The following is a 41,002-nucleotide window of genomic DNA, read 5'->3' on the forward strand; positions in this document are numbered from 1 at the left end:
TACTTTAGAGGGAGCATATCAATGTCACAGCCTCTTTTTTATATGCTGTAATTTGAATATATACGTGTTTAATTATGTTATTTCGATTGTACAAAGGTTTTCCCTAAGGCTTTTGGCGCTTGGGCTTTACCAATAAATACAACTAATACGATGATCGTCAAAATGTAAGGCGCAATATCTAAGTAAACTGACGGTACATCTTTGATAATAGGGATGTAGTTCGCGGTTACCGATAAGCTTTGGGCGAAGCCAAAGAATATTGCCGCAAGTAGTGCACCGACTGGATGCCATTTTCCAAAAACCATTGCCGCCATGGCCATGAATCCTTGTCCTGCTACGGTGATTACAGAAAATTCATTCTGTACGGCTTGCGCTTGGACTGCCCCACCAATACCGCCAAGGAGCCCAGAAATCAAAACACCCGCGTATTTCATTGCGTTTACGTTAATACCAAGTGTTTCAGCTGCTTCTGGGTGCTCGCCGACTGAACGCAAGCGTAAACCAAAACGTGTTTTGAATAAGACAAACCATGCGATTACAGCGAGTAGGATACCTAGATAAGCTGGGCCAGAAGTATTTTGGAAGAAAATTGGTCCTATAACGGGTATATTGTTCAAACCTAAAATATTATAAGTCACAAAAGGTTTCGCTAATGGACCTGTTTGCGCTGCCCCATAAATCGCTCTCACTAAGAAAACAGATAATCCTGGAGCCGCTAAGTTCAATACGGTACCGGATATGGTTTGATTGGCGCGGAAGTTGATAGATGATACGGCATGGATTCCTGAATAGATTAAGCCGACTAATCCACCTACTAAAAGACCAACCCAAGGCGTCATGACCCCGAAAGTGCCTGACATGCCGATATTGAAAACGGCTGAAGCAAAGGCGCCCATTACCATAATCCCTTCCAAACCAATGTTCACGACACCTGACCGTTCAGAGAAGGTACCACCGATTGCGGTAAACATAAGGGGTGCTGCGTACATTAATGTTGAAGACACAATTAATTGTAAAATAGTAGAAAAGTCCATTATTGGTCCCCCTTAACTGTTGATTTTTTACCCTTACCAAATTTATCTATTGCATATGAAATGATGTAAGATGAACCGATAAAGAAGATGATAGCAGCTGTAATAACACTCGCCAATTCATCCGGTACACCGGCACGGTTTGGCATAAATGAAGCCCCAATATTCAAGATACCGAATAAGATAGAAGCTAGAAAAGTCCCGACTGGCGTCCCCATTCCAAGCAAGCCAACGGCAATTCCGTTAAAACCTTCAGATGGTAGGGAAGTTAGTGTATACAAGTTGCCAAAAGTCCCGATACCATGGATGACACCGGCTAAACCAGCTAACCCACCAGACAGGAAGATGGCTAAGACGATATTTTTCTCCACGTGAATACCTGCATATTCCGCTGCATTTTTATTTAACCCAACGGCCTTTAATTCAAAGCCCATAGTTGTATGTTTCATCACAAATCCGTATAGAATAACCATGATGATAGCGATGAAGATCCCCATATTTAAGCGAGATCCTCCTGTTAATGTTGAGATAAAACCTAAAGCTAAGGAAGCATTCCCGCCTACTTTATCCGTCATATTCCCTGACCCTAGCACCTCACGAATAAGGTAATTGGTTGTATACAAGATAATATAGTTCAACATAATCGTTACAACAACTTCATTTGTTCCTAAGTAGGCACGCAAAACACCAGCAATGGAGGCGTATAAGGCACCAGATAAAGTCCCAATAATGAGGATTGCAGGTACCATGATCATTTGCGGTAAATCTGGAAAGGCCAAGGCGAAAGCTACAGATGATAACCAGCCGGCTAATAATTGACCTGATAAACCAATATTAAAGAAGCCTGATTGGTAAGCCACATTAAAGGCTAAACCAGTTAACGTTAACACTGTTGCTTGTCTTAAAACTTCACCAATGAAGTATGGACTAGATAAAACAGTCATAATCATGGCATCGTAGGCAGCAATTGGATTGTAGCCGAAGAATAACATGATGAAGGCGCCTAGAATAAAGCCACTTAAAATAGAAATCACTGGTATAGCTAATTTTTCAACCAGCGTATTTGTCTTAAATGCTTTCAACTGGTTCAACCCCTTCCGCTATCGTATCTTGACCGACTGGATGTAGGAGACTTTGAACGCGTGCTTCTTCTAAGCTTACACCCGCCATTAATAGACCCAATTCCGTTTCATTCGTATCGTCAGCATCAACGATGGCATTTATTTTGCCGTCATGCATCACTGCAATCCGGTCTGCAACACCCATAATTTCATCCAATTCAAAACTCATTAACAATACACTCTTCCCTGCGTCTCTATGTTGTACTAACCGGTCGTGCACAAACTCAATCGCCCCTACATCCAAACCACGAGTTGGCTGAGCAGCGATTAATAAGTCCGGATTTCGATCTAATTCACGCGCTATAATGACCTTCTGTTGGTTACCACCAGATAAGGCGCCTGCTAGCGTTGCTTCACTTTCAGTTCTCACGTCAAATTCATCGATTAAAATTTTGGCATGGTCATTGATGAAGTTATGGTTTAAGAGCCCATTTTTTGAGAAAGGTTTTTGGTAATATGACTGCATAGCCATATTCTCTGCAATCGATAACTCAAGGAATAGACCATGTTTTTGTCGATCTTCAGGAATATGTCCTAATCCAGCTTCCGTAATTTTACGTGGACGATTGTTGGTCACATCTTTACCAGCTAAGGTCACTTTTCCTGAAACCACTTTTCTCAAACCTGAAATTGCTTGGATTAATTCAGTTTGTCCGTTACCATCGATTCCAGCAATCCCTAAAACTTCTCCTGCCCGCACCTCAAAATCTACAGATTTCACTGCCTGCAAGCCCCGAGATTCATTAACCACTAAATCATTGACCTGCAAAATAACCTCGCCTTTCTCAGCTGGCTTTTTCTCAACTTTAAAATTCACATGACGGCCAACCATCATGTCCGCCAACTCTTGCTTGTTGGTATTTGCGACATCAACAGTATCAATACTTTGACCGCGACGAATTACAGTACAACGATCAGCTACTGAGGTGATTTCATCTAATTTATGGGTAATTAAAATAATGGATTTGCCTTCAAGCGTCATAGCTTTCATAATGTGCATCAATTCTTCAATTTCTTGAGGCGTCAATACAGCGGTTGGTTCATCAAAAATTAAAATATCAGCCCCGCGGTACAGTGCCTTAATGATTTCCACTCTTTGTTGTTGACCAACAGAAATATCCTGTACGTAAGCATCTGGATCAACGGCCAAATGGTATTGGCTAGATAACTCTTTGATTTTTGTATAGGCTGCTTTCTCGTCAAGGTAACCAAATTTTGTAGACTCTTTACCAAGCACAATATTTTCGGCTACTGTAAATTTATCAATCAACATAAAATGTTGGTGGACCATACCGATACCTAATTTATTGGCATGGTCGGGTGAACTGATGACTGCCGTTTGACCGTTCACCAAAATCTCACCTGATGTTGGTGCTAGTAAACCGGATAAAATATTCATCAAGGTCGATTTTCCGGCCCCGTTTTCCCCTAGTAAGGCATGAACTTCACCTTTTTTTAGATTGAAATTGATATTATCGTTGGCTTTGTATGTACCAAATATTTTTGTAATATCACGCATTTCAATAACATTTTCATTTTGCATGTCTATCTTCCTCTTTTCAAACTTAGACGTCTATCCAAATTAAAAGCGTCAGCCAATTTGACTGACGCAATTTACTTTTCTATACCCGCTTACTCTGCTGAATAAGAGAATTCTGGAACGTCAATTTCACCATCAATGATTTGTTGTTTCGCTTCTTCAATTGTTGCCCATGTTTCATCATCAAGGTTACCTCTTGTGATATCAACCGTTTGATCCGCTAAACCGTATTCCACCAACTCGCCACCAGGGAATTCAGTATCCATTGTTTGCTCAGTAATGGCAACAATCGCAGAACCAGTATCTTTGATTGTAGAAGTTAAGGTAAAGTTACCACTTGACCATTCACCTTCTTCAGTTTGGTCACGGTCAACACCGATTACCCAGATATTTGCTTCGCTATCTGCTTCAAGACGGTTACGTGCTTCAGTGAAGACACCATTACCTGAACCACCAGCAGCAGTGTAGATAACATCTGCCCCACTTGTGTACATTGCATTGGCAATTTGTTGACCTGTTGCAGCATCACCAAATGATTCAACATACTGTGCATCAACTTCGATTGATTCGTCTACATGAGCTACCCCGGCTTTAAAACCAGTTTCGAAACGGTCGATAGCAGGTGTTTTCATACCTCCAACAAAACCAACTTTCCCTGTTTCAGATTTTGTTGCTGCTGCGATACCTGCTAGGAATGCAGATTCTTGGTCTTTAAAAGTCATTGATACAACGTTTGGTTGGTCTACTTGTCCATCAATAAAGGCAAATTGTTGGTCTGGATTTGCAGGTGCTACTTCATTAAAAGTATCTTCTAACATGAAGCCCATACCGAAGATGATGTCATATCCATCTGCAATCGCAGTATTGAAGTTTGGTACGAAATCAGATGAATCAGTTGATTCGTAATATTGTACTTTATTACCAGTTTCTTCTGACCAAGCTTGCATACCTTCCCAAGCTGATTGGTTAAACGAACGGTCATCTACCCCACCTTCATCAGTAATCATACCAATAGCGTAATCACCGGTAGCTTCGGATGTTGCTTGAGAATCTGATTCACTTGCAGTATCAGTTCCCGCATTTTGACCTTGGCAAGCTGCTAAAGCAAAAACAGAACCAGCTAATAAAACGATATTTCTAAATTTTGTAGACATGTTACTCCTCCAATAAGCGAATGTTATGTTTTTAAAAGTTTCTAATGTTCGTCTCTTACAAGAATCATTTTACGTTATACATCCGAAAAAGTAAAGTTGTTTTTAAAAAATAGTTCGTATTTTTATTCATTTTTCTCACTTAACACTTTTTTCATGGGATTGTGATCATTTTAAAGACGAACGTTTATTAAGATAACCAACAGATACTTGTGAAAACAGTGCCATTACAATACTTTCACCAATTTTAGACAACAAAAAAAGCCGTGACATATATGCCCCGACCTTGAATAGAAAATATACTGTATCAAACTTAACTGTTTGCTGTTACTGAGCCAACTTCTGCACTATGTGTAACTTGACCAGATGCAGTTAATCGTAGGCTAGAAAAGTCTTCTAAATTCGTGAATACGACAACGATTGATTTCCCTTTACCTGCAGATGCTAATTGGTCTAGATCTACTGTGGCGATTTGAGTACCCGCACTAACTTGATCTCCCTCTGCTACCTTGACATTAAATGGTACACCATCTAATTCCACAGTATCAATACCCATATGCACTAAAACTTCTACATCATTATCTGTTTTGATATAGATAGCATGTTTAGTTGGAAAGATACTCATTACAGTACCTGCAACTGGTGCATAAACGTCACCTGCTTCAGGTTCTACAGCATAACCGTCACCCATCATTTTTTGTGAAAATACAGGGTCATCTACTTGATCGATAGGGTTAAATTCGCCCGTTGCAGGAGCAAATAAAGTTTCTGCTACTTTAGAACTACTCGGTTGTTTTGTAGTTCCCTTCTTCTTATTTTTTTTAAAAAAATCAAACATATCGCTCGCTCCTTAAATATTCATTTTATTGACTACTTTAATCATATCATATTCGTAAAAGTAATGACAATATATCCCTGAGGCGATTTCACAGACTTCAAATATAAAGACTTTTTAAAGTTATGATGATTTTTTGTTTTCTTTCTTGTTTTCATTTATACTAAATTGAGAATTATTTTATTTTGAATGAAGGGAAATTGATAAATGTTAGATACATTAAAGGTCATTTTATTTGGTATTGTTGAGGGGATTACCGAATGGTTACCGATCTCATCAACTGGACACATGATTCTTCTTGAAGAATTTATTACATTAAGTGTACGTCGAGAATTTTGGGATATCTTCTTGGTTGTCATCCAACTAGGCGCAATTTTAGCCGTAGTATGGATTAACTTTAACCAATTAAATCCATTCGCACCAAACAAATCCAAAACAGAAAAAGAGGAAACTTGGACGACTTGGTTTAAAGTAGCCGTTGGCTGTCTTCCAGCAGCTATAGCCGGTCTACTATTAGACTCTTGGATGGAAGCAAACTTAATGAATTGGTTTGTTGTTGCTGTTACGTTAATTGTTTATGGTATTTGGTTTATCTGGATTGAAAACCGTAACAAAAACAGACAAGCAAAAATCAATTCTATGGCAGAAATGACATATAGTGACGCCTTCAAGATTGGTTTGTTCCAAGTATTGTCACTAGTTCCTGGTACATCTCGTTCAGGTTCAACCATCTTGGGTGCAACAATCGTTGGTACGTCTAGACCATTAGCAGCCAACTTTTCGTTCTTTATGAGTATTCCAATTATGTTCGGTGCTTCAGCGCTAAAATTAGTCAAAGCTTTCTTAAACGGTTTCGTATTCACCGGTACTGAAATCTGGCTATTAATAGTTGGCATGGTTGTAGCATTTGTCATTTCAATCCTAACAATTAAACTATTCTTGAAATACATTAAAACTAATGACTTCAAGGTATTCGGTTGGTACCGTATTGTCCTTGGTATTGTGGTTATCTTGTACTTCTTACTATTTAATTCATAATATTCGGATTTTTATCCAAATGAAAAGGAGTGGCCAGGCCACTCCTTTTTCGTATGTATTGAATTTTAGCTGAAAAATTCATTGTAGATGGCGCAAACAGCGTCATCTTCTCTTTCTTCAATTATGCCAAACATAATAGAAATCTCAGATGAACCTTGGTTGATCATTTCCAAGTTGATCCCAGCTTCTGACAAGGCCTTTGTTGCACGGGCAGTATTACCGACATTTTCAATCATACCTTCCCCTACTAGCATGACCAAGCTTAGGTTATCGCGTTTTTCAATAGAATCCGCTGCGGTTTCAGCTTTGATTTCAGCAACCATTTCTTCGAATTCTTTTTTTGATAAGGCATCTTCTCTAAATATAACATCGATATCATCGATACCAGACACGATATGTTCGAATGAAACATCATATTTTTCAAGGACAGATAAGACGCGACGAACGAAACCAACCTCTCTATTCATCATATATTTTTTAATGTAAACAGAGGCAAATCCGCTTGTTGATGCAATACCTGAAATCGCTAGGTTATTTTTCGGACGTGTTCTGGTAATCAAAGTACCCGGTGCTTGTGGTTCATTCGTATTTTTTACCGCTACAGGAATATCAGCAATGAACGCTGGTTGCAGAGCTTCATCATGGAAAACGGAGAATCCAGCGTAAGATAATTCACGCATCTCTGAATACGTCAGCCGCTCAATCGCGACAGGATTATGAACTACTCCAGGATTTGCAGCATAAATAGACGAAACGTCGGTAAAGTTTTCATACATTGACGCTTTGACCCCATTTGCGACAATCGCACCGGTAATATCAGAACCCCCACGAGAAAATGTCACTAATTTCCCGTCTTTTGTGTAACCAAAGAAACCGGGGATGACAATGATACCATCTCGTTGTCGTAATTTGTATAAGTTTTGGTAAGACTCTGGTAAGACCCGCGCTTGACCAGGATTATCTGATAAGAATAAGCCAGCATCTTGAGGATTTAAATAAGAGGCCTCGTAACCCAATCCAGAGAAATAAGCGGCAATTAATTGCGCATTCGCATCTTCACCAAAGGCTTTAATCGCATCCACGAAATAAGCTGGTTGGTCTGTGATATCCGAACTAATTAATTCATTTAATTGGTTTGAAATATCATCCACAATGGCTAGATCCATTTCTAACCCTTCAGCTGTATCTCTAAAGCGGTCTACGATTTTATTAAAAGTAGCTGGTGCATTTTCACTATCGTGTAAAATTTCAGCAGCCAAGTCGATTAACAAATCGGTCACCTTGATATCTTCCTTATCCCGTTTTCCAGGCGCAGAAACAATCACCACTTTACGGTCAGCATCAGCGATTACAATATCTTTCACTTTCACCAGTTGTTCAGCTGATGCAACTGATGAACCTCCAAATTTTACTACTTTCATCTTTTCATTTCATTCCAATCCAATTTTAATGTATTATGAGCTATCTTATCATAAAAATGAGGCCCTATACAATAGGAAAAGAGGTTGAAGCCTATGTGCCTCAACCTCAGTCACCATCCTATACAATGAAGGAATTCAATTTAGCAAACTAATTGGTTAGCAAGCTTAAATTATTTTCTTAAATTATAGCAAGTCTTCATATAAATGGATATACGCCTTAGCCGGATCAGTCCATCTAAAGTCTGTCGCCATGGCTTGGTGAATCAATTGGAACCATACATCCGGTTGGTTTTCGTAAATATCCAAGGCAATCTGGATAACATGGGCGAAAACATCCCCAGTAAAGATGTTAAATGAGAAGCCGTTACCTTCACCAGTATATTGGTTGTATGGTTGGACGGTATCTGATAAGCCACCAGTTTCATGGACAATTGGTAAAGTACCGTAACGCATGGCAATCATTTGTGATAAGCCACACGGTTCAAATGCACTAGGCATCAAGAACATATCAGACCCGGCATAAATTTGCTGGGCTAATTCGACATCAAAATCGATATACGCGCAGAATTCTCCAGGATACTTCCATTCAAAGTAACGGAATGAGTTCTCGAAAGCTTCATCACCGGTACCCAACACAACAATTTGAATATTGAAATTTGTGAGTAGATATTCAGCTTTTTCTTGTAACAACTGCATACCCTTTTGATCAGTTAATCTGGTAACTACCCCTAGTAAAGCAACATCCGGGTCTAAACTTAGGCCAACTCGTTCCTGTAAGGCACGTTTATTGGCTGCTTTACCTGTTTGAACTGTTGATGCATCATAATTTTCAACTAAATGAGGATCCGTTTCAGGATTGTTTTGTTCATAATCTATTCCATTAATAATACCTGATAATTTCCAAGCATTATAACGTAATTCACCATCTAATTTTTCACCAAATTCAGGTGTTTGAATTTCGCGGGCGTAATTCGGACTAACTGTTGTTATCTTGTCAGAGAAATTAATACCACCCTTAAGATAGTTCACTTGCCCTTCCTTTTTAACCCCGTTTTCATGGAATAAAGCATAGCTAGTGTTAAAAATCTCTTTTAAGACAGATTCATTTTGCCAACCTTGGAAACGAATGTTATGGATAGTTAGTACCTTGCGGATATTTTGGTAGCTATCTACCCAATGGTATCGATCCACTAATAAGGCAGGAATCATGGCTGTTTGCCAGTCATTTACATGAATAATATCTGGTATAAAGTCCACTTTTTCCATCATTTCAATCACTGCGATGTCAAAAAAACCAAACCGTTCACCGTCGTCATTTTGTCCGTACAATTGATCTCGATCAAAATACGCTAAATTATCAATAAAGTAATACTGAACGCCATCAAGTGTTAGCGTCTTTACCCCAACATAGGCTGATTTATAACCTAATTCAACTCTAAAATGGGTGATTTCAGTCAGTTGCTCCTTGAATTTTTCTGGCATTTGCGTGTAATACGGCAATACTACTCTGATATCAACACCTTGTTTGCGCAATTCTTTTGGCAATGCATAGGCAACATCTCCAAGTCCACCCGTTTTGAAGAACGGCGCACCCTCAGCGGCGACAAATAAAACTTTCATATAATCACCCTTCTCTCAACTCTTTATCTACTACTTAAAATCCTTTGACCTTTTTAAACTTATAAGCTGGGTGTTGGAATGACTCGTCAGATGCAGCGACATAGGTCCCTTTAGGAATCACAATAGGTTCTTCCGGTGAGCCAATGATGACTGCGCCTGGCGCTACCTCAACTTTTTTGTCTAAAATAGCATATTTAACGCTTGCACCCTTACCAATCTTCGCACTTTGGAAAATGATAGAATCTTCTACTTTAGCATTTGGCGCCACTTTAACGTTACGGAAGATATGAGAATGTTCCACTTCACCATAAATTTGACAACCCGTACCAATTTGTGCATTAATGACATTTGCATGGCTACCATAATAAGTTGGCGAACCATTATGTGCTTTTGTAATGATAGGTTGATCACCTTGGAATAATTGGGTAAAGTATTCACCGTTTAGCATTTGCATGCTGACATCATAGTAAGATTTTACAGAATCTACGTTACCGACGTAACCTTCATAAAGATAACCAACTGTTTTATAGTCATCCATGTATTCAATGATAACGTCATCTAACTCTTTGTAGTAGTTATTTTCTTCAGCTCGGTCAATCATTTCAAGCAACTTGTCAGTTCGAACCAGTGTCATGTTCATATCATAATTAATAGTTGATTGAGAAATTGGTGTAATTCCTTCTTTAGAAAGGCGCTCGACATTTTGGTCGTCATCTAAATGAATGATGTATTCGTTTGGATGGTATTCAATTAATTCACGTGGTACTTCAGCGTAAACACGAACGATATCAGCATCGCAACCATCAAATTTTTCAATAACTTCATCTAGATGGACATTGGCTACTATTTTGGCACCTGAAACAAATACATACTCTGCATTTGAACTTTCAATAAATAAGTGATGGTCATCATAGAATGGGCCTTTACGACTCGCTGCTTCATATAAAGCACGTTTGTGATTCATTTGTGAAAAGGTAAAAATCCCACCTGTGTAACTATCAAAGTTCCAGGCTTTACCTGAACGGATATGGTCATATACAGAACGACCAGTTTCAGCCATAAATAAAGCGACAGAACGCACTCCTGCGTGCGATAAACTTGATAAATAGAAGTCTAAGATACGGTAACGACAAGCGAATGGTAGGTTTGCAATTGGTCTATTGTCTGTTAATGGCATTAAATTAGTTGTCGATTCATTCAAATTTAAGATAGCTGTAACTTTATTTTTAACCATATTAATTACCTCCAACTACTTCTTCATATCCAATAACGGCGATATTATCAGGGGTTCCAATGACTTCTGACCCATCAGAAACAATGGCTTCCTCACCTAAAATCGCGTATTCAATTTTAACATTTTCACCAATACTTGATCCCTTCATAATGATTGAGTTGGCAATTGTCGAACCTTTCCCAACTAATACATTTGGAGAAAGGATTGAGTCTTTAATACTGCCGCGGATAATACAACCATCACAAATCAGGGCATTTTCAACTACAGATTCTGTCGATAAGAATTGTGGTGTAGTCATCGTATTTCTTGAGAAAATTGGCCAACCCTTGTCGCGGATTTGTAATGGATGTTCTTGATCAAGCACTTCCATATTTGCTTCCCACAATGAGTCGATTGTACCTACGTCTTTCCAGTAACCATCGAATGAATAAGCAAACAATTTTTCATCATTATTTAAATAAGCAGGAATCACATTTTGACCAAAGTCTTCCATACCTTCAGGGTCTTGCGTTAAGTATTCACGTAATTTGTCCCATGTAAAAATGTAAATCCCCATTGAAGCTAAATTACTCTTTGGATTTTCTGGTTTTTCTTCAAACTCAACGATTTTTCCTTCGTCATTGGTATTCATAATACCAAAGCGAGAAGCCTCATTCATGGGTACTGGTTTAACGGCAACAGTACAATCGGCGCCATTTGCCTTATGCGCTGCTAACATCGGTGCATAGTCCATTTTATAAATATGGTCTCCTGAAAGAATTAATACATATTCAGGATTTTTACTATCAATAAAAGATACATTTTGATAAATGGCATTCGCAGTACCATTAAACCATTTTTCTCCATCACTAGAAGAATAAGGTTGTAACACGAAGGCACCACCGTCGCGAGTATCTAAGTCCCAAGAATCACCATTCCCAATATGGTCATTCAAAATCATCGGTTCATATTGTGTCATGACACCAACAGTTGTAATCCCTGAATTCATACAGTTACTCAAGGTAAAATCAATAATTCGATATTTGCCACCAAAAGGAACAGCTGGCTTAGCAATACTTTTTGTTAACTTTCCTAAACGAGTACCTTTACCACCGGCAAGAATCATAGCAATCATTTCATTATTTAACATGGTAGCGGAGTTAAACTCCTTTCCCCCTTTTTACATAAGGCACCCACCCAAATATGATGGGATCATGACATTTCAACGAAAACTGTAGTAACGGATCAACCCCTTTAATGGATTTTCTTATCTGTTGTTTCAGGCGTAAGTTTTATATTTACTGGTTCAAAGGCTATTGCTGCTAGAGATGGTAAGTTTATTTCTAGTGAATAAGGTTGGTCTTTATATGGGACCGCCTCTGTTTCAAAAATTGAGGTTTGATACTCCCAGTTTCCGCCAAACGCCTTCATCTCGCTATTTAAGACCACTTGATAAGTACCCGCATATGGTACGCCAATTCGATAGTAACTACGTTCAATAGGTGTAAAATTGAAGGCACAAACTAACAAGGCATCCGCTGCTTTACCATGACGGATAAATGATAAGGTGGTTTCTTGATCATCATCAGCTTCAATAATAGTAATACCAGCTTTTTGGTTATCTTGCTCGTGAAGTGCAGGCGTCTCTTTATACAGCTTGTTCAATTCAGCAACGTACGATTGGAATTCAGTATTATACTCTCGATCTAGAGATGACCATTCCAACCCTTCATAGAAACGCCATTCTAAGAACTGACCAATTTCATTACCCATGAAGGATAATTTTTTCCCAGGATATAGTAGTAGATACCCCTCAAGGACACGCAAGTTTGCAAACATCTCATAGCGGTTATGATTCGGCATCTTGCCTAGTAATGAGTGCTTACCGTGTACAACTTCATCGTGTGAGAAGGGTAAAACAAAATTCTCATCATGCATGTACATGAAAGTGAAATTGATTAACTTGTAGTTATCGCTTCTAGATAAGGCATCAATCCCGAAGAACTTCAAGGTATCATTCATCCAACCCATATTCCATTTAAAGTTAAATCCTAGACCACCTAGGCTAGTCGGTTTCGTTACTCCGCTCCAAGCGGTAGATTCTTCAGCAATCATTAAGTAAGATGGGTCTCTGAGAAGAATTTCTGTGTTGAGTTTCCGTAAAAATTCAAGCCCTTCCAGATTAACGTTATGCCCGTATTTATTTGGCGTCCAATGGCCAATGTCATAATCCAAATACAACATATTTGAAACTGCATCAACTCGGATACCATCAAAATGGAAAGTTTCGAGCCAAAATACGGCACTGGAAATCAAGAATGACTGGACTTGAGTACGCCCTAAATCAAAGTTTTTAGTCCCCCATCTAACATTTTCAGCACGATTAGGGTCCTGGTATTCAAAAGTTGGTGTGCCATCATAATTGGCCAAGGCATCATCGTTCACCACAAAGTGACCTGGCACCCAGTCAATGATGACCCCAATACCTGACTGGTGACAGGCATCTACAAAGGACATTAATGGTCCAAAATCATGACCAAAACGACCTGCAATAGAGAAATAACCCGATATTTGATAACCCCAAGAGGCTTCTAATGGGTGCTCCATTAAAGGCAAAAATTCAATATGAGTATAGCCCATTTTTTTTACGTAAGGAATCAATTCTTCTTTTAGATCAGCAAAAGTATAGGCTGAACCATCCTCGTGTCTATTCCAAGATGACATATGCACTTCATATATATTTATCGGACTAGCAAACATATTGGATTGCTTTCTTTGTTTGATCCATTCTTGATCGTGCCACTCGTAAGTCGGCATATCTTGTATCACAGAGGCGTTCTTTGGTGGCACTTCACCAGCAAAGGCAAAGGGATCTTGCTTTTCCCTTTTAACGCCATCTTTATCTTCAATGACAAATTTATAAAGGTCCCACTCTTTTGCATCCTGCATAAAAATAGTCCATGCACCAGTGTCCGCAACCTTCTCCATTTGCATTTCTGCCCAATCGGAAAAATCACCTTCCAAATAAACACATTTGGCATTCGGTGCCCATACAGTAAATTGGTATCCTTCTTGGTCATCATTAACTTGTTTCTTAGCTCCTAGGAATTTAAAAGCTTCATAATGATTGCCAATATTAAAATAATACATTTCATCAACCAAGTTTCTACCTTGGATTGATGGGATTGCTTCTTTTTCTCGAGACAAAATGACTCCCCCCTGCTTTATAGCAAATAAAATTATTCGCTATTTGAAAATTTGCTCTAAAACTTTTCCTTCTATTGGCGTTGTGAATGCTAAATCTAACATTTCTAGCATTGTTGGTCCTTCATCTACCAAACGCCCCCTGCCTACAGTTTCACCAGCTCTAATTTTAGGTCCTCTTGCCATAAACATCGTCGTATAATTTTCTTTTTTGGGGCTATATCCATGACTCGCTTTTAATAGCTTGACACCTGGAATATATTTATCAGTATCTTCCATGATTGGGCGTTCAATGCCACTTTCAAAGTAATAGCCTTCGTTTGCTTCGATTAAGGCAAAACATTCAGGATCTGCACCTAAAGCGACCGCCTCATCTCGATTATAAATGGTTTCGATGTATGGTTTTAATGGTGCTAGGATTTCTTTAAGTTTTGCCATTGTGAATGCATCATAATCTTTCACATAGATATAGCAAGAGCCGTCCGCCCCTTTTGCGTAGACTTTATAATCTTGGATTTCATTTTGTGCCTTCGTCTCTATTAATCCAGCTTCTTTGAATAAATGATTTGGTCGAATAACAACTTGGGTATCAATTTGATAGTGATCACCTAATAAGACAATATGGGCTTCTTTATAGGCTGGCGTTGTTTCAATCGCATGGAACAATTGGCCTAAATGTGCGTCCATTCGCTCAATGGCCGCTTTAGCTTCGGGTGATTTCACGCCAAAACCATGTCGAGTAGAATCAAGGTCTACAAGGTGGATTGCCATCACATCTGGTTGTTCATTTTCAATAGTATCTACTGCTACTGCCGTTACAAAGTCGTCTAATTCTGGTTGTTTAATCCCTGACCTTAAATGACCAAATTTATGATTCTTTTCAATGAGGTATCTAGGTGATGATGCTAATAGGGATACCGCGACTTGAGAGTGCCATTTACGGTTTGCGAAAATTTCTGCAATATTATAATCGATTGATCTACTTTTACCGGTAACAGGCCAAAGGATTGTTGAAACACTCAAACCATTTTCACTCGCGATATCGAATAAGGTTGGTGTTTTAATGTATCTAGTATACCAGTGCCAATCAGGAGAAATTCGGTTGGGTTGTAAAAGTGTGTTGTTTATTATGCCGTGATCTTTGGGATATTGACCAGTGACAATGGAGGTATGACACATATAGGTTAGCGATGGGTAAACAGATTCAACTGCCTCAACTAAAGCTGCATCTTGACGGAATTTCTTGAAGTTTGGCAGCGATAAGGCATAAGTTAAATCCTCCGTTCCAAAAGCATCTAAACTGACTATGACTAACTTCTTACTTGGCATCAATTAAATCTCCCTAATATTATTGCTGTATACTTTATTATAACTTAAAAAATAATTTCAATGGAATGAAAAAGCTTTCATTTTTAGATAAATAAAAAAGCGAGGACAAAATGTCCTCGCTTTCCAAGACTAGGGTCTAAGCCGTTCACATCAGCTTTTGACCAAGTACCCACATCCTGTGGTGATTTTCATCGTGTACTTTCTTTAACTACATGCACAGACTTACAATATGCTGTGCGTGTCGCCTCATCGCATAACATTATTGTAACATGGAGGGACATAGAAAACAATCTTTTTTGTCTGATAAAGCTTCTCTTGTTTAATATTTTAAACTTTAGTATTATAAGCGAATTACTTCAATTTTGTAGCCGTCTGGATCAGTGACAAAGAAATATCTTGGTTTGGTGTCCCCTGGTAATTGTTTAAGGTCAGTAACATCCAGACCTTTTTCGCTTTGCGATGCATGAAGCGCTTCTAAATCTTCTACCGCAATCGCGATATGTCCATAACCATTTCCTAGTTCATAAGCTTCTGAACCGTAGTTATAAGTCAACTCTAACTCATAATCATCACCTGGTAATGATAAATAAGACAATGTAAATTCGTGTTCTGGAAAGTCTTTTTCTTCTGCAATTTCAAAGCCAAATGCTTCTTTATAGAATGCTTTTGAAGCTTCTAAATCTTTCACACGATAACAAGTATGTGCCATTCTCATTGATGCCATCTCCATTTCAAATTCTTTTTTATAATATGATTATATTTTATCAGAGAAAGTTTAAAAGGTTAAACGAAATCTCCTATTTAAGATAAAAAAAGCAAATACTTCTATAATCTATCTACTGCCTTGAAGTGACTTTGCATATATTGATATGCTTCACGAATAAATTCTCTCAGTACCCCTTCGTCAATATCAGCTAATTTATTGACATAGACACAAGAAACACCGGCCTTATACTTACCAATACTATCCAAAAATTGTTGCGAAATTTTCTGGTCAAATTTTAAGTATAAGGAAAATCTTGCTTTTTGGATTGAACATCCAGTCATTGGCCAAACACCTTCGATACCGGAAGTGGTCGTATATTCATAAATTCCATAGCCTATGATCGATGGCCCCCACATAATCGGTTCTACCCCTGTTTCTGCAGTGAAAATCTTCAATAGCTTTAACCCATCTTCTGCTTTTGTTTTCGACACATCTAATGCTGCTATATGTTCTTTGGGATCAACTTTTGTTGGTAAAGTCTTTTGTTGATAGGTCATATTTTTACTCCTTAAAAAAACACTAAAATTCTTGTTAATTGTACTGTCCTCTATAAAACTATGCTATCATGGATTGAAGTAAATCACACTTTCTTTTAAACTCATACGTATTGAAAAGGAATTGTGATGAAAAGATGAGGAGCAATGATAACTATGATATGTCCAAACTGTCAGTCGACTATTCCAGTAGGTACAAAAATTTGTCCAAACTGTGACTATATTTTTACCCATCGTGACTCGGATGACAACTTACATGATACGATTGAAATTCCCGCAGCTTCATTTGCGGATACAACATATGATGAAGACGACCACTTTGTGGCTTATGAAGATGACCAAACCTCTCCAATTCAAAATGCAACTTATGCGGGTGGTAATACCGATTCTTCTGATAGCAATGATGACAATAAAGGCGAGAAGAAAGCTAAGCAATCCTTATTTTCTTTCGGCAAAAACAATAAAAAAACAAAATCTGCCGATAATGATGGCCCTAGTCGCCGTGAAAACAAACAAGATGGTAACCGTCTCACTTCTTATATAGCTTATCTCTTGTCCTACATCAAAAAACCAATACAATCACCAACTACTAACGAATTAAATAAGAATCCAAACCATGGTATTACAAGCTTATTGCTACTTGCAGTTTTAAATACTGTATCTATTACCTCCCTTGCAAATTACCTAGTTTCTCATTATGAATGGTTTGCTGATTTATCTATCTTACCAAACTTGAATTTTGAATTTGTTCCTTGGCGCTTTGGTTTGAAAACATTCGTCTTTCTCATTATTAGCCTGTGGTTGTTACCAGCAATTATTCACCTATTCAATCGAAATAATGAATCCGAAAAAATGAGTAATAATGTATGGCTGACTCATTTCTTCGGTATGAATAGTATCTCAGTAATTGTCGCTATCGTTTGTTTTTTAAGCTCATTACTAGCACCATTGATTTTTATGATTATTGTGCTATTATTGACTTTAATGCAAATTGCCATACTGATCATTACCATGACGATACATTTCTTGCAATCAGGTAATATCAATAAATCAAAAGCCTTCTATAGTATTTTGGGTGTTTTATTACTATTCTTCTTTGCAGTCATTTTCTTAGTTGGTTTAATCTATTAATTTTCACTAGGCTTCATTAGAAGTCTAGATTCGCGGCTATGGCGGAACGGCAGACGCGCTGCCTTGAGGGGGCAGTGAGAGTATTCTCGTGCAAGTTCAAATCTTGTTAGCCGCATACGTACTTTTAACACATTTAAAAACCAGTCAAAACTTTTATTTCATAAGGGTTTGCCTGGTTTTTTTGATTGAAAAAATCTACTAAATAACAGAAATTTTGTCGTAAATACTGCCTTAAACAATACAAAAAGCGGTCCAGATTTTGGAATCTGAACCACTTTTCTTCTATATAGTATTATAGTGTGACAACTTCATAACCAGCAGTTTCAATAGCTGCTTTAGCATTGTCACCTTGACCAGCATGAACTTGGATTGTAATTTCAATACCATCTTCATCGTTCACAAAGATATGCGATACACTTACACTCGCATCAGCAAGAACTTTCGTAATTTCTGAAAGGACCCCAACTCTATCTTCGACAACTTTTACGACGATACGGCTACCTTTATCTCCTGGCGTGTAACCAGATAAATCTATTAAGGCTTTGAATATATCTTTATACGTGATAATCCCTTGTACTGTTTTATTTTCATCAACAATTGGTAATACGCGAAGGTTATTCGTACGCATATATTCCGCTGCCTCTTCTACCATCCACTCAGTAGTGGCAGTAGCTGCTTTCTTGTCCATGAATTTTTCAACATCTGCTTGAGAAAGAATATAGTTTAATTCGTATATACTTAGACTTGTCGCATCTGAAGCAGATTTTGCATCAATAATGTCTTGTGTAATTAACCCAACAAATTGACCATTCTTGGTAACCGGCAAATTATGTATCTGGTGACTTTCCATTTTAGCCACAGCTTCTGTTACAGAAGTCTCCGGTGAAACAGTGACAACATCTTTACTCATATATTGTTTAATTTTCATGAAGAACCCTCCCTATTTATGAATAGTTTTTAAGTGCTTACATACATTTTATCATTTACTTGAGTAAAGTACAGATTTTTCAACTTAATCTGGTTGAATTACTGTAACATTTTCGGTTGGTTCGCCGTTAACTACTTCTTGAATATAAGCCGGAGCAGATACGTTATGTTCTTCATCGAAAGTAATATCATAAGCGATACCTTCAAATCCTTCCGTTGCGCCAATAGCGTCTTTGATAGCTGTTGGATCTGTAGAATCGGCTGCATCAATCGCGTCCATCACCATATTTGCTGCGTCATATGCTACTGCAGAGAACATATCTGGTTCAGTACCAAATTTTTCAACATNNATAGAAGTTTTGTACATCCTGGTCAGCATCTTCTGTATATACGAAATGGGCTACGTAATAGACATTGGTCATATTTTCAGCACCTGCTAGTTCGACAATATTTTGGTTACCCAAACCATTAGGACCAACAATCGCAATATCGATACCCATTTCTCTGGCTTGTTTAATGATTGGACCAGCTTCTTGGTAGTAACCTGCAATAAAGATTACATCAGGACTTTGAGATTTAACATTTGTAAGGACTGAGCTGAAGTCTGTATCACCAGAAATATATGATTCATCAATGATCACGTCTCCATCAAAGTTTTCAACAAAGATATCTGTTAAGTTTTGGCCATAATCAGTCGAGTTGTCTTTCAATACAGCGGCAGTTTCATAGCCATTTTGGTTGGCAAACTCAGCGATAGCAGCACCTTGGAAAGAAATTTCAAAACTTGTCCGGTAGAAGTATTCCCATACTTCACCCGTTTCTGAGTTAATGGTTGCATTATCTACAGTAGTCGTTGCGGATACAAATGGCACTTGTGCATTTTCAGCAACTGGTTGCGTAGCAAAAGTTAAGGCCGCTGTAGCAGGTCCAAGGACGACTGAATTGCCTTGCTCAATTAAATAAGTCATACCTGTAGCGGCTTCTTCTGGTGTACCTTGATTGTCATATGATTGATAACTCACTTCTTTTCCGTCAATACCGCCTTCTTCATTTCGTTGTTCAACCGCCAATTGGACAGCATTATCTTGGACCACACCATATGCCGCAGTAGCACCTGTCAGTTCCCAAAGTCCACCAATATTTACCGTATCTGAATTGCTAGTTGACACCTCTGAAGAGGATGACGAATTTGAATTACTAGAAGTGGCAGTAGTTGCTTGTGAGCAACCAGCTACTATAACAGAAGCCGCAAAGATAGGTGTTAGCATTTTAGTAAATTTCATATTTTTCATAAAAGATTTCTCCCATCTATTTGTAAATATTGTCTCCAACCCAAAACTAACCTGAAAGCCACATCCAACAACAGAGCCAAATAAAAACGCCGACCCGTTCAAACGGGCCGGCGTTTTAGCTAAGAGCCCGTATCTCACGAGAAATAGGACTCTACAATATCTGGTAGAATCCTCAGTTAGCTAATGATAATAATAAATTTTGATGTGGAAAAGCAGAAACAAGTTCCGCTTGCGTATTTGAATGTACAGTCATCATCGTTTCTACCTTCCTCTCTTTAGGTTAATTTAAATATAACAAATAAAATAGAATAATCAAGTGTTTTTTAATTATTTTTTAATAATATGAAAAATTATTTAATTTCAAGCATGCTTAAGCCGATTCGGCCTTTTTTCTCGTCTACTTCTGAAACCCAGACTTCTACAATATCACCTACAGAAACAATATCACTTGGATTACTAACGAATTTTGTAGACATTCTCGAAATATGGACTAAACCATCTTGTTTGACACCAACATCGACAAAGGCACCAAAATCAACGACATTACGCACTGTACCTTGTAATTTCATCCCTACTTTCAAGTCTTTCAATGAAAGAACATCAGATCTTAAAATTGGCGCAGCAACGTCTTCACGTGGGTCACGCCCTGGTGTCATTAGTGATTTCTGAATATCTACTAAGGTCTCTTTACCAATACCGTATGTTTCAGATAAGACATTTAGATCGAAATTGGCAATTGTTTGTCTGGCTTCTTCACTTTGAAGTTCTTCTAAAGAAATACCTAATTCTTTCAGAATTGCCTTAACTTCCTTGTAATTTTCAGGATGAATACCTGTATTATCTAAAATGTTGTCTCCCCCTGTTATACGGATGAAACCAACCGCTTGTTCATAGGTTTTAGGTCCTAAACGCTTTACCTTACCTAATTGCTTGCGGTCTGTAAAAACACCATTTTCGTTTCGGTACGCAACAACATTTTTAGCAACTGCCATCGATAAGCCGGCAACATGACTCAATAATGAAGCAGAAGCTGTGTTTAAGTTGACGCCAACCCGGTTAACTACAGTTTCAACAGTGAAGTCTAAACTTTCAGCAAGTTCTTTTTGAGACACATCATGTTGGTATTGACCTACTCCGATGGCTTTAGGTTCAATTTTTACTAATTCAGCTAATGGGTCTTGTAAGCGACGCGCGATAGAAACGGCTGAACGTTCTTCAACATTATACTCAGGGAATTCTTCGCGGGCAATTTCACTAGCTGAATAAACTGAAGCACCTGCTTCATTGACAATGCTATAAACCAAGTCTAAGTCATTATCTTGAATTTGTTCAGCAACGAATTGTTCAGACTCTCGACTTGCAGTTCCGTTACCAATCGCAACCATTTCCACATGGTAAGTTTTGACTAATTCATTGAATTTTTTGCTCGCTTCAGCTTTTTTATTGACTGGTGCATGCGGATATATGACATCTTTAGCCAAAACTTTACCTGTGGCATCAACTACAGCTAACTTACAACCTGTTCTAAAGGCTGGGTCTAAACCTAAAACAACCCGTCCCTTCAATGGCGGTTGCATTAACAAGTTACCCAAGTTCGTTGAAAAAGTAGCAATAGCGTGTTGCTCAGCTGTTTCGGTTAATTTAGAACGCAATTCTCTTTCAATAGAAGGTTTTAAGAAACGATCTAATGAATCTTGTATAGCCGCTTGGATTTCGCGAGTTGACACTGGGTGACCTTTAATAAAGCGATGAACTAGATGTTCAATAATCGGAAACTCATCTGCTTCAATAGAAACATTTAGAATTTTCAACTTTTCAGCCCGGTTAATCGCTAACACCTGATAAGGCTTCACGTTTTGGATATTTTGGCTAAAATCATAATATATTTCGAAGATAGCTTTTTCATCTTCCGCATTTTTACGTTTTAGACTGGTTAATTTTCCTTCTTTTAATGTATATTTACGTAACCATAGACGAATATCTGCATCTTCTGCAATCCATTCAGCCATTATTTCGTGTGCCCCATCCAAGGCCATTTTAGTGTTTTGAATTTCGTCATTTAAGAATTTTTTAGCTTCCGCTTGAACATTACCTGTGGCCGGTGATGAAAATAACCATTTGGCAAGATCTTCTAAACCATTCTCTTTGGCAATAGTTGCCTTTGTTCGCCGTTTTTGTTTATAAGGCGCATAAAGGTCTTCAACCGTTTGCAAAACTGTCGCTTGTTTAATTTTTTTTGCTAGATCATCTGTTAATTTCCCTTGTTCTTCAATATTTGCAAGAACCGATGATTTTCTTTCCTCTAATTGTTTCGTATATTGGTAAGCATGTTCAATTTCTCTAATTTGGACCTCGTCTAATGACTGCGTGACTTCCTTACGATAACGAGCGATAAAAGGTACGGTATTGCCCTCTTCTAGCAATCCCAATACATTTTCAATTTGTTTTTTATTAAATGGTAAGCTTTGATTAATAATTTGAATGTAAGATGACTCCATATTCAACACCTTTCTTTTTTTCACGAAAAATCATTATACCCCAAAAATGGTACTTTTGCCATTCAACAAATTTAGACATTTTTTGCTCATTTTAATTTCAGTTAATTATTGCAATTCTATCTTAAATAAAATATAATTATCTTAACTTAAACAGTTCCATGAGGGAGTAATCACCGATTATTGTATCGTGGCGGTGCCGACATATACGGCAGATATCTGCTGGTGCCGTCTTAAAAGATGAGACTTATGGCTACTTCTCTATTTGGAGGGGTAGTCATAGGTCTTTTTTTTTGAAAGACAACCTCTGGATCTTGCTTTAGGGATAATAATTTAAAGGATGGAGAGATGATTAATGTCAGAAGAAAAGAACAATCAGTCTTTCTTCACTCAAGATGCTGATCAAGTCTTCACATCATTAAATTCTTCTACTGAAGGTTTATCCGATGCTGAAGCTGCCAGTCGCTTAGAGAAGAACGGACCGAACGAAATTAAAGAAGGTGAACGCAAGTCAACCTTACAAAAGTTCTTGGATCAATTTAAAGATTTAATGATTATCATCTTATTAATCGCTGCAGCACTTTCATTAGTTTTAGAAGGTACTCACGGTTTAGTAGATGCGATTATTATTCTCGCGGTTGTATTAATTAATGCAATCATGGGTGTTGTTCAAGAAAATAAAGCTGAGGATGCAATTGACTCTCTTAGGAAAATGTCTTCACCTAAAGCAAACGTTCGTCGTGATGGCGAAGTTAAAGCAATCGATTCTCAAGATATCGTTGTTGGTGATATTGTAATCCTTGAAGCTGGTGACGTTGTTCCTGCCGACTTACGTCTATTCAAAGCAAGTTCATTACAAATTGAAGAAGCTGCTTTAACTGGTGAATCTGTACCAGTTACTAAAGATACTGCAACTGTTGAAGGTGACGCTGGTATCGGTGACCGTTTAAACATGGGGTTCTCTTCTACTAACGTAACTTACGGACGTGGTGAAGGTATTGTAACTGCAACAGCTATGGATACTGAAGTTGGTAACATCGCTGAGATGTTAGAAAACGCTGAAGGTAAAACAACACCATTACAAGAAAACATGAACGGGTTAACTCGTTTCCTAACTTACGCAATTGTTATTATTGCCGTTGTTATTTTCTTCCTAGGTTTATTACGTGGATTTGACTGGATCACAATGCTATTAACAGCAATCTCAATTGCCGTTGCCGCCCTTCCAGAAGGTCTACCTGCTATCTCAACTATTATCCTTGCATTAGGTACTCAAAAAATGGCTGACCGTCGTGCCTTGGTACGTAAGTTGCCAGCCGTTGAGACACTTGGTGGTACTGAAGTTATCTGTTCAGATAAAACTGGTACCCTAACTCAAAACAAGATGACTATCGAAAAAGTTTACTACAATGGTGAATTACACGATGCATCTGAAGACATTGACCATAATGAACCTGTTTTCCGAGTTATGAATATGGCCAATGACTCTACAATCGCTAAAGATGGTTCATTAGCTGGTGACCCTACTGAAACTGCAATGATTCAATTCGGTTTCGACAAAGGCTACGATGTTCGTGAAACAATCAAAGTTCAACCTCGTGTTGGTGAAGTACCATTCGATTCAGATCGTAAAATGTCTACTACCGTTCACGAAACTTTAGGCGAAGAGCAGTCACATGGTAAATACGTTTCAATGACTAAAGGTGCGCCTGACGTTATTATTGAAAAATCTACACACTACGTTAACAACGGCGAAATCTTACCATTAGATGAAGCTGCTCGTAAGGAATTGTTAGATGCTAACCACGGTATGGCAATCCAAGCATTACGGGTATTAGGTATGTCTTACCGTTACATTGATGAATTACCTAGTGAATTCAACACAGAAACTTTAGAGCATGATTTAATCTTCGCTGGTATGGTTGGGGAAATTGACCCTGAGCGTCCAGAAGCTAGAGACTCTATCGCTACTGCAAAACAAGCGGGTATCCGTACTGTTATGATCACTGGTGACCACAAAGATACTGCCGCAGCCATCGCAGCTCGTTTAGGTATCATTGAAGAAGGTCAAGAAGAAGCAGTTACAACTGGTGCACACTTAAACGAAATGACTGATGAAGAATTAGCAGCAAATGTTGAACAATACTCAGTTTACGCGCGTGTATCTCCAGAACATAAAGTTCGTATCGTATCTGCATGGCAATCACACGATAAAGTTGTTGCGATGACTGGTGATGGTGTTAATGACGCACCTTCTTTGAAACAAGCTGATATTGGTATTGGTATGGGTATCACTGGTACAGAAGTTTCTAAAGGCGCTTCTGACATGGTACTTGCTGATGACAACTTTGCGACAATCATCACTGCAATCGAAGAAGGTCGTAAAGTATTCTCGAATATCCAAAAAGCGGTTCAATTCTTACTATCTGCTAACTTGGGTGAGGTGATGACTTTATTCGTTGCAACAATGCTTGGTTGGACAATCTTAGAACCTATCCATATCTTATGGATCAACTTAGTAACTGATACATTCCCTGCAATTGCTTTAGGTCTTGAAGCAGCGGAATCTGATGTAATGGAACACAAACCTCGTGGACGTTCTGGTAACTTATTATCAAATGGTGTTTTACCATCAATTATTTACCAAGGTATCTATGAAGGTGCTGTAACATTATTTGTATTCTGGTATGGTCGTTACCAAATGGGTGTGCCATTGGAAGATGCAGAAGCTATGGCCTTCTTAACATTGGCATTCATCCAATTGTTCCATGCTTACAACTCTAAGTCAGTATTCAAGTCACTATTCGCTTCAAATCCATTCGACAACAAGTGGTTAAACATCGCAGTATTAGCTTCAACAGTATTAATGTTAATTACTGTATTCGTACCAGGTCTAAACGATGCCTTCGGTACTGTTCACTTGTTAGGTGACCCAATGGCTATGGAAATGTGGACAGTAATTCTATTAGCTGCTGCTTCTGTAGTACTTTACGTAGAAATCGGTAAATTCATTATCCGTGCTACTGGTTTGGACGAAAAATTTGATGCTGGGTCAGAATTAAACAAATAGTTAATTAGATCCCGATATCATATTCTTAACTGGTGATAGTTACAAAGGAGCTGTGAACTTCGTTCGCAGCTCTTTTCTTATACCAGAAATTTTGTCCCTAATCTTCCTATTCTTGCATTTTTTGCTTGTGTACCCCTCTTGTTCTTGCTAATATTAAAATACAAATAAATTTTTTCTATTCTATAAATTGAGGCGGTTTTTAATGGGTATAACAATCAATAGACAAGTACATCGTTTTTTAGATCTATTCTTTGGAAAAACGGAGATAAAACCTCTGTTTTTCTATACAGTTGCCACAGTATTTATTCTTTTTGGGCTAAGTGTCCAAGCCCCAAATTCACTGATTACGGGCTATAGGACCATCCTTTTGTCACCAAGTAATCTTATAACAGACTACTTTGAAGTTGGGGGCATTGGCGCGACTTTTGTCAATGCAGGGACCTTAACCTTAGCCAATACTTTCTTTATTCACCGTTATTCACCTAAAATTACTGGGCCAATCTTAGCAGCAGTATTAACGGTTATGGGTTTTTCTTTCTTCGGGAAGAACCTCTACAATTCAATACCCTTTCTAATCGGTACCTACTTTTATAGTAAATATTCAGATACACCGATTGCCAACTTACTTTTGGGTGCCCTTTTTTCATCTGCCTTAAGCCCTGTAGTCTCCTTAATCACTTTCGGCCAAGGCTTGCCTATTTATGTGGGGATGCCGATTGGGATTTTGGCTGGGGTAGCGATTGGGTTTGTCATCCATCCTGTTTCAGCGTCCTTCATACGGTTCCATCAGGGGTTCAATTTGTACAATATCGGCTTTACGGCTGGTGTTATCGGCTTAGTGATCGCCTCTATCATGAGGGTATTTGAGCTTCCTGTGACCTATGATATTCAACCCAAGCAAGTTTCTAGTCCTGTTGTTACCTGGTTCTTCATCATTTTCTCGCTTTTCCTATTCTTAGCTGGATTCATTCTGAATGATTACTCATTTAAAGGTCTCTCGAAAATACGACAATCCTCCGGACAATTAATTTCGGATTTTGTGATTGAATTTGGTACCTCGATTATCCTGATGAATATGGGGATCCTTGGTGGGATTACCATTGCCTACGTCCACGTTGTCGGCGGTCAGTTGGAGGGGGCTGTTGTCGGTGCTGTGTTGACTGTTATGGGCTTTGCAGCTTTTGGTAAGCACCCTTTCAATATAATACCGATTATGATAGGGATTTACTTGATGCAAATTGCCATGCATATCGACAATCCGAATTCTACGAACGCATTGCTTGCAGCCCTATTCGGTACCACCCTAGCGCCAATTGCAGGACAGTACGGTTGGGTCGCAGGCTTAATTGCTGGTGCCCTACACGCTGCTGTTGTCAATAATACGGGTAATGCCCATGCTGGGTTAAATCTTTATAATAATGGCTTTTCTGGCGGGTTTATCGCTGCCTTTTTAGTTCCTATTCTAGATGTCATTAAGGAGAGAATTGAAGAACATGAGAGAATACGCAAAAGTTAACCGAATAGTGTCGGAATTCATGAATCTATTTGATAAATATAATATTTACAAATATCAGATGGATCTATGTATCGCGACAGATAAACAATCCACTTCAGTGATTAAGTTCGACGGCAAAAAAGCTAACCTACCCCAATCTTTCATCGATCAACTAGATGATTTGAATGTAAGAAGACAACCTGAAATTGAATATTACTATGAAGACTTACTAGGTATTCGAAACGATACTTTTAATACAGAGATCTTAGCGGCAGCCATCGATTACGTTACCTTTGATGTAACTGAGACTGGCTTCCAAATCTATATAGAGCGCGTTTATCACTAAAAATTGAACAAAAGCAAATGAATATATGTGCATCTAAACCTATTTACATCCATGCAAAAAGCGTCCATTAGGATTTGTAATCCCCGATGGACGCTTTATTTTGTATTCTATTAAACCTAGCGCATGGTGACGAATTCTTCTGCGCCTGTCGGATGGATGGCAATTGTTTGGTCGAATTGTTTCTTACTTAAACCTAAGCGAACGCCAACTGCAAATCCCTGCATCATCTCTTCTACTGCATAACCAATCCCATGAACCCCTACAACCACTTCATCAGGCCCTTGAGTGATCAATTTAAAACGGGCTGGTTGGCGGTTTTCTGAAACTGCTGAATACATTGGCGTGAAGTTTGAAGTATACACCTTCACCTTGTCTGCACCAAATTTTTCTTTGGCTGCCTCTTCTGAATAGCCAATCGCCCCGATTGCTGGGTGAGTAAAGATGACAGTTGGTACAGTGTTATAGTCTAGTAAATAAGGTTCAGCACCGTTAAAGATTGTATCTGACAAGGTTCTACCAGCCATAATGGCTACCGGTGTTAATTCAACTTTACCAATAACGTCACCAAAGGCATATAAACCTTCTACATTCGTGTTATGGTAGTCATCCACTTTGATGTGGCCTGATTTTGTTAATTCAACATCTGTATTTTCCAAACCGATATTATCCGTGTTTGGTGTACGTCCGATTGCATAAATCACTTTTTCAGCGTCAGCATGTTGCCCATTTTTAAAGTTTACACGAAGTGAACCATCGGCCAATTGTTCAATAGATTCAGGATCGCTTTCAGTCAGCAATTCAATGCCTGTTTTCTTCATTTCATCAACTAAGACTTCGATAATTGCTTGATCGTATCCTCTTAAAGGACGGTCATGCCGAACGGCTTGGGTTGTTTTGACACCTAGGCCATTTAATACGCCAGCAAATTCGGTTGCCACATAACCTGCACCGATAATTAAAACGCTCTTAGGTAATGTTTCCCATTCAAAGAAGTCATCAGAAGTGTCCACCAACTCGATTCCTGGTAGGTCGATTAAACGCGGACGACCACCTGGCACAATAGCGATATGTGGTGCTGTGTATTGGACCCCGTCAACTTCTACAGTATGGTTGTCGATGAATTTGGCTTCACCCGCTAAATAATGAGTGCCACGAGATTTAAAACCTGACGCATAGCCACCATGGACACGGTCAATATAGGCGTCTCTATTAGCTTTTAAAGCTGCATAATCAACTGGTCCTTCTTCAGTGAAGTTTAGGCCGTATGCAGACCCATACTCGTTGATTTGATCTCTCAGCATAGTCCCATGCCAAGAAATTTTCTTGGGTACACAACCTCTATTTACGCAAGTACCCCCAACGTCTCTTTTCTCAATAATTAAAGCTTTAGCACCGTATTCAGCGGCACGGTTTGCTGATGCAATACCGGCACTCCCGCCACCGATACTTATATAATCATATCTTTCCATTCATCCCACTCTTTTCCAAAAATTTGTTTTTTCTTACGTTCTTCAGCTTCTTTAGCTTGTCGTTGTAAAAATATTTTTCTCGCTTGATTGGTTTCAATCGCAATATCATGCGTAAAATCGTCCACATCATTTGTTATTCCATCAGTAGACGGCTCTCTTGTCGCTGCTTGGATCGGCTCTAAATACACATAGGCATTCGTTTGTTTAGCAGGAATGACTGCATTGTGTTTACCGTGATTATCGTAAGCTTTAAAATATAAGTCGTTTTGCTCATCATATGCGTAGGCATAGACTAGAAGCCAATGGTTTTTGTAGGCGGAACCTAAATATTTTAAGGTTCCTACAATGACTGGTGCTTGGTATTGGTCAATTAACTTAGGTACTTCAATATCAGGTAACAAGCCTGATTTCGCACGGTAATTTTCGAAATTGAATACCGAATTTAAGCCTGTTTCCACATTCCAATAAAAAGTCCCACTATGTATGTGGTAGTCGTCGACAACCTTTTTATAGGCATCAATCAAGTCCTGTTTAGCCATCCAGTGGTTGGTATCCCGAAGCACTGTAAAATGGGTTAATACCGCCGCACAATAGGTGCCACAGATACCTGGACTATCTTTGTTGATCCAAGACTTGTAAGGTCTAAAGGCCTTTTCATCAAGTCCGGTCCAAATGAGTTTTTCCATATCCGTCCCTCCAATCAATATATCTTATTATATCATTATTCCAACAATCTTTTAATTATAGTGCTTATAGACGATGGTTTCATACCTTACCCGAACCATAAATGAAAGGTCTTAAAAATCTAATAATATTGCGACCTATCCGTGTTTTTTCCGTGAATTGTTGCTATAATGATAACTATGATTACATTAGGGAGGTGCACTTTTGGTGAGTAAACCAGAAGCTCAACTAACCTGGCCAGTTCAATCATTACTGATCTCAATATTATTTATCAGTAACCTATTTCCATTTTATATGACCTTAGTCACTTTCGCTGTCATATTCATATTCTTATTCATGTTAGGCTTACTTGGTCCGCGCTACATTAAGCGAGAAGTGCCCACCTCAATATGGATATTTATTGCATATTCAACAGTGATTTCATTTATCTTTCAAAACTGGGCAGGATTAGGGATTTCGATTGCATTTATACCAATCGCCATCTATTTCAACTATTACCAGCAAGTCATTCGACCCTATTACGTTGAAGAATTGTTGAACATTGCCTTAATTGGCTCATTTATTATCTTTATATTCGCAACCTTTGAATATTTAAATTGGGTACCAGAATGGGATTACAGTTTTATATCCCCAGAAATTAACCGTATCCATAACGGTCGGGCGGAAGCAACATTTGCCAACCCCAACTACTATGCCATGATGTTAGAATTCTTCTTCTTTATCGGCCTCTACAAAATGATGCGGACGACGAAATACCGGAAGAAATTCGTTTTCCTATTTATATCCTTATGCAACCTATTCGCCATCACCTATACCGGAACCCGTACCTCACTACTCGTGGTGATTGGGACACTCTTCGTATTCTATTTCGTATTGGGTTATAAAAAAATAGCAGTCGGGACATTTCTAACTGCTACAATTGGTACAGTGATTGCCATCAAATTAGGATTCCTTCCGAGATTTGAGGACTTAGGGTTTGCTTTTGAAGACCGGTTTGTCATCTGGGAAATCGGCTTAAAAGGCTTAAGAGATAACTTCTGGTTCGGCCAAGGACCGCTGACATATCTCAATGTCTGGCAAGACTATGGGGACAAGTACACCCAACATGCTCATAATATTGTCTTAGACACCCTACTATCATACGGAGCCGTTGGAACAGGTATATTATTACCTTCGCTGATTTCGTTAGGCAAGAAAATTCACCAAATGCGGCAATATCCGATTTTACGACGTCGCTTAGCCTTGATTTGTAGTTTCTGTAGTATCGTTATCCTGCACGGCATGTTTGACTTGACCATTTTCTGGTTGCAAACAGCCTTCTTATTCTTATTTGTTGTTCTGTCTATCCATAACATGTACCACGAAGTTGAAACTAACCCAGAATTACAAGGCGAGGATAAAGACTATTCCAGAGACTAATCAACACATTTGAAAAACAATAAACGCTAAAACGGCGGTTGAGATAGCTTAGTCTCAACCGCCGTTTTGCTAATAATTTTTATTTAATTATTTAATGTCTCTATCTCCTTGAAAAGTCACTTCTGCAGGTAAGATTAAGTTTAACACGATACCAACGATGGCTGATAAGGAAGTTCCTGAGAAAGTTAAGTAACCAAGGTCTAAGACCGCGCCACCTAATCCAATAACCAACATTGCTGACGCAATAATTAAGTTACGTACTTGGTTAAAGTCGATTTGCTCTTCAATCATGACTTTCAAACCATTACTTGCGATAATTCCGTAAAGTAAGATAGACATCCCACCGACTACAGCGTTTGGAATTGTTGAAATCAAGGCAGTAAACTTACCAAAGAAGGCTAAGATAATAGCGATAAAAGCGGCGTTTCGGATAACTGATACTGAAGCCACACGCGTTAAACCAATCACCCCAGTATTTTCACCATATGTCGTATTCGCTGGTCCACCGATGAAGGCTGACACTGCAGTGGCTACCCCGTCACCAATTAAGGTTCTGTTTAAACCTGGATCTTTTAAGAAGTTACGGCCGACAACTTTACCTAACACTGTATGGTCACCAATATGTTCTGAAATAGTTACTAAGACAATAGGTACAATCGCCCATGTTTCAGGACCAAAGTATAAATTATATGATTCAAATAGAGATGTCTCAAATGGTAGGTATAAATCTGGCAACTCAAACCACTGCGCCTCTATAACTGGTGTAAAATCTACAATCCCCAATAGGACCGCTACAATATAACCGCCAACAATCCCTACTAAGAACGGAATAATTTTGAAAAAGCCTTTTGCTCTAGTTTGAACTAGGGCTGTAATCAAGAAGGTAGCAACCGCTACGACGATGTTACGTACATCCCCCTCTGCTACGAAACCTGCATTGGCTACCGCACTTGATGATAAACCTAAACCAATCACCATGATCATAGGTCCAATAACGATTGGCGGTAATAATTTATCAATCCAGTTAGTACCTACAAAATGAATCGTAATCGCTACAAGAACGTAGACTATACCAGAAATCATGACACCGGATTGGGCCGCTGAAATATCTCCACCCATTTGTTGGATTGCAATTTGCATCGCTGTAATATAAGCAAATGATGACCCTAAGTAAACGGGTACTTTTGCTTTAGTTGCAACTTGATAAATTAGCGTTCCAATCCCACTCGCAAAAAGAGCAACAGATACAGGCATCCCTAAAAGAATCGGCACCAATATTGTTGCTCCAAACATTGCAAATACATGTTGAAAACTCAATAATAAACCTTTCGCGAACGACGGTTTTTCCTCTACATCTAATAAAAGTGGTTTCGCTTTAATTGCCATAACTCACATCTCCCTCAAATTTGTTTTACCCTATTTTTTCCAAAAAAAAAGGCCATTCGCAAATTGACCTAAGAACACAATTGACATTATGTGGTCACACCTTGGGTCCCGCCCTCAATGCTTCACAGGATTTTATGCTTTCATTATTATAAGGGTTTGACATCTAAAGTCAAGACACTTGTAAAGAATTTTTAAAGGTAGATGAGAATTCTTGGAGAATATGCTTTAAAAGTCAATAAAAAAGAAGAAAGGCAGTAACTACCTTTCTCCATTGAAAACATATTTTGTTTTTAATCGGTTTTAACAACCTAGCTCCCAAAAAGTTACATTTGGCTTGGTGCTTGTACGCCAAGGATAGCTAAACCAGATTCTAACACTTGTGTTAAGGCATATACTAATGCTAAACGGGATTGTAATTGATCATCTTCTGTTAGGATGCGTGTATGTGCATAGTATTTGTTGAATTGTTGAGATAAGGCTAATAAGTATTTAGCCACAACAGACGGTTCGTATTTTTCATATGCACTAGCTACGATATCTGGGTAACGATTCAATTCTTTCAATACTTGGAAAGCTTCATCGCTATCTAGGTTGAAGTTTGTCATTTCGCTGATCTTAGCTGGGTCAAAGTTTCCTTTACGCAAGATTGAGTGGGCACGCGCATTGGCATATTGTACATATGGGCCAGTCTCCCCTTCAAATTGCACAACTTCTTCTAAGTTGAAATCGAAGCTATTTAAGCGGTCATTTTTCAAGTCATGGAAAATAACAGCACCAACACCAACTTGGTGGGCAACTTCTTCTTTATTTTCTAAGTCAGGGTTTTTCTCGTTAATTTGTTTGAAGGCCAAGTCAATGGCGTCGTTTAATACATCTTCTAACAATACAACATTCCCTTTACGAGTAGATAATTTCTTACCGTCTTGGGTAATTAAACCAAACGGAATGTGGTTAATGTCTGAAGCCCAGTCATAACCCATTAACTCTAATACAGCTTTTAATTGCTTGAAGTGGTTACTTTGTTCGTTACCTACTACGTAAAGTGATTGATTGAAGTTATAAGTATTTTTACGGTATATAGCTGTTGCTAAATCACGTGTGATATACAAAGTCGCCCCATCAGATTTTTTAATTAAAGCTGGATTTAAATTATAAGCCTCTAAATCAACGATTGTTGCCCCACGATCGACTTTTAATAAGCCTTTGTCTTCTAATTCATCAATAACAGCTGGCATTTTATCTGAGTAGAATGCTTCCCCGTTGTAAGAATCAAATTCGACGCCAAGGATATCATAGACGCGTTGGAATTCTTTTAATGATTCGTCTTTGAACCATTTCCATAATTCATAAGCTTCTGGATCACCATCTTCTAGTTTTTTAAACCATAGACGTCCTTCAACTTCAAGACTTTCATCATCTTCTGCTTCTTCATGGAATTGTACATAGTATTTCAACAATTCTTGAATTGGATTTTCACGAACAGCTTCTTCAGATCCCCATTTTTTGTAACCAACAATCAACTTTCCGAATTGCGTTCCCCAGTCACCTAAATGGTTGATACGTACTGGATTGAACCCAACTTTTGTTGTGATGTTAGCAATGGCATTCCCGATAACAGTTGAACGTAAGTGTCCCATTGACATTGGTTTCGCAATGTTTGGACTAGACATATCGATGGTGATATTTTCACCGTGTCCAATGGCTAATTCACCAAATCGGTTACCTGCTTCATAAATCTCAGTTAGGATTGCTTGTGTAACCAATGTTTGATTTAAGAAGAAGTTGATGTATGGGCCAACTGCTTCAACACGGTTTACAATTGCACCCTCAATTTGGGGTGCAATGTCCTGTGCAATGGCTTGAGGCGCTTTACGCAATTCCTTAGCAAAGATAAAACATGGGAAGGCAATATCCCCGTGTCCCTCATGTTTTGGTACTTCTAATAGATTTTGAATTTGTTCCAAGGTCAATTCAGTTTCAATGCTCGATTTAATGACTTGGGCAACTTGATTTTTTAAGTCCATTAAGTGTTCTCCTCTCGAAAAATAAGACAAATCATCAACTTATTCGGATGCCAACTTGCCTCTTATTTTGATTTTATATATTGAAGGCCGATCCATGAATTTATACGTCCCTTGCTAGTTTACTTGATTAATCTGAACCAACATTCAAACACATTAAATGCCTACTGGCACGGACCGGGCACTTTGTAAAAAAACTGCTTTACAATTAGTCAATTGTATCACTTTTTCCCCAAATATAAAAGACTTTACATGCATAAAGCTTCTTCTTCATCGCTATCATTCTATCATGTTTAACGGAGCGACTGCAAAAGTTACTTTACCCGCCCTACCCTCACCACCTCAAAAATCCAAAATAAGGACTGCAGCATTTCGCCACAGCCCACACTCGATTATATAAATGATGATGCATCAAATTATTGATTTAATTTTTCAACTTCTTGAATAGCATCTTCAACCATTTGACGGTTAATTTCAAATGGTGATGTTTGAATATGATCTAAGGTAAAGGCCTTATCTAATACCGTTTTCAAATCTTCGTCACTTTCAATTTCTAAGGCTTTTAATGACGTTGGTAAACCCACTGAAATCATGAAATCACGAATTTCTTTCAATTCGTCATATTTTTTAGCCAATTGTAGAACGATTAATACCCCGTAAGATACGATTTCACCATGCAAGTGTCTTTCCCCTTGAGGTAAGACAGTTACTCCGTAGTAGAATGAGTGGGCAAAGTGACCGTTATAGTCGTAATCTACTAATACTGACGTATAAGAAGTTGTCCCAAGTATCTCAAATAAAATATTGTCGATAGCAGGCGATTCCTGATGGGCTTTGGCAGCTTCAAGTGCAGCTAAGCCATTTTTCAAGACACGTTGGTTAGCACCCTGGACAATATGTACACCAATGGTATTATTGTAGGCTAATTCTCGTCCTTCAGCTGAAAAAGATACTTCCACTTCTTTGGAAATCGCGTCACCGATTCCGGCCCAAATGTATTGCTCAGGTGCTTCAGCAATAATACTTGAGTCGGCAAATGAATGGACGGCTGGTGCATGTAACCGGTATGAACCCGCTGATTCATGGTCGTCATTGTATAAGACGCAAACGACTGAAGTTGGCGCACAGTTTGAGGCAATTGTTGGGAAAGTGAAAATTGGCTTTTCAAGTTTAGCTGAAACTGTTTTACCAGTATCAATGGCACGCCCTCCACCGACCGCAAAAATCATATCTGCTGCTTGAACTTGGTCTAAAGCGGCGAGGCGGTCAATGTTTGAATAAGAAGCTTTGCCCCATACCATTCAATGGCGGTAATGATTAAACCAGCCTCTTCAATCGCTAGTTTCAATCTAGGTAAAGCCTTTTCCAAAGCAGTCTCTCCACCTATGATGGCTACTTTCTCTCCTGCAAAACCTGCGTATTTTTTAATATCGTCATAGGCATCCGGCCCAATCGTAAAACTTGGTAAATTCACTGATATACTCATATTCATTTCCTTCTTCCTTAAATTCATTGCAATTAATATACCATTCAACATATCAATATTCGAAGAATCGACCTCCTATTTTGGGTACCGATTAGCTATCAATTGTTATCCTTATTAGCTATCATCTTGAAAAAGTAGTCTAAGTTGACCCTACCCCAGTGTTTGTTGGTATAATAGATTGGAAATCAAAGTTTGGAGTGACAGTATGAATAATAAAGTATCCACATATAAACGCATTATAGGCGTTACGGGGAACCACAATGCACTTGATCATGATTGGGATGAATTTATGCGTGATTATAGTCCGCATGGTTATAGTAAATCATTAACTATGGCTGGCCATATGCCAATTATTATCCCATTACAAGAAGACTTAGCTTTGGCAGAGCAGTATGTTGCCAAATTGGACGGGCTTGTATTTACCGGTGGCCAAGACGTTTCACCTCTACTATACAGCCGTGAGCCTTCACCTAAATTACAAAGTGTCTATCCCCCACGAGATCGTTGGGAACGGGCGCTATTTGAAGCTGCCACCAAAAAGAATATCCCGATATTAGCTATATGCCGCGGTTTCCAGTTAATTAACATTTTGTTGAATGGTACCGTCTATCAAGACTTGAGCGAGTACCCCATCGGTCAAGCAAATGCTGTTCAGCACATACAGAATTGGAGTCGTATGCACTTCCCGCACCACTCAATCCAATTGGAAAAAGAGTCCATCATCAGCAACCTGTTTGATAATCCAAAAACTCTACTGATCAATACCTATCACCACCAAGTGATTGAAGACCTATCACCCCTACTTAAGGCAACAGCCTGGGCCAATGATGGGGTCATTGAATCCTATGAAGTGGACAAGTCCAAATCGACCTATAATATTTTAGGGGTACAGTGGCATCCGGAAATGATGACAGATAACATTGAAGACAATATGTTACCAATATTTGAGTGGTTCAACAATTTCTAATAAAATTAAACGCTTTCTTTTTCTAGTGAATTGGCTTTGAATGTACTGGCAACAAGGTATCGATGCTAATCAAACCTACGAAGACTTTGCTGCTGAACTAGAAAATTAATAAAAGAAGTAAATGCATACAACAGCAAGATAAGCTGCAAAAAAGAACTGCCTGCTCACTCTAATTTAGAGAAAGCGGCAGTTCTTTTATTTAAAATGACTTTTGTCAATTATTCACTTTATTTTTATGGAAATATTTATCTAATTCTGTCACCAATAAGACAATAACACCTACACCAATGGCAATCAACCTACCTACCTAAAAATAAACCACTTAAAGTTGACGGGTTTTGCGTCCCTACTTTAGGTGGTTCTTGTGATGTATTTATTTTTTGTAAAACAGTATCCGAAGTTTTGCTAACAATTGCTTAAGATTAAGCAAACAACATTAATCAGCGCGCAAGGCTTCAGCGGCGTCTTTCTTCGCTGCCATCCGGGCTGGAATATGACCACCAATAACTGTTAAAACAGTTGAAATAATCAATAGGACAACGGCATGTACTGGGTCTAAAATGGCTACATTTTTAAGGTCTGTTAAGGGTTCAATCAGCATATTGATTGGGAATGTTAATAAGTAAGCAGTCCCGACACCAATTAAGCCAGAAAGTACACCTAGGATTAAAGTCTCAGAGTCAAATACACGGGTGATGTCTTTTTTTCGAGCACCTAAGGCTTTAAGGACACCTATTTCTTTAGTACGTTCAAGGACTGATATATAGGTGATAATCCCAATCATAATCATTGAAGTCACTAACGAGATACCGGCAAAGGCAACTAGAACGTAAGTTGTTGCGTCCATAATACCGCCAGTTAATTCAGTCATGGTACCCGCTAAATCTGTATAAAGGATCTTCTCATCTTCAGATTTGCCTTCGTTGTATGCATCTAAATAGGTAAGAACGTCATCTTTCGTTTCAAAGTTTTTAGGGTAAATCATGATAGATGACGGGATTGCGTTTGCGCCAAGTGCAGTTAAGACTTGTTCTTTACCAGCTTCATCTAAACTTTCGCCTGTAAGAACTGAACTGTCGCTATCATTTTGTGCTTGAACGATAGCTGAATTTTGATTATTTTCAATCACTGTTTCAGTCAAAGCGTTTGAATAGTTGATCCCTTCAGTTAAGATCGCCATAGTGGCATCTTCTTTTGGCCGGATAACAGCTGATACACGTAATGTCTGATTGTTCTCGTTATCGTAAATAGCATTTAAATCTTGGTTTGGCATGTATGTACCAGTTGGTAATTCTTGATAGTAAGCGTCGTTTGAAGCGACCACTACTTGGGTACCGATGATGTCTTCAAAGGTAATTTCGTCGCCATTTCCATAGTCGAATCCTAGATTATTCAAAGCATTTAAGTTGACCTTGTTGTATTCGTCAACTACTAGAACAATATCCGTTTCTTCAGATGGTAATTCTCCTGCAAGCACGTCGTAGTTTTCCGATAAGAAGGCATTCTCATCGCCAGAAGTAGCCTCCGGGAAGGTGGAAGCCCCCATACCTGATGATGTCGCATAGAAACTTTGGATGTCACCGGTAGCTGAATCTTGAGCGTAATTAGAAAAGGCAACTTGCTCAACTTCCCCATCTACATCGCGTAAAAGGTTCAACTGGGCAGAATAAGTATAGTTTAAAGCCTCAGTCAAGGCTGGGTCGATGTCCTTCACGTACTCAACTAAATCAGTGGTAATGTCATTCTCATGTTGACCAGCTGAAGCTGGGTCTTCGTTGGCAATCACGGTATTGCCCTCTGGGTATTCCGTTTCTTCTTCAGTTGATAGCGTGAAATTAGAGGCATCTTGGGCGACTTGTGATATGGTTACCGGGAATTGAGCACTCGTTTCGGCCTGGGTTGAATCAATTTGCTTTTGGAAACCGTTTGATAGAGATAGGACAACCGCAATTGAAATAATCCCAATACTTGAAGCGAAGGACGTGATAAAGGTTCGCCCTTTTTTGGTCATGATATTTTTAAAAGATAGGTTTAAAGCAGTTAAATAAGACATACCAGTACGGCGCATATCCAAGACTGCATCTGCATCCTCGTTGTCGTATGGATTTGAATCGTTAACCACTTCACCATCTTTAAAATTGATGATACGGTTGGCGTATTGGTGGGCTAATTCGCTATCATGGGTAACCATAATCACGAGTTTTTCATTGGCTAGTTCTTGAATCAAGCCCATAATTTGTTGGCCTGTTTCAGAATCCAAAGCCCCTGTTGGCTCATCACATAATAGGACATCCGGATCATTGGCTAAGGCACGCGCAATGGCTACACGTTGCATTTGTCCACCCGATAATTGGTTGGGTTGCTTGTGCATATGCTTCTCTAAGCCCACACGTATCAAGGCGTTTTTCGCTTTTTCCCGTTTCTCTTCTTTCGCCACACCAGATAAAGTCATCCCTAATTCCACGTTGGATAAGACATCTAAATGGCTGATGATATTATATGACTGGAAAACGAATCCGATTGAATTATTCCTGTAAGCGTCCCAATCTAGGTCTTTGAAGTTTTTAGTTGACTGGCCGTTGATCACCATGTCACCAGAGTCATACTGGTCTAAACCACCAATCACATTTAAAAGTGTCGTTTTCCCTGAACCTGAAGGCCCTAAGATAGCAACGAATTCTTGTTTTCTAAAAGCCATCGATACATCATTTAAGGCATGCGTTACCGTATCGCCCACTTCATACGTTTTCTTGAGATTTTTTAATTCAAGCATTTATATAAAACTCCTTTTTTTTTCTGCGACGAATTTACAATTTAAGTGCAACAACAATAATAAAATAAAAAAAGATCCATAGTTTTCCTATAAAATAGATGTACTAACCAACTATTAGAAGGAGAAAGCTATGAATCCATACACACATCTTACCATGAATGAGCGAGAAACAATATTCCTAATGTATGAACAAGGCGAAACTATCGGCCATATATCCGAGACCCTGGACCGTTCTAAATCGACTATCTCAAGAGAATTACATCGTAATTCAAACAAGGATGGCAGTTATTCACCGTCAACTGCTCATGGAGAGTATAAACGTAGAAAACAACTATGTGGCAGACATCGCACGCTAGATAAAGACTCTATTTTCCAGTTGGTCAAACGACTATTTCTCAACGAACAATGGTCTCCAGAACAGATTTCTGGTCGTTTGAACCTTGAAAATCCCAAAAATAAAATCAGTTACAATACTATCTATCGTGCAATTTATCGTGGCGACTTCGATGAGCCTGGTTTATCAACCGGTAATCGAGGCGCTATCCGTAAATTAAGACACAGAGGTAAAACACGCCATTCTAAAAATCACGTAGAGAGAAGAGGAAAGATCCCTATCTCCAATACGATTCATGAACGACCAGATAGCGCTAATAAACGAACTGAGATTGGTCATTGGGAAGCAGATACAGTTGCAGGTCAAACTGGTAAAGCGTGCTTAGTAACGCTAGTTGATAGAAAATCTAGGTTATTACTAATCGGTAAATCTGAGAAGAAAGCTTCTAAGCCGGTAGTTGACCAAATGATTAAATTACTACAAGGTGTTGATTCTAATTTTTGTAAAACCATTACACCTGACCGTGGTAAAGAATTCAGTCAACACGCCCGATTGACTGAGGAATTAAATAATACGCAAATTTATTTTCCAGATCCTCATGCCCCTTGGCAAAGAGGATCTAATGAGAATACAAATGGACTCCTTAGAGAGTACTCACCGAAAGGTGTTGATTTGACAGATGCAACTGATGATGAGATACAAGGTTGGGCAACGAAATTAAATACACGTCCCAAAAAATGTTTGAATTGGAAAACACCTTATGAAATCTTTTATAAAACTGTGTTGCACTTAATTTGACAATTTAAGGCTTTAATAGCTTATAGTATATTCATTTTCATGGCTAGCACAAAATAGGACAAAGTGTCTTATTGTATAAAAGTTTGATAACATTGCAATGCCACAAGTATATTTTACCCTAAAAATGGCTCTTCGTCAAATAGGAC

General features: G+C 38.6%; 32 protein-coding genes and 1 tRNA gene. 9 read left to right on the top strand and 24 right to left on the bottom strand.

Annotation, left to right across the window (positions count from 1 at the left end):
- Positions 1 to 77: 77 nt before the first annotated feature.
- The 5 genes from B2V22_RS05210 to B2V22_RS05230 all read right to left on the bottom strand — a co-directional run bounded on the left by B2V22_RS05210 (position 78) and on the right by B2V22_RS05230 (position 5,681).
- The gene (locus B2V22_RS05210) at positions 78 to 1,034 is read right to left on the bottom strand and encodes an ABC transporter permease (protein WP_290490901.1); all 957 of its coding nucleotides are present in this window, start codon (positions 1,032 to 1,034) and stop codon (positions 78 to 80) included.
- The gene (locus B2V22_RS05215) at positions 1,034 to 2,113 is read right to left on the bottom strand and encodes an ABC transporter permease (protein ID WP_290490902.1); all 1,080 of its coding nucleotides are present in this window, start codon (positions 2,111 to 2,113) and stop codon (positions 1,034 to 1,036) included. The genes B2V22_RS05210 and B2V22_RS05215 overlap by 1 nt, the downstream gene beginning before the upstream one ends.
- Positions 2,100 to 3,695 carry an ABC transporter ATP-binding protein gene (locus tag B2V22_RS05220; RefSeq protein WP_290490903.1) on the bottom strand — a complete coding sequence of 532 codons (1,596 nt, stop codon included), beginning with the start codon at positions 3,693 to 3,695 and terminating at the stop codon, positions 2,100 to 2,102. Before B2V22_RS05220 ends, B2V22_RS05215 begins: the two co-directional genes overlap by 14 nt.
- A gap of 89 nt (positions 3,696 to 3,784) precedes the next feature.
- Positions 3,785 to 4,846 carry a BMP family lipoprotein gene (locus B2V22_RS05225; RefSeq protein ID WP_290490904.1) on the bottom strand — a complete coding sequence of 354 codons (1,062 nt, stop codon included), beginning with the start codon at positions 4,844 to 4,846 and terminating at the stop codon, positions 3,785 to 3,787.
- A gap of 310 nt (positions 4,847 to 5,156) precedes the next feature.
- On the bottom strand, positions 5,157 to 5,681 hold the full coding sequence (locus B2V22_RS05230) for a PTS sugar transporter subunit IIA (protein WP_290490905.1): 525 nt from the start codon (positions 5,679 to 5,681) through the stop codon (positions 5,157 to 5,159).
- A gap of 204 nt (positions 5,682 to 5,885) precedes the next feature.
- Between B2V22_RS05230 and B2V22_RS05235 the strand changes: the two genes are divergently transcribed.
- Positions 5,886 to 6,716 carry an undecaprenyl-diphosphate phosphatase gene (locus tag B2V22_RS05235; protein WP_290490906.1) on the top strand — a complete coding sequence of 277 codons (831 nt, stop codon included), beginning with the start codon at positions 5,886 to 5,888 and terminating at the stop codon, positions 6,714 to 6,716.
- 65 nt (positions 6,717 to 6,781) lie between these two features.
- Here the strand turns inward: B2V22_RS05235 and B2V22_RS05240 are convergent, their stop codons facing one another.
- The 8 genes from B2V22_RS05240 to B2V22_RS05275 all read right to left on the bottom strand — a co-directional run bounded on the left by B2V22_RS05240 (position 6,782) and on the right by B2V22_RS05275 (position 16,766).
- Positions 6,782 to 8,137 carry an aspartate kinase gene (locus B2V22_RS05240; RefSeq protein ID WP_290490907.1) on the bottom strand — a complete coding sequence of 452 codons (1,356 nt, stop codon included), beginning with the start codon at positions 8,135 to 8,137 and terminating at the stop codon, positions 6,782 to 6,784.
- Between the two features lie 183 nt (positions 8,138 to 8,320).
- Entirely contained in the window at positions 8,321 to 9,757 is a 1,437-nt protein-coding gene (gene glgA / locus B2V22_RS05245) for a glycogen synthase GlgA (RefSeq protein ID WP_290490908.1), read from the bottom strand.
- Between the two features lie 34 nt (positions 9,758 to 9,791).
- Positions 9,792 to 10,991, bottom strand: coding sequence for a glucose-1-phosphate adenylyltransferase subunit GlgD (gene glgD, locus B2V22_RS05250; protein WP_290490909.1), 1,200 nt, complete (start codon positions 10,989 to 10,991; stop codon positions 9,792 to 9,794).
- Between the two features lies 1 nt (position 10,992).
- Positions 10,993 to 12,120, bottom strand: coding sequence for a glucose-1-phosphate adenylyltransferase (locus B2V22_RS05255; RefSeq protein ID WP_290490910.1), 1,128 nt, complete (start codon positions 12,118 to 12,120; stop codon positions 10,993 to 10,995).
- A 104-nt stretch (positions 12,121 to 12,224) separates the two neighbouring features.
- Positions 12,225 to 14,120 (bottom strand): 1,4-alpha-glucan branching protein GlgB, encoded by a 1,896-nt coding sequence (gene glgB / locus B2V22_RS05260; RefSeq protein ID WP_396159514.1) that lies wholly within the window; start codon positions 14,118 to 14,120, stop codon positions 12,225 to 12,227.
- A 96-nt stretch (positions 14,121 to 14,216) separates the two neighbouring features.
- Entirely contained in the window at positions 14,217 to 15,503 is a 1,287-nt protein-coding gene (locus B2V22_RS05265) for an alkaline phosphatase family protein (protein ID WP_290490912.1), read from the bottom strand.
- Between the two features lie 340 nt (positions 15,504 to 15,843).
- Positions 15,844 to 16,218 (bottom strand): VOC family protein, encoded by a 375-nt coding sequence (locus B2V22_RS05270; RefSeq protein WP_290490913.1) that lies wholly within the window; start codon positions 16,216 to 16,218, stop codon positions 15,844 to 15,846.
- Between the two features lie 110 nt (positions 16,219 to 16,328).
- A complete protein-coding gene (locus B2V22_RS05275; RefSeq protein WP_290490914.1) occupies positions 16,329 to 16,766 on the bottom strand; it encodes a DUF1801 domain-containing protein in 438 nt (145 codons plus the stop codon).
- A 153-nt stretch (positions 16,767 to 16,919) separates the two neighbouring features.
- Here B2V22_RS05275 and B2V22_RS05280 point away from each other — a divergent pair, with 153 nt between their 5' ends.
- Complete coding sequence (locus tag B2V22_RS05280) at positions 16,920 to 17,894, top strand: hypothetical protein (RefSeq protein ID WP_290490915.1); 975 nt, start codon at positions 16,920 to 16,922, stop codon at positions 17,892 to 17,894.
- 32 nt (positions 17,895 to 17,926) lie between these two features.
- Positions 17,927 to 18,009, top strand: a tRNA-Leu gene (locus tag B2V22_RS05285).
- Between the two features lie 177 nt (positions 18,010 to 18,186).
- On the opposite strand, the gene B2V22_RS05290 is transcribed toward B2V22_RS05285, so the two are convergent.
- The 4 genes from B2V22_RS05290 to B2V22_RS05305 all read right to left on the bottom strand — a co-directional run bounded on the left by B2V22_RS05290 (position 18,187) and on the right by B2V22_RS05305 (position 22,611).
- On the bottom strand, positions 18,187 to 18,822 hold the full coding sequence (locus B2V22_RS05290; RefSeq protein ID WP_290490916.1) for a CBS domain-containing protein: 636 nt from the start codon (positions 18,820 to 18,822) through the stop codon (positions 18,187 to 18,189).
- Between the two features lie 84 nt (positions 18,823 to 18,906).
- On the bottom strand, positions 18,907 to 19,200 hold the full coding sequence (locus B2V22_RS05295) for an ABC transporter substrate-binding protein (protein WP_422652866.1): 294 nt from the start codon (positions 19,198 to 19,200) through the stop codon (positions 18,907 to 18,909).
- On the bottom strand, positions 19,163 to 20,113 hold the full coding sequence (locus tag B2V22_RS05300; protein WP_290490918.1) for an ABC transporter substrate-binding protein: 951 nt from the start codon (positions 20,111 to 20,113) through the stop codon (positions 19,163 to 19,165). Before B2V22_RS05300 ends, B2V22_RS05295 begins: the two co-directional genes overlap by 38 nt.
- Positions 20,114 to 20,463: 350 nt before the next feature.
- A complete protein-coding gene (locus tag B2V22_RS05305) occupies positions 20,464 to 22,611 on the bottom strand; it encodes a Tex family protein (protein WP_290490919.1) in 2,148 nt (715 codons plus the stop codon).
- Between the two features lie 352 nt (positions 22,612 to 22,963).
- Between B2V22_RS05305 and B2V22_RS05310 the strand changes: the two genes are divergently transcribed.
- The 3 genes from B2V22_RS05310 to B2V22_RS05320 all read left to right on the top strand — a co-directional run bounded on the left by B2V22_RS05310 (position 22,964) and on the right by B2V22_RS05320 (position 27,519).
- The gene (locus B2V22_RS05310) at positions 22,964 to 25,678 is read left to right on the top strand and encodes a cation-translocating P-type ATPase (RefSeq protein ID WP_290490920.1); all 2,715 of its coding nucleotides are present in this window, start codon (positions 22,964 to 22,966) and stop codon (positions 25,676 to 25,678) included.
- A 202-nt stretch (positions 25,679 to 25,880) separates the two neighbouring features.
- Complete coding sequence (locus B2V22_RS05315; protein WP_290490921.1) at positions 25,881 to 27,194, top strand: DUF1576 domain-containing protein; 1,314 nt, start codon at positions 25,881 to 25,883, stop codon at positions 27,192 to 27,194.
- Positions 27,172 to 27,519 carry a hypothetical protein gene (locus tag B2V22_RS05320; RefSeq protein WP_290490932.1) on the top strand — a complete coding sequence of 116 codons (348 nt, stop codon included), beginning with the start codon at positions 27,172 to 27,174 and terminating at the stop codon, positions 27,517 to 27,519. The genes B2V22_RS05315 and B2V22_RS05320 overlap by 23 nt, the downstream gene beginning before the upstream one ends.
- Positions 27,520 to 27,635: 116 nt before the next feature.
- Here the strand turns inward: B2V22_RS05320 and gorA are convergent, their stop codons facing one another.
- Both gorA and B2V22_RS05330 read right to left on the bottom strand, forming a co-directional pair.
- Positions 27,636 to 28,988: a glutathione-disulfide reductase gene (gene gorA, locus B2V22_RS05325; RefSeq protein ID WP_290490922.1), complete on the bottom strand. Its 1,353-nt coding sequence runs from the start codon at positions 28,986 to 28,988 to the stop codon at positions 27,636 to 27,638.
- Entirely contained in the window at positions 28,967 to 29,674 is a 708-nt protein-coding gene (locus tag B2V22_RS05330; protein WP_290490923.1) for a dihydrolipoamide dehydrogenase, read from the bottom strand. Before B2V22_RS05330 ends, gorA begins: the two co-directional genes overlap by 22 nt.
- A gap of 205 nt (positions 29,675 to 29,879) precedes the next feature.
- On the opposite strand from B2V22_RS05330, the gene B2V22_RS05335 reads away from it, so the two are divergent.
- Positions 29,880 to 31,091, top strand: coding sequence for an O-antigen ligase family protein (locus B2V22_RS05335; RefSeq protein ID WP_290490924.1), 1,212 nt, complete (start codon positions 29,880 to 29,882; stop codon positions 31,089 to 31,091).
- 87 nt (positions 31,092 to 31,178) lie between these two features.
- Here B2V22_RS05335 and B2V22_RS05340 read toward each other — a convergent pair whose 3' ends face one another.
- The 4 genes from B2V22_RS05340 to B2V22_RS05355 form a co-directional block, all read right to left on the bottom strand.
- Positions 31,179 to 32,477: a uracil-xanthine permease family protein gene (locus B2V22_RS05340; protein ID WP_290490925.1), complete on the bottom strand. Its 1,299-nt coding sequence runs from the start codon at positions 32,475 to 32,477 to the stop codon at positions 31,179 to 31,181.
- Between the two features lie 323 nt (positions 32,478 to 32,800).
- On the bottom strand, positions 32,801 to 34,501 hold the full coding sequence (gene argS / locus B2V22_RS05345) for an arginine--tRNA ligase (protein ID WP_290490926.1): 1,701 nt from the start codon (positions 34,499 to 34,501) through the stop codon (positions 32,801 to 32,803).
- Between the two features lie 413 nt (positions 34,502 to 34,914).
- Positions 34,915 to 35,799 (bottom strand): iron-containing alcohol dehydrogenase family protein, encoded by an 885-nt coding sequence (locus tag B2V22_RS05350; protein WP_290490927.1) that lies wholly within the window; start codon positions 35,797 to 35,799, stop codon positions 34,915 to 34,917.
- Positions 35,748 to 35,990 carry a hypothetical protein gene (locus B2V22_RS05355; protein ID WP_290490928.1) on the bottom strand — a complete coding sequence of 81 codons (243 nt, stop codon included), beginning with the start codon at positions 35,988 to 35,990 and terminating at the stop codon, positions 35,748 to 35,750. Before B2V22_RS05355 ends, B2V22_RS05350 begins: the two co-directional genes overlap by 52 nt.
- A gap of 199 nt (positions 35,991 to 36,189) precedes the next feature.
- On the opposite strand from B2V22_RS05355, the gene B2V22_RS05360 reads away from it, so the two are divergent.
- Positions 36,190 to 36,951, top strand: a complete 762-nt coding sequence (locus tag B2V22_RS05360) for a gamma-glutamyl-gamma-aminobutyrate hydrolase family protein (RefSeq protein ID WP_290490929.1) — start codon at positions 36,190 to 36,192, stop codon at positions 36,949 to 36,951.
- Positions 36,952 to 37,387: 436 nt separating this feature from the next.
- Here B2V22_RS05360 and B2V22_RS05365 read toward each other — a convergent pair whose 3' ends face one another.
- A complete protein-coding gene (locus B2V22_RS05365) occupies positions 37,388 to 39,724 on the bottom strand; it encodes an ATP-binding cassette domain-containing protein (RefSeq protein WP_290490930.1) in 2,337 nt (778 codons plus the stop codon).
- Between the two features lie 130 nt (positions 39,725 to 39,854).
- Between B2V22_RS05365 and B2V22_RS05370 the strand changes: the two genes are divergently transcribed.
- On the top strand, positions 39,855 to 40,856 hold the full coding sequence (locus tag B2V22_RS05370; protein ID WP_290490931.1) for an IS30 family transposase: 1,002 nt from the start codon (positions 39,855 to 39,857) through the stop codon (positions 40,854 to 40,856).
- Positions 40,857 to 41,002 lie beyond the last annotated feature (146 nt).

The sequence above is a fragment of the Aerococcus sp. UBA6277 genome (assembly GCF_002440555.1).
In the GTDB taxonomy this organism is placed as follows: Bacteria; Bacillota; Bacilli; order Lactobacillales; family Aerococcaceae; genus Aerococcus.

What these genes read in the sequence shown, in the direction of transcription:
- B2V22_RS05210 (WP_290490901.1), bottom strand. Translation starts at nt 1,034, where the DNA reads ATGGACTTTTCTACTATTTTACAATTAATTGTGTCTTCAACATTAATG.
- B2V22_RS05220 (WP_290490903.1), bottom strand. Translation starts at nt 3,695, where the DNA reads ATGCAAAATGAAAATGTTATTGAAATGCGTGATATTACAAAAATATTT.
- B2V22_RS05225 (WP_290490904.1), bottom strand. Translation starts at nt 4,846, where the DNA reads ATGTCTACAAAATTTAGAAATATCGTTTTATTAGCTGGTTCTGTTTTT.
- B2V22_RS05230 (WP_290490905.1), bottom strand. Translation starts at nt 5,681, where the DNA reads ATGTTTGATTTTTTTAAAAAAAATAAGAAGAAGGGAACTACAAAACAA.
- B2V22_RS05235 (WP_290490906.1), top strand. Translation starts at nt 5,886, where the DNA reads ATGTTAGATACATTAAAGGTCATTTTATTTGGTATTGTTGAGGGGATT.
- B2V22_RS05240 (WP_290490907.1), bottom strand. Translation starts at nt 8,137, where the DNA reads ATGAAAGTAGTAAAATTTGGAGGTTCATCAGTTGCATCAGCTGAACAA.
- glgA (WP_290490908.1), bottom strand. Translation starts at nt 9,757, where the DNA reads ATGAAAGTTTTATTTGTCGCCGCTGAGGGTGCGCCGTTCTTCAAAACG.
- glgD (WP_290490909.1), bottom strand. Translation starts at nt 10,991, where the DNA reads ATGGTTAAAAATAAAGTTACAGCTATCTTAAATTTGAATGAATCGACA.
- B2V22_RS05255 (WP_290490910.1), bottom strand. Translation starts at nt 12,120, where the DNA reads ATGTTAAATAATGAAATGATTGCTATGATTCTTGCCGGTGGTAAAGGT.
- glgB (WP_396159514.1), bottom strand. Translation starts at nt 14,120, where the DNA reads ATGTATTATTTTAATATTGGCAATCATTATGAAGCTTTTAAATTCCTA.
- B2V22_RS05265 (WP_290490912.1), bottom strand. Translation starts at nt 15,503, where the DNA reads ATGCCAAGTAAGAAGTTAGTCATAGTCAGTTTAGATGCTTTTGGAACG.
- B2V22_RS05270 (WP_290490913.1), bottom strand. Translation starts at nt 16,218, where the DNA reads ATGAGAATGGCACATACTTGTTATCGTGTGAAAGATTTAGAAGCTTCA.
- B2V22_RS05275 (WP_290490914.1), bottom strand. Translation starts at nt 16,766, where the DNA reads ATGACCTATCAACAAAAGACTTTACCAACAAAAGTTGATCCCAAAGAA.
- B2V22_RS05280 (WP_290490915.1), top strand. Translation starts at nt 16,920, where the DNA reads ATGATATGTCCAAACTGTCAGTCGACTATTCCAGTAGGTACAAAAATT.
- B2V22_RS05290 (WP_290490916.1), bottom strand. Translation starts at nt 18,822, where the DNA reads ATGAAAATTAAACAATATATGAGTAAAGATGTTGTCACTGTTTCACCG.
- B2V22_RS05305 (WP_290490919.1), bottom strand. Translation starts at nt 22,611, where the DNA reads ATGGAGTCATCTTACATTCAAATTATTAATCAAAGCTTACCATTTAAT.
- B2V22_RS05310 (WP_290490920.1), top strand. Translation starts at nt 22,964, where the DNA reads ATGTCAGAAGAAAAGAACAATCAGTCTTTCTTCACTCAAGATGCTGAT.
- B2V22_RS05315 (WP_290490921.1), top strand. Translation starts at nt 25,881, where the DNA reads ATGGGTATAACAATCAATAGACAAGTACATCGTTTTTTAGATCTATTC.
- B2V22_RS05320 (WP_290490932.1), top strand. Translation starts at nt 27,172, where the DNA reads ATGAGAGAATACGCAAAAGTTAACCGAATAGTGTCGGAATTCATGAAT.
- gorA (WP_290490922.1), bottom strand. Translation starts at nt 28,988, where the DNA reads ATGGAAAGATATGATTATATAAGTATCGGTGGCGGGAGTGCCGGTATT.
- B2V22_RS05330 (WP_290490923.1), bottom strand. Translation starts at nt 29,674, where the DNA reads ATGGAAAAACTCATTTGGACCGGACTTGATGAAAAGGCCTTTAGACCT.
- B2V22_RS05340 (WP_290490925.1), bottom strand. Translation starts at nt 32,477, where the DNA reads ATGGCAATTAAAGCGAAACCACTTTTATTAGATGTAGAGGAAAAACCG.
- argS (WP_290490926.1), bottom strand. Translation starts at nt 34,501, where the DNA reads ATGGACTTAAAAAATCAAGTTGCCCAAGTCATTAAATCGAGCATTGAA.
- B2V22_RS05350 (WP_290490927.1), bottom strand. Translation starts at nt 35,799, where the DNA reads ATGGTATGGGGCAAAGCTTCTTATTCAAACATTGACCGCCTCGCCGCT.
- B2V22_RS05355 (WP_290490928.1), bottom strand. Translation starts at nt 35,990, where the DNA reads ATGAATATGAGTATATCAGTGAATTTACCAAGTTTTACGATTGGGCCG.
- B2V22_RS05360 (WP_290490929.1), top strand. Translation starts at nt 36,190, where the DNA reads ATGAATAATAAAGTATCCACATATAAACGCATTATAGGCGTTACGGGG.
- B2V22_RS05365 (WP_290490930.1), bottom strand. Translation starts at nt 39,724, where the DNA reads ATGCTTGAATTAAAAAATCTCAAGAAAACGTATGAAGTGGGCGATACG.
- B2V22_RS05370 (WP_290490931.1), top strand. Translation starts at nt 39,855, where the DNA reads ATGAATCCATACACACATCTTACCATGAATGAGCGAGAAACAATATTC.